Source organism: Haloferax profundi, from assembly GCF_001469865.1.
GTDB classification, from domain to species: Archaea; Halobacteriota; Halobacteria; order Halobacteriales; family Haloferacaceae; genus Haloferax; species Haloferax profundi.
Genome location: NZ_LOPV01000095.1, coordinates 1 through 40,458, shown reverse-complemented (window position 1 = coordinate 40,458; position 40,458 = coordinate 1). Strand labels below are relative to the sequence as shown.

Annotated in this window: 43 protein-coding genes; 31 read left to right on the top strand and 12 right to left on the bottom strand. The window is 63.3% G+C overall.

Translation table 11 applies throughout. The features are described 5' to 3' along the window. Positions 1-89 precede the first annotated feature (89 nt). The 3 genes from AUR66_RS04840 to AUR66_RS04830 all read right to left on the bottom strand — a co-directional run bounded on the left by AUR66_RS04840 (position 90) and on the right by AUR66_RS04830 (position 3,046). A complete protein-coding gene (locus tag AUR66_RS04840; protein ID WP_058571363.1) occupies positions 90-1,043 on the bottom strand; it encodes an electron transfer flavoprotein subunit alpha/FixB family protein in 954 nt (317 codons plus the stop codon). Next, on the bottom strand, positions 1,040-1,834 hold the full coding sequence (locus tag AUR66_RS04835) for an electron transfer flavoprotein subunit beta/FixA family protein (RefSeq protein ID WP_058571362.1): 795 nt from the start codon (positions 1,832-1,834) through the stop codon (positions 1,040-1,042). Before AUR66_RS04835 ends, AUR66_RS04840 begins: the two co-directional genes overlap by 4 nt. A gap of 69 nt (positions 1,835-1,903) precedes the next feature. Then, positions 1,904-3,046: a helix-turn-helix transcriptional regulator gene (locus AUR66_RS04830; RefSeq protein ID WP_058571361.1), complete on the bottom strand. Its 1,143-nt coding sequence runs from the start codon at positions 3,044-3,046 to the stop codon at positions 1,904-1,906. A 129-nt stretch (positions 3,047-3,175) separates the two neighbouring features. On the opposite strand from AUR66_RS04830, the gene AUR66_RS04825 reads away from it, so the two are divergent. Beyond that, positions 3,176-4,501: a DUF7094 domain-containing protein gene (locus AUR66_RS04825; RefSeq protein ID WP_058571364.1), complete on the top strand. Its 1,326-nt coding sequence runs from the start codon at positions 3,176-3,178 to the stop codon at positions 4,499-4,501. 60 nt (positions 4,502-4,561) lie between these two features. Next, complete coding sequence (locus AUR66_RS04820) at positions 4,562-5,044, top strand: type IV pilin (protein WP_058571360.1); 483 nt, start codon at positions 4,562-4,564, stop codon at positions 5,042-5,044. A gap of 47 nt (positions 5,045-5,091) precedes the next feature. On the opposite strand, the gene AUR66_RS04815 is transcribed toward AUR66_RS04820, so the two are convergent. Next, positions 5,092-5,718 carry a methyltransferase domain-containing protein gene (locus tag AUR66_RS04815; RefSeq protein WP_058571359.1) on the bottom strand — a complete coding sequence of 209 codons (627 nt, stop codon included), beginning with the start codon at positions 5,716-5,718 and terminating at the stop codon, positions 5,092-5,094. Between the two features lie 157 nt (positions 5,719-5,875). On the opposite strand from AUR66_RS04815, the gene ahaH reads away from it, so the two are divergent. The 11 genes from ahaH to AUR66_RS04760 all read left to right on the top strand — a co-directional run bounded on the left by ahaH (position 5,876) and on the right by AUR66_RS04760 (position 17,321). Next, positions 5,876-6,208, top strand: a complete 333-nt coding sequence (gene ahaH, locus AUR66_RS04810; protein WP_058571358.1) for an ATP synthase archaeal subunit H — start codon at positions 5,876-5,878, stop codon at positions 6,206-6,208. Then, positions 6,195-8,405: a V-type ATP synthase subunit I gene (locus AUR66_RS04805; protein ID WP_058571357.1), complete on the top strand. Its 2,211-nt coding sequence runs from the start codon at positions 6,195-6,197 to the stop codon at positions 8,403-8,405. The genes ahaH and AUR66_RS04805 overlap by 14 nt, the downstream gene beginning before the upstream one ends. A 175-nt stretch (positions 8,406-8,580) precedes the next feature. Next, positions 8,581-8,838, top strand: coding sequence for an ATP synthase subunit K (locus AUR66_RS04800; RefSeq protein ID WP_058571356.1), 258 nt, complete (start codon positions 8,581-8,583; stop codon positions 8,836-8,838). Positions 8,839-8,858: 20 nt separating this feature from the next. Then, positions 8,859-9,443, top strand: a complete 585-nt coding sequence (locus AUR66_RS04795) for a V-type ATP synthase subunit E (RefSeq protein ID WP_058571355.1) — start codon at positions 8,859-8,861, stop codon at positions 9,441-9,443. Continuing rightward, entirely contained in the window at positions 9,440-10,486 is a 1,047-nt protein-coding gene (locus AUR66_RS04790) for a V-type ATP synthase subunit C (protein WP_058571354.1), read from the top strand. Before AUR66_RS04795 ends, AUR66_RS04790 begins: the two co-directional genes overlap by 4 nt. Then, positions 10,483-10,803, top strand: a complete 321-nt coding sequence (locus tag AUR66_RS04785; protein ID WP_058571353.1) for a V-type ATP synthase subunit F — start codon at positions 10,483-10,485, stop codon at positions 10,801-10,803. Before AUR66_RS04790 ends, AUR66_RS04785 begins: the two co-directional genes overlap by 4 nt. 6 nt (positions 10,804-10,809) lie before the next feature. Further along, on the top strand, positions 10,810-12,570 hold the full coding sequence (locus AUR66_RS04780) for an ATP synthase subunit A (protein ID WP_058571352.1): 1,761 nt from the start codon (positions 10,810-10,812) through the stop codon (positions 12,568-12,570). Between the two features lie 4 nt (positions 12,571-12,574). After that, positions 12,575-13,981: an ATP synthase subunit B gene (locus AUR66_RS04775; RefSeq protein ID WP_058571351.1), complete on the top strand. Its 1,407-nt coding sequence runs from the start codon at positions 12,575-12,577 to the stop codon at positions 13,979-13,981. A gap of 140 nt (positions 13,982-14,121) precedes the next feature. Continuing rightward, positions 14,122-16,092 carry a bacterio-opsin activator domain-containing protein gene (locus AUR66_RS04770; protein WP_058571350.1) on the top strand — a complete coding sequence of 657 codons (1,971 nt, stop codon included), beginning with the start codon at positions 14,122-14,124 and terminating at the stop codon, positions 16,090-16,092. Between the two features lie 95 nt (positions 16,093-16,187). Then, the gene (locus AUR66_RS04765) at positions 16,188-16,865 is read left to right on the top strand and encodes a V-type ATP synthase subunit D (RefSeq protein ID WP_058571349.1); all 678 of its coding nucleotides are present in this window, start codon (positions 16,188-16,190) and stop codon (positions 16,863-16,865) included. Between the two features lie 72 nt (positions 16,866-16,937). Then, on the top strand, positions 16,938-17,321 hold the full coding sequence (locus tag AUR66_RS04760; protein ID WP_058571348.1) for a DUF6276 family protein: 384 nt from the start codon (positions 16,938-16,940) through the stop codon (positions 17,319-17,321). A 51-nt stretch (positions 17,322-17,372) separates the two neighbouring features. Here the strand turns inward: AUR66_RS04760 and prf1 are convergent, their stop codons facing one another. Beyond that, the gene (gene prf1 / locus AUR66_RS04755) at positions 17,373-18,617 is read right to left on the bottom strand and encodes a peptide chain release factor aRF-1 (protein WP_058571347.1); all 1,245 of its coding nucleotides are present in this window, start codon (positions 18,615-18,617) and stop codon (positions 17,373-17,375) included. A 153-nt stretch (positions 18,618-18,770) separates the two neighbouring features. Here prf1 and minD point away from each other — a divergent pair, with 153 nt between their 5' ends. Together minD and AUR66_RS21765 are read left to right on the top strand one after the other, a co-directional pair. After that, complete coding sequence (gene minD / locus AUR66_RS04750) at positions 18,771-20,579, top strand: cell division ATPase MinD (RefSeq protein ID WP_058571346.1); 1,809 nt, start codon at positions 18,771-18,773, stop codon at positions 20,577-20,579. A 39-nt stretch (positions 20,580-20,618) separates the two neighbouring features. Next, positions 20,619-20,756, top strand: a complete 138-nt coding sequence (locus AUR66_RS21765) for a hypothetical protein (protein WP_197409675.1) — start codon at positions 20,619-20,621, stop codon at positions 20,754-20,756. Positions 20,757-20,783: 27 nt separating this feature from the next. Here AUR66_RS21765 and argS read toward each other — a convergent pair whose 3' ends face one another. Further along, complete coding sequence (gene argS / locus AUR66_RS04745; RefSeq protein ID WP_058571345.1) at positions 20,784-22,547, bottom strand: arginine--tRNA ligase; 1,764 nt, start codon at positions 22,545-22,547, stop codon at positions 20,784-20,786. 217 nt (positions 22,548-22,764) lie between these two features. On the opposite strand from argS, the gene AUR66_RS23345 reads away from it, so the two are divergent. The 3 genes from AUR66_RS23345 (at position 22,765) to ribB (ending at position 24,629) form a co-directional block, all read left to right on the top strand. Then, positions 22,765-22,917, top strand: a complete 153-nt coding sequence (locus AUR66_RS23345; RefSeq protein ID WP_449271631.1) for a DUF7563 family protein — start codon at positions 22,765-22,767, stop codon at positions 22,915-22,917. 318 nt (positions 22,918-23,235) lie between these two features. After that, positions 23,236-23,949, top strand: a complete 714-nt coding sequence (locus tag AUR66_RS04740; RefSeq protein ID WP_058571344.1) for a DUF120 domain-containing protein — start codon at positions 23,236-23,238, stop codon at positions 23,947-23,949. Continuing rightward, the gene (ribB, locus tag AUR66_RS04735; protein WP_058571343.1) at positions 23,946-24,629 is read left to right on the top strand and encodes a 3,4-dihydroxy-2-butanone-4-phosphate synthase; all 684 of its coding nucleotides are present in this window, start codon (positions 23,946-23,948) and stop codon (positions 24,627-24,629) included. The genes AUR66_RS04740 and ribB overlap by 4 nt, the downstream gene beginning before the upstream one ends. A 29-nt stretch (positions 24,630-24,658) precedes the next feature. Here ribB and AUR66_RS04730 read toward each other — a convergent pair whose 3' ends face one another. Then, a complete protein-coding gene (locus tag AUR66_RS04730; protein ID WP_058571342.1) occupies positions 24,659-25,549 on the bottom strand; it encodes an NAD-dependent epimerase/dehydratase family protein in 891 nt (296 codons plus the stop codon). Positions 25,550-25,642: 93 nt separating this feature from the next. Here AUR66_RS04730 and AUR66_RS04725 point away from each other — a divergent pair, with 93 nt between their 5' ends. Further along, positions 25,643-26,581: a branched-chain amino acid transaminase gene (locus AUR66_RS04725; RefSeq protein WP_058571341.1), complete on the top strand. Its 939-nt coding sequence runs from the start codon at positions 25,643-25,645 to the stop codon at positions 26,579-26,581. Positions 26,582-26,626: 45 nt separating this feature from the next. Here AUR66_RS04725 and AUR66_RS04720 read toward each other — a convergent pair whose 3' ends face one another. Both AUR66_RS04720 and AUR66_RS04715 read right to left on the bottom strand, forming a co-directional pair. Further along, on the bottom strand, positions 26,627-27,280 hold the full coding sequence (locus AUR66_RS04720) for a DUF502 domain-containing protein (protein ID WP_058571340.1): 654 nt from the start codon (positions 27,278-27,280) through the stop codon (positions 26,627-26,629). A gap of 113 nt (positions 27,281-27,393) precedes the next feature. Then, entirely contained in the window at positions 27,394-28,233 is an 840-nt protein-coding gene (locus AUR66_RS04715) for a proline dehydrogenase family protein (protein ID WP_058571339.1), read from the bottom strand. 126 nt (positions 28,234-28,359) lie between these two features. Here AUR66_RS04715 and AUR66_RS04710 point away from each other — a divergent pair, with 126 nt between their 5' ends. The 7 genes from AUR66_RS04710 to AUR66_RS04680 all read left to right on the top strand — a co-directional run bounded on the left by AUR66_RS04710 (position 28,360) and on the right by AUR66_RS04680 (position 34,276). Further along, positions 28,360-28,911 (top strand): CDP-2,3-bis-(O-geranylgeranyl)-sn-glycerol synthase, encoded by a 552-nt coding sequence (locus AUR66_RS04710; RefSeq protein ID WP_058571338.1) that lies wholly within the window; start codon positions 28,360-28,362, stop codon positions 28,909-28,911. A 196-nt stretch (positions 28,912-29,107) separates the two neighbouring features. Beyond that, on the top strand, positions 29,108-29,356 hold the full coding sequence (locus AUR66_RS04705; RefSeq protein ID WP_157532995.1) for a hypothetical protein: 249 nt from the start codon (positions 29,108-29,110) through the stop codon (positions 29,354-29,356). 69 nt (positions 29,357-29,425) lie between these two features. Beyond that, on the top strand, positions 29,426-29,956 hold the full coding sequence (gene pyrE / locus AUR66_RS04700; RefSeq protein ID WP_058571336.1) for an orotate phosphoribosyltransferase: 531 nt from the start codon (positions 29,426-29,428) through the stop codon (positions 29,954-29,956). An 89-nt stretch (positions 29,957-30,045) separates the two neighbouring features. Continuing rightward, entirely contained in the window at positions 30,046-30,759 is a 714-nt protein-coding gene (locus AUR66_RS04695) for a phosphoribosyltransferase family protein (protein WP_058571335.1), read from the top strand. 85 nt (positions 30,760-30,844) lie between these two features. Then, a complete protein-coding gene (locus AUR66_RS04690) occupies positions 30,845-32,332 on the top strand; it encodes an NCS2 family permease (RefSeq protein WP_058571334.1) in 1,488 nt (495 codons plus the stop codon). A gap of 170 nt (positions 32,333-32,502) precedes the next feature. Continuing rightward, a complete protein-coding gene (locus AUR66_RS04685; RefSeq protein ID WP_058571333.1) occupies positions 32,503-33,909 on the top strand; it encodes an NCS2 family permease in 1,407 nt (468 codons plus the stop codon). A gap of 112 nt (positions 33,910-34,021) precedes the next feature. Beyond that, entirely contained in the window at positions 34,022-34,276 is a 255-nt protein-coding gene (locus AUR66_RS04680) for a glutathione S-transferase N-terminal domain-containing protein (protein WP_058571332.1), read from the top strand. An 80-nt stretch (positions 34,277-34,356) separates the two neighbouring features. Here AUR66_RS04680 and AUR66_RS04675 read toward each other — a convergent pair whose 3' ends face one another. Next, positions 34,357-34,707 (bottom strand): MmcQ/YjbR family DNA-binding protein, encoded by a 351-nt coding sequence (locus AUR66_RS04675; protein WP_058571331.1) that lies wholly within the window; start codon positions 34,705-34,707, stop codon positions 34,357-34,359. A gap of 87 nt (positions 34,708-34,794) precedes the next feature. After that, the gene (locus tag AUR66_RS04670; RefSeq protein WP_058571330.1) at positions 34,795-35,769 is read right to left on the bottom strand and encodes a transcriptional regulator; all 975 of its coding nucleotides are present in this window, start codon (positions 35,767-35,769) and stop codon (positions 34,795-34,797) included. A gap of 143 nt (positions 35,770-35,912) precedes the next feature. Here AUR66_RS04670 and AUR66_RS04665 point away from each other — a divergent pair, with 143 nt between their 5' ends. Beyond that, complete coding sequence (locus AUR66_RS04665; protein ID WP_058571329.1) at positions 35,913-37,181, top strand: tRNA(Ile)(2)-agmatinylcytidine synthase; 1,269 nt, start codon at positions 35,913-35,915, stop codon at positions 37,179-37,181. Between the two features lie 42 nt (positions 37,182-37,223). Here AUR66_RS04665 and AUR66_RS04660 read toward each other — a convergent pair whose 3' ends face one another. Then, positions 37,224-37,673, bottom strand: coding sequence for a DUF7382 domain-containing protein (locus AUR66_RS04660; protein WP_058571328.1), 450 nt, complete (start codon positions 37,671-37,673; stop codon positions 37,224-37,226). Positions 37,674-37,748: 75 nt separating this feature from the next. Here AUR66_RS04660 and AUR66_RS04655 point away from each other — a divergent pair, with 75 nt between their 5' ends. From AUR66_RS04655 to AUR66_RS04640, 4 genes are all read left to right on the top strand, one after another. Next, positions 37,749-38,807, top strand: a complete 1,059-nt coding sequence (locus tag AUR66_RS04655) for an ATP-binding protein (protein WP_058571327.1) — start codon at positions 37,749-37,751, stop codon at positions 38,805-38,807. A 21-nt stretch (positions 38,808-38,828) separates the two neighbouring features. Continuing rightward, on the top strand, positions 38,829-39,167 hold the full coding sequence (locus tag AUR66_RS04650) for a fluoride efflux transporter FluC (protein ID WP_058571326.1): 339 nt from the start codon (positions 38,829-38,831) through the stop codon (positions 39,165-39,167). After that, positions 39,164-39,520 carry a fluoride efflux transporter FluC gene (locus AUR66_RS04645; RefSeq protein WP_058571325.1) on the top strand — a complete coding sequence of 119 codons (357 nt, stop codon included), beginning with the start codon at positions 39,164-39,166 and terminating at the stop codon, positions 39,518-39,520. Before AUR66_RS04650 ends, AUR66_RS04645 begins: the two co-directional genes overlap by 4 nt. A 123-nt stretch (positions 39,521-39,643) precedes the next feature. Next, entirely contained in the window at positions 39,644-40,252 is a 609-nt protein-coding gene (locus tag AUR66_RS04640) for a class I SAM-dependent methyltransferase (RefSeq protein ID WP_058571324.1), read from the top strand. Positions 40,253-40,458 lie beyond the last annotated feature (206 nt).

Below are 40,458 nucleotides of genomic sequence, written 5' to 3'. Positions count from 1 at the left end.
CACGTGCGACCACCTTTTTCCGAGGTTCGCTGTCGCTCACCTCGCAAAAACCTGGACCAAAAAATGGGTGGAGTAGCCGCTTCGACGGATTAGCTGAACTGCTCGATGAGTTCCGGAACCACGTCGAAGAGGTCGCCGACGATACCGTAGTCAGCGATGTCGAAGATAGGCGCGTCGGGGTCGGTGTTGACCGCGACGATGGTCTCTGCACCTTTCATCCCAGCGACGTGCTGGACTGCGCCGGAGATACCGATGGCGAGGTAGACCTTCGGCGTGACGACTTTCCCGGACTGGCCGACCTGCCGGTCCTTCGGAAGCCACCCGTTGTCGACGATGGGGCGCGACGACGAGAGCGTCGCACCGAGAGTGTCGGCGAGGTCCTGCACGAGTTCGAGGTTCTCTTCTTCTTCGATACCGCGGCCGACGGAGACGAGCACGTCCGCGTCGGCGATGTCGACGTCGCCGCCGCCGACTTCTTCGAATCCGGTCACGCGCGAGCGTACGCGAGACTCGTCCAGTTCGAAGTCGAACGCTTCGACAGCGGGTTCGCCCGCCGCTTCGGTGGGTTCCCACTCGGCGGAGCGGATGGTGACTGCGGCGCGGTCGGCGTCGACTTCGACGGTCGACTCGACCTTCGAGGCGTACATCTCGCGGGTGACGACGAGGCTCCCGTCGTTCGAGAGGCCGATTGCGTCGGTCACGAGTGGGATGTCGAGTTGCTCGGCGACGGCCGGCGCGTAGTCGAGGCCGTTGACCGTGTTGCCCATGAGGACGTACGTGGGGTCGAGTTCCTCGTAGAGGGCCGCGATGGCCTGCACGTACACGTCGTGGTTGAACTCGTCGCCTTCCGGCACGGTGTGGATAGTGTCCACGCCGTCGAGGGCGAGTTCGTCGGCGAAGGCGTCGACGTCGCCGCCGATGACTGCGAGGTGCAGGTCGCCGCCAGTCTCACCGACGAGGTCGCTGCCGGCGGTGACGAGTTCGAACGACACGTCGCGGAGTTCGCCGCGGCGGTGTTCGGTGATTGCGAGAACGTCGCTCATTGGGCACCCACCCCCTTCTCGCGGAGGACAGTCGCAAGTTCGGCGGCTTGCTCCCCGGCGTCACCCTCGAAGTAGACGGCGTCGGATTCCGTCTCTGGTTCGTACACGTCGGTCAGGACGAGGTCCGACTCGACGACAGCGTCGTCGAGACCGAGGTCCGAGAGGGCCATCGGCTTGATTTCTTTCGACTGGGCCTGCCGAATCCCGCGCAGACTCGCGTAGCGGGGTTCGTTGATACCCGTCTGGATGGTGAGGACGGCCGGGAGGTCGACTTCGGTGAGTTCTTCGACGCCGCCTTCGAGTTCGCGGCGGACGTTCGCGACGCCGCCATCGACGTCGAGGTCGAGGGCGTTGACGACTGCTGCCCACTCGAAGTCGATTGCAGACGCGAGCGAGACACCGGTCGCACCGAAACTGTCGTCGTTCGCCTGCACACCCGTGAGGACGAGGTCAGGGTCTTCTTCTTCGACGACGGCCGAGAGGAGACGCGTCTTCGCGCCGACGTCGAGCAGGTCGACGTCGTCGAGAGCGTCGTCCCACACGCGGACGGCGCGGTCGACACCCTTGGCGAGTGCCATGCGGATGGTCTCTTCGGAGCGCTCGGGGCCGATAGTCACGCTGACGACTTCGACGTCGTCGTTCTCCTCGGCGATTTGGACCGCCTCTTCGACCGCGTACTCGTCCCACTCGTTGAGGTCGTACTCGAGATATTGTTCTGCGACGTGGAGGCCGTCGAGTTGGAAGTCCTCCTCCACCTCGGCTACCTCTTTGACAGTTACGAGAACTTTCATCAACGTTCACTACCGACGGGGGCGAATAAACGTTTTCGCACCGCGGCCAACCGCGGCGTCGTCGTTCGATTACGCGTCGTCTTCGACTTCGTCCGGGAGCGAGATGAGGTTCTCGCGCCCGAGACGGAGCTTTTCGACGCGGTTCTCGTCGGCCATCGACGAGAGCAGTTGCGAGACTTTGGCGTCGGACCAGCCAGTCTCCTTGACGATGTTGGCCTGCTTCATCCGACCACCGTTCTGTTCTAAGAGCAGTTCGACCCGCTCTTCGTCGGACAGGAGGTCCAAGTCGACGCCCGATTCCGACGATTCGACGGGGCCGATTGGTTCTTCGGTAGGCTCTGGTTCGGACGCTGCTTCTGGTTCTGGTTCGGATGAGATTTCGTCGCTCGAGGCGGTGTCGGTGGTGGCTGGCGTCGAACCGAGTTCGTCTTTCGACTGCCGACGGACGTACACGACTGCTGCGCCCGAGAGGGTGACGACGACAGCGAGGCCGGCGAGGACACCCCAGGGAATGTCGACCGACTGCCCACCTGTGGAGACGTAACTCACAGTCAACTCGTCGGTCGACTCGAACGTTCGCGGGCCCTCGATGACGATTGCGTTGTCTTCGAGTGGGAGGTTCGTACTGCTGACCGCGTACCCTGGCGGCGTCTGGATGGTGAGGTTCTGATTCGCGCCGAGTGAGGTGAGCCACGTCTGGCCGCCTCCGGCAGCGAACGCGTCACCGAGTCGGACCCCGTTGTCAGTCTGTTCGAGGAAGTTCGTCCACGTGAACGTGAGTGCGACGACGCCCGTCTCGTTCTCGATGTACGCCCTCGTCGTCGCGTTCTCGATGGCCATCGTGCGTCCGGTTTGCGACTCCGCCGTGTCGCTGACTCGCTCGAAGAGGGCCGCGTCGAGGCCAACGTCCGCGTTCCCAGCCTCGTACTCCGCTGCGAACTCTTCGAACGCCGCCGTCTCGTTTTCGCTTTCGAGTTCGTAGCGCATCTCGATGCGCCACGATGCCGATTGGTCGCGGTTGAGTTCGATGAAGATATCTGTCTGCGGCGACCGTTCGAGCGTCGACTGTTGGGCGACGACCGACGTGTCGTCGAGGGCCGTCGCCGTCTCGGGGGCGGAGGTTTCGGCGACGGACGGGCCTCCCGCCGCAACCGGTGCCGCGATACCAGCGACGACGGTGAGGAGAGCAACGATGAGGGCGACGCTCCGCATACGTGAATCCGTTTCGTCGGGCGATGAAAACGCTTTCCATCGACTCACCCCCCTCGGCGAGTCGTCTCGGTCGACAGACCCGGTCACAAGAGGGTCATTTTAGTACCGGCATCGTGTACCGCTATGGCGATGAAGGCCCTCCCGCTCTTCGTCGTGATACTCTTGGTGGCCTCACCGGTTCTCGCCGCGGCGAATCCCGGTGGCATCGCAGGCCAAGCGACGGCCATCGATGGCACGACCACCGCGCAGGTCCAACCGCCGACGAACGAGACTATCCGCGTCCTCGATATCGAGGAGTCGTCGCTGGTTCGTTCGACCGTCGAAACAGAGTACGTCGACCTCGGTCCGTCGCTCGACTTCGCCGCCCTCAGGGCCGGTGGCCAGATTCAGACACGCGCGTCCATCAACCGAATCGAATCTGTGGGCGACGACGTGAGTCTCCGCAGTCAACTGATTCTCGGCGAGTTGAACCGCGTCGAACAACGCGCAATCGCACTCCAGAGCGACCAGCAGTCCGCTATCACCCAGTACAACGCCGACGAACTGACGGCGCGCGAACTGCTCGTCGAGTTCGCCCGTATCGACGCCGAGGCGCGTGACCTCGACGAGCGACGCATCGCGTTGCGAGAACTCGCCGCCGAGACCCCCGACTTCTCTATCGACTCTGGGCGGTTAGCGGCCCTCGAGCGCGAACTCGACACCTTCACCGGTCCGGTCCGCGCTCACACCGCAGAGGTACTCACCGGAAAGGCAGACCCGACGCGGTTCTCCGTCCGTACGAGTCAGTCAGGCGTCGTTCTGAGCACCGTCGCGGACGATACCTACGTCCGGGAAGCCTATCGCGGTGACCTCCGCGACAGAGACGAAAGTGGCGTCTCACCTACCGAAGCACTCGAAACCGTCTCCGAGAACTATCCCGAAGTCTGGGAGAGTCGTGCGACACAGAACGGTGCAGACGTGGTCGGCGCGGGGAACAGTTACCTCGTCCGCATCAACCACGACAGAGGCCAGTTATACGCGTACGTCGACAGCGGGAGTAAGAACGTCTTCAAAGAGTCACAGACGCGCCCCCTCGATACCCTGTCGCGCGGCGTCCCGGAGAGCGAAATCAAAGACGGCATCAACCTCACGGTGTACCGGACGTATCCCGGTGGCCCGCTTCGCATCCAACTGAACGAGTCCGCGACTGGTGACCCGATAAACGCGAACGTGACAATCGGTGTCGAGGCGAGTCGAGAGAGTACGCTCCTCGGTCGGACCGGACTCGACGGGGCGATTTGGACCGTCTCGCCGTCGAGTCCGTACACCATCACGGTCATCAGAGGGAACGCCGCTGTCGTCCTCACCGTCTCGCCGACGCCGATTCCCGAGTTAGCGACGAACTCGACCGGGTCCACCAACACCACGACTGATGTGCAACCGACAGCGTCGCCGACGACGGCGTCGACGGCGTAGATTACTCACGACCAGAGGTTGCCGAACCTTCTTATCTGATGACGGGGCCACCTCGTCTCGATGCCTCGCCAGTTCCAGCACGCCACGCGCGGGTCGACGGGCCTCGTCGGAAGCGTCCTCTTCGTCGGGTTGCTCGTCGTCCTCGCGGGTGTCGTCGGTGCCGCCGCCCTCGACACCGCCGACGCCACTCACGACCCGATTCGGCCGACGGTCCTGTCTGTCTCTGTCGCGGACGAGACTGTCACACTAACACACGAAGGGGGCGCGCCGCTCGACGTTCGGTCGCTTCGACTTCGAATCACGGTCGACGGCGACCCACTGGCGTATCAACCGCCGATTCCGTTCTTCTCGGCGCGCGGGTTTCGACCGGGGCCGACCGGGCCGTTCAACGTCGCGTCGGACCCCCGGTGGACAGTCGGCGAGGAGGCGAGTTTCGAACTCGCGGGTACGAACGACCCTGCTCTCTCGCCGGGTGTACGAGTCGTCGTCCGTGTCTACGACGACGACACGCCAGTCGCCGTGGGTCGAACGATAGCGTCGTGAGAACGGTGTGAGTGGTCCGAGGGTTGTAGAACAGTGAGTCGTCTGGACTATTCGTCCGCAGGTGCGCGCGCGATTGTCACGATAGCCCGTGGGCTTCCCGGTTGGCGCTGGAGGATGTGGTGTTCGATATCGACGAATCCGGCGGCCTTGAACATCCGGTCGGCCTCCTCCTCGTCGTAGAACAGCATGATTGCGTCGGCGAGTTTCTGGAAGACACCAGTCTTCGGGTAGTCGGGGCCGACGACGAGCACTTTGTTGCCGGGTTTGACCACGCGGCGGAAGTCTTCTAACGCCGTGACGGGGTTCGGCCAGTACTCGATGGACCCGGACGACCAGATGACGTCGAACGAGTCGTCGGCAAAGGGCAGACGTTCGGCGTCACCGCGGTAGAACCGGACTTCGTCGTTCTTGCCGAACTTCTCCCAGGCCTTCTGCATCTGGTGGATACTCTGGTCGAGGCCGTGCACGTCGTCCGTGTACTGGAGCAGACCTTCGGTCCCGAAGCCAGTTCCACACCCAACGTCGAGGACGCGGTCGCCCTGTTGGATGTCGAGTAGTTCGAGCGCCTCGTCGCGCATCTCCTCGTTCCAGATGAACGGGTTGACCTGGTCGTACACCTTCGAGAGGTACTTGTAGAACAGGCGGGCCCGCGCTTTATTTTCGAGGACTCCCATTTGCGGCGGAATTAGGACTCACTGATGATAACGGTGCGGATTCGCCGTCGGATTTGGGTGTTTTCTCCGCGTTCGTCGCGTCCGAAACCGAGACCCTCTCGCCAACTTTCCGCAAACACCTTATACAGCGCTTGTGCAACGTTCCTGTGATACGAGTATGCCGAGACAAGAGGTTCTCGAACGAATCAAAACGGCCGAGCAGGAGGCCGACGACATTGTCGAAGAGGCCGAGGCCAAACGTGAGGAACTCGTCGCGGAGGCGCGCCGCGAGGCCGACGAGATTCGCTCCGAGGCCGAAGAAGAGGCTGACGAACTCGAATCGGAGCGTCTGCAGGAAGGGCGCAAAGAGATAGAGGCCGAACGGGAACGCATCCTCGAAGAGGGCGAGGAAGCCCGTGACGAACTGGTCGCCGAGGCGGAAGACCGCATCGACGAGGCGGTCGAATTCGCCATCGGCAAGTTCGAGGAGGCGGTTGATGCTCAGACCTGAGCAGATGAGCAAGGTCTCGGTGACCGGTTCTAAGGGCGTCATGCCCGAGGTCATCGAGGCTGTCCACGACCTCCGACTGCTCCACGTCACCGAATACGACGGGTCGTGGCAGGAGGACTTCGGATTCGAGACGGGGTCGCCAATCGAAGGCGCAGAGAGTGCGTCCGACAAACTCGTCACCGTTCGCTCGCTCAAGAGCATCCTCGGTGTCGACGAGAACGACGCCGGCCGTCAGCGCATCGTCCCGGACGACGCGCTGGGTGAACCCCTCGAAGAGATCCGAGAGAAGGTCAACGAACTGGACGACCGTCGCTCCGAGCTGAAGAACGGGATTCGCAGCGTCGGCGAAGAAATCGACGCGATAAAACCGTTCGTCGACCTCGGAATCGACCTCGACCTCCTGTCGGGGTACGACTCGCTACAGGTCGTCGTCGGACGAGGCAAAGTAGAGCCCGTCGAACGTGCAATCGTCGACTCCGACCAAATCTCGGACTTCGAGATATTCTCCGGAGAGCGCACGCACGCGATATTCGGCCGTCCCGTCGACGGTGCAGACGAGATGGCGCTCGCAGACGCGCTCGTCGGCGTCGAGTTCACGATGCTCGAGATTCCGGACGCTTCGGACAGTCCAGAAGCATACGTTCGGGACCTCGAACAGCAGCGACGTGAACTCGAGTCGAAACTCGAGACGGTTGAGTCGGAACTCAACGACCTTCGGGTCGAAGAGGGCGAGTTCCTTCTCGCCGCCGAAGAACGCCTCGCCATCGACGTCCAGAAGACCGAGGCACCACTCTCGTTTGCGACGACGGAGAACGCCTTCGTCGCCGAAGGGTGGATTCCGACGGAACGCTACAACGCGTTCGCGAAGGGACTGAAGTCCGCGGTCGGTGAACACGTCGACGTCGAAGAACTCGAACGCGCCGAGTTCTCGCACGACGGTGAGGACCACGCTCGCGAATCGGTGTCTGAGAGCGGTGGGACCCCCGCAGCGACCGACGGCGGGACGGTCACGATGAGCAACGACGAACCGCCGGTCGTCCAGCAGAACAGCGGTGCGGTCAAGCCGTTCGAACTGCTCGTCCAGGCAGTCAACCGGCCGAACTACTACGAACTCGACCCCACGGTCATCCTGTTCCTCACGTTCCCGGCGTTCTTCGGGTTCATGATCGGTGACCTCGGATACGGGATCATCTACACTGCAATCGGGTACTTCCTCTATGCGAAGTACGACGATGGTGCGCTCAAGAGCATGGGTGGTATCACCATCGCTGCAGGTCTGTTCACGATGCTCTTCGGAATCCTCTATGGGGAGCTCTTCGGGTTGCACGTCATCGCCGACTACTTCTGGCACGACGTCGTCGGCCTCGCGCATGCCCCGATCGAGAAAGGCCTCTCGCCGGCCACGGCCGAGTGGGCACTCGGCTGGCTCACCGTGAGCGTCATGCTCGGAATCTTCCACCTCAACATCGGCTACATCTTCAAGTTCGTCGATGTGTCCAATCTCCACGGTGTCAAGGAAGCCGTGCTCGAAGCCGGCTCGTGGATTCTGATGCTCAACGGCCTGTGGATTTGGATCTTCAGCCCGGCGCTCGGCGACATCCCGCCGGAGTTCCTGTTCACGACGTTCGCGAGCGGCGGTGTCCTCCCCATCGGCTTCTCCGGGTTCCCCGCGATAGTCGGTTGGGCCGGACTCGGCCTCTTCTTCGTCGGTCTCGCGTTCCTCGCGATGGCCGAACCTGCTGAACTCGTCGAGTTCATCAGCGTGCTCTCGAACGTCCTGTCGTACACCCGTATCGCGGCAGTGCTGCTCGCGAAGGCCGGGATGGCCTTCACGGTCAACCTGCTGTTCTTCGGTGTGTACGTCGACGACCACGGTGGATGGCACTTCGGACTCGGCGGAATGCCCGACGCCGCCGCCGTGGCGGCACTGGCACCGGGTGAGACGCTGAGTTACCACGGTTACGAAGTGACCGAGATTCTCTTCGGTGGACTCGTCCACGGCGGTGCGGCGACGCTCATCCTCGGACTCGTCGTCCTCGTCGTCGGTCACTTGCTCGTCCTCGCGCTCGGTGTCACGAGCGCCGGCCTGCAGGCGGTCCGTCTCGAGTACGTCGAGTTCTTCGGCAAGTTCTTCGAAGGCGGCGGCCGCGAGTACGAACCGTTCGGCTACGACCGACAGTTCACGACCGAAGACTAACTGCGGCCACCGACACTTTCTTTATTGGTTGTTTCACGAGTGGCTACACGACCGGGAACGACGGCGAGATTCGTGCTTATACTCCGCCCTCTCCGGTTGTTTTGGGAACCTTTATGAGACGGCTTGCAACACATACGAACGTTCGGAGACGACAATCCGGTATTAGGAACACACAATGATTGAAGCAATCGAACCCCTCATGGCCGTACTGCAGAGTGAAGCAGCTTCTTCCCCCGCAATCGAAGCACCAGCCGCCGCGGCGCTTTCCGTCGGTATCGCCGCTTTCGCAGCTGGCTATGCCGAGCGTGGTATCGGATCCGCAGCGATGGGCGCTATCGCAGAAGACGAGGACCTCTTCGTTAACGGGCTGATCCTCACGGTTCTCCCCGAAACCCTCGTCATTCTCGCGCTGGTCGTTGTCTTCCTGGTCTAAGCACCTCCTCCTTTCCCATCATGAGTTTGGACAACGTCGTTGAGGACATCCGAGACGAAGCCCGCGCACGTGCGGAGGAAATCAAAGAGGCCGGCGAGGAACGAGCGGACGAGATTCGTTCCGAGGCCGAAGCGGAAGCCGACGCGCTCGTCGAAGAGCGCAAGGAATCCGTCGAAGCTCAGATCAAACGGGAGCGCGAACAGGCGCTCTCCAGCGCGAAACTCGAAGCCAAGCAGGCACGTCTCGGCGCACGCCGTGACGTTCTCCAGCGCGTTCGTTCTCAGGTCGAGGACGAACTCGCAGGGCTCGAAGGCGAGCGTCGTGAAGAACTCACGCGCACGCTTCTCGACGCTGCCTCGGTCGAGTTCGAAGACGAAGACGAAGTCTACGTCTACGGTCGCGCTGATGACGCCGACCTGCTCGAAGATATCCTCGCCGACTACGACGGCTACGAAGTTGCTGGAGAGCGCGACTGCCTCGGTGGCGTCGTGGTCGAAGGCACGAATTCGCGCGTCCGGGTGAACAACACCTTCGACTCGGTCCTCGACACAGTCTGGGAGGACAACCTGAAGGAAGTGAGTGCGCGACTATTCGACGACCAATGAGCGCTGCTGGCGGCTCGAATCCGGAATACGTCATCGCTCGCGTACGAGCGCGACGCAGCGCCCTGTTCGGAGACGAAGAGTACCGCAAACTGGTCCGTATGGGACCGGCCGAAATCGCCCGATTCATGGAGGAGTCGGAGTACGAGACGGAGATCAACGCCCTGGGAAGCCGATTCTCTGGCGTCGACCTCATCGAGTACGGACTGAATCGCAACATGGCGAAGCAGTTCAACGACATCCTCGACTGGGCCGACGGCCGCCTCTACGACCTCATCGCGCGGTACCTTCGGAAGTTCGACGCGTGGAACGTCAAGACCGTCATCCGCGGTATCTACTCCGACGCCTCACGTGACGAGGTCGAAACCGACCTCATCCGTGCTGGCGAGTTCGACGACCGACTTCTCTCGCGTCTGCTCGACGCAGCCGAAATCGAGGAGGCAATCGAACTGCTTTCGGGGACGATGTTCGCGGATGGTCTCGAGGCCGCCTACGAAGATTACGAAGACACAGGCGTCCTCGTCCCGTTAGAGAACGCCGTCGACCGAGCCTTCTACGAGCAACTGCTCGAAGGGCTGGTCGTCGGCGAAGAGACGAAGCAGTACCGCGAATTCCTCGAAGCAGAGATCGACTTCCGGAACGCCCGCAACGCACTCCGCATCGCTCGCAGTGGTGCCGACCTCGACCCGACCGATTACTTCATCGAGGGTGGCACGCTGTTCCGCGCGGCGGAACTCGCGTCGCTGGCGACGAACACGGACGAACTCGTCTCGAAGGTTCGCGATAGTCGGTACGGTGACCGCCTCTCGAATGCGCTGTCGGACCTCGAAAAGGCAGACAGCCTCATCGGCTTCGAGCGCGCCCTCGACGCGGCGCTCTTGGAGTACGCGGACACGCTCGGTTACGTGTTCCCGCTTTCGGTCACGCCAATCATCTCGTACATCCTCGCCAAGGAGCGCGAGGTTGACAACATTCGGGCCATCGCCCGCGGCCGCGAGGCCGGGTTGGACCCCGACGCAATCGAAGAGGAGCTGGTCATCCAATGAGCCAGGAAATCGCAGTTATCGGCAGTCCGGACTTCACCACGGGATTCCGACTTGCGGGTGTCCGCAAGTTCGAGAACGTCCCGGACGAAGATAAGGACGAAGAACTCGACGAGGCCGTTATGCGCACGCTCGAGGACGAGGACGTCGGCATCATCGTGATGCACGAAGACGACCTCGACCACCTCTCGCGCAACCCTCGTCAGTCGGTCGAGCGCAGCATCGAGCCAACGCTCGTGACGCTCGGCGGGTCTGGTGGGGCAAGCGGCCTCCGAGACCAGATCAAGAGAGCAATCGGTATCGATCTGATGGACGAATAACCAAACATGAGTCAGGCAACACAAGATTCCGTTCGCGAGGACGGTCTCATCGCAAGCGTGAGTGGTCCGGTCGTGACCGCCCGTGACCTCGACGCCCGCATGAACGACGTCGTCTACGTCGGCGACGAAGGTCTGATGGGCGAGGTCATCGAAATCGAGGGCGACCTCACGACCATTCAGGTGTACGAGGAAACTTCGGGTGTCGGTCCCGGCGAACCCGTCGAGAACACGGGCGAACCGCTGACCGTCGACCTTGGTCCCGGGATGCTGGACGCCATCTACGACGGTGTCCAGCGCCCGCTGGACGTGCTCGAGTCGAAGATGAACTCGGCGTTCCTCGACCGTGGTGTTGACGCACCCGGCATCGACCTGGAGAAGAAGTGGGAGTTCGAACCGACCGTCTCCGAAGGCGACGAAGTCGCCCCCGGTGACGTCGTCGGTACCGTTCCCGAAACCGTGACCATCGAACACAAGGTCATGGTTCCGCCGGACTTCGAAGGTGGCGAAGTCGTCACCGCCGAAGCAGGCGAGTTCTCCGTCACCGAGGCGGTCGTCGAACTCGACAACGGCGAAGAAGTCACGATGCACCAGGAGTGGCCGGTTCGACAGGCGCGTCCTTCGACGGAGAAGAAGACGCCCCGCGAACCGCTCGTCTCCGGGCAGCGTATTCTCGACGGTCTGTTCCCCATCGCGAAGGGTGGGACGGCCGCGATTCCGGGTCCGTTCGGGTCCGGAAAGACGGTTACGCAGCACCAGCTCGCCAAGTGGGCCGACGCTGACATCGTCGTCTACGTCGGCTGTGGTGAGCGCGGTAACGAGATGACCGAGGTTATCGAGGACTTCCCGGAACTCGACGACCCGAAGACGGGCAACCCCCTCATGGCTCGGACGTGCCTCATCGCGAACACGTCCAACATGCCTGTGGCGGCCCGTGAATCCTGCATCTACACCGGCATCACCATCGCGGAGTACTACCGCGACATGGGCTACGACGTCGCACTGATGGCCGACTCCACCTCCCGGTGGGCAGAGGCCATGCGCGAGATTTCCTCGCGTCTCGAAGAGATGCCCGGTGAAGAGGGGTACCCCGCGTACCTCGCCGCGCGTCTCTCCGAGTTCTACGAGCGCGCCGGATACTTCACCACCATCAACGGTGACGAGGGTTCGGTCTCTGTCATCGGCGCAGTGTCGCCGCCGGGCGGCGACTTCTCTGAGCCGGTCACGCAGAACACCCTGCGTATCGTGAAGACGTTCTGGGCACTCGACGCAGACCTCGCAGAGCGTCGTCACTTCCCGGCTATCAACTGGAACGAGTCCTACTCGCTCTACCAAGACCAGCTCGACCCGTGGTTCGTCGAGAACGTCCAGGACGACTGGCCGGAAGAGCGCCAGTGGGCCGTCGACGTGCTCGACGAAGAGGCTGAGCTTCAGGAAATCGTTCAGCTCGTCGGTAAGGACGCCCTGCCAGAGGACCAGCAGCTGACGCTCGAAGTCGCTCGCTACCTCCGTGAGGCGTACCTCCAGCAGAACGCGTTCCACCCGACGGACACGTACTGTGAACCCCAGAAGACGTACGGTATCCTCACCGCTATCCACACGTTCAACGACGAGGCGTTCAAGGCGCTCGAAGCCGGCGTCCCCGTCGAAGAGATCCAGGCCATCGAGGCGGCTCCGCAGCTGAACCGCATCGGTGTCCAGGAAGACTGGGATGCGTACATCGAGGACCTGAAAGCAGAGATCACCGAGCAACTCCGCGAGCTGTACTGAGACCATGAAGGAATACCAGACTATCACCGAAATCAGCGGCCCGCTGGTGTTCGCCGAGGTCGACGAGCCGATCGGGTACGACGAAATCGTCGAAATCGAGACGCCCCAAGGCGAAACCAAGCGCGGACAGGTCCTCGAATCGAGTGAGGGCCTCGTCGCCATCCAGGTGTTCGAAGGCACCACCGGTATCGACAGGAACGCGTCCGTCAAGTTCCTCGGCGAGACGCTCAAGATGCCCGTGACCGAGGACCTCCTCGGGCGCGTGCTCGACGGTTCCGGCCAGCCAATCGACGGCGGCCCGGAAATCGTCCCCGACGAGCGTCGCGACATCGTCGGCGCAGCAATCAACCCCTACTCCCGCGAGTACCCCGAGGAGTTCATCCAGACGGGTGTGTCCGCCATCGACGGCATGAACACGCTCGTTCGCGGTCAGAAGCTCCCAATCTTCTCCGCATCGGGGCTTCCCCACAACAACCTCGCACTGCAGGTCGCCCGTCAGGCGACGGTGCCAGAGGAAGAAGGTGACGACGAAGAGTCCGAATTCGCTGTCGTCTTCGGCGCGATGGGTATCACGCAGGAAGAGGCGAACGAGTTCATGGAAGACTTCGAGCGCACGGGTGCACTCGAGCGCTCCGTCGTCTTCACGAACCTCGCGGACGACCCCGCAGTCGAGCGGACGGTCACGCCGCGTCTCGCGCTCACCACCGCCGAGTACCTCGCGTTCGACAAGGACTACCACGTCCTCGTCATCCTGACCGACATGACCAACTACTGTGAGGCGCTCCGCGAAATCGGTGCGGCTCGCGAAGAGGTCCCCGGTCGCCGTGGCTACCCGGGTTACATGTACACCGACCTTGCGCAACTCTACGAGCGCGCAGGTCGTATCGAGGGACGCGAAGGGTCTGTCACCCAGATTCCCATCCTCACGATGCCGGGTGACGACGACACGCACCCGATTCCGGACCTGACCGGATACATTACGGAAGGTCAGATCTACATCGACCGCGACCTGAACTCGCAGGGCATCCGCCCGCCGATCAACCCGCTCCCATCGCTCTCGCGACTGATGGACGACGGTATCGGTGAGGGCCTCACCCGCGAGGACCACGCAGACGTCTCCGACCAGATGTACGCGGCGTACGCAGAGGGTGAAGACCTGCGCGACCTCGTGAACATCGTCGGTCGCGAGGCACTGTCCGAGCGTGACAACAAGTACCTCGACTTCGCAGAGCGCTTCGAGGCTGAGTTCGTCAACCAGGGCTTCGACTCCAACCGCTCTATCGACGAGACGCTCGACATCGGCTGGGAACTGCTGTCGACCCTGCCCAAGTCGGAACTCAACCGTATCGACGAAGAGCTCATCGAAGAGTACTACCAGGAAGACGCCGAGACGGTCGAAGCGGAAGCCTAATCCGGGTTTTCGTTCCCAGTTTCGGTCCCGATTTCTCTCTCTATTTTCCACCGAGAGTGGACGCGTTGCCGACGCAGTTCGTCACCACTCCTCGGAGCCGGGTCACGAACTTCCTTACGTCGGGAACGCTACCACGCCACATGGATGAATCCTCGTCTCGGACTCGCGTCCTTCTCGTCGCCGATTCGACCGAGTCTGGTCGAATCGAGGACGCACTCGAACCACTGTCGGTCACAGTCGCGCCGTCGGTCGATGCGGCACGCGACCGACTCCACACGGCGTCTGTCGACTGTCTCGTGATTGCGACCGACCGAGTCGGTCTGCTGTCGTCGTTGCGACCCGAGACGACGCTCCCACTCGTCGCAGTCGTCCCACCAGACGGTGACCTCTCGTCCGCGCAGGCGCTGGCCGCCGGTGCAGCAGATGTCGTCCCCGTCGTCGACTCGAACCTCTTCGACCGACTCCCAGAACGGGTCGAGAGTGCCGTCGCGTGGCACCGACACGGAACAGTCTCGGCCGGACGAATCACCGAAGACCTGAAAGAACAGGCGATGGACGAGGCGCCCGTCGGAATCACCATCGCCGACTGTACGCTTCCGGACCGACCCCTCGTCTACGTCAACGAGTCGTTCGAATCGATGACTGGCTACACAGCCGAGTCGGCGTTGGGTCGAAACTGTCGCTACCTACAGGGACCGAAGACGGACCCGGAACGTGTCGCCGAACTCCGCACGGCAATCGAGAACGAAGCGGCGGCGTCGGTCGAACTCCTGAACTACAGAGAGAGCGGCGAGACGTTCTGGAACCGGGTGGACCTCGCGCCTCTCAGCGGACCGAACGGCGAGGTGACACACTACGTCGGGTTCCAGACGGACATCACCGAGCGGGTGCGCGCCGAAGAAGCCGCAGAACGGAACGCCGAGCGGGTAGAACAAGAGCGTGCACGACTCAGCACGCTCGTCGACCTCATCGAAGGGCTACTCGAAGACGTGACGGAGGCCCTCGTCAGGGCAGAGACGCGTCAAGAACTCGAAGCCGCGGTGTGTTCTCGCGTCGCGGAGACGGACTCCTTCGCGTGCGCGTGGTTCGGTGACTGTGACCTCTCGCCTGCGGTCATCGTCCCGAACGAGTGGGCCGGCACAGAGACGGCGTTCGTCGAAGCACTCGAAATCGATGGCGACGCCGACGACGTCACCGCACGGGCCGCAGAGACACTGCGCGTCCAGTCTGCCGTCGCCGCGGACGGGCCGATACACGAAGGTGAGACCGTGCCGTTTCTGGGTGCCATCGCAGTCCCGATAATCCACCGAGAGACGCTCTACGGCGTGTTGACCGTGTACGCGGACACAGACGAACTCGACGACGAGGTGAACGTGGTCTTCGGAACGCTCGGCCGAGCGGTCGGCGCGGCCATCGACGCCTTCGAGAGCAGACGCTCGCTCATCTCTGAGGGCGTCCTCGAACTCGAACTCGACGTGAGTGACCAGACCCAGCCGCTCGTCCAAATCGCGGCGGCGACCGAGTGCGAACTCGTGTACGAGGGGTCGGTACTCCACGACGACGGCACGCTCAGTCTGTTCGTCTCGTCGACGCCGCCGACGAAACTCGAAGTGGCCGACGTCGACGTCGATGGTGTCGTCACCGTCGCGCGTGTCCCGCGCGGAGACGACGCTGGCCTGTCCGAACTCGTCTTGGCGGGCGGGTCGCTCGCACACCTCGTCGCAGACGCCGGTGGACGACTCGTCGACCTCGAAGCCGACGAGACCGGCAGTCGGTTCACCGTCGTCGTCCCAGACCGCTCGGTCGGTCGTGCACTCCTCGACGACCTGCGACAGGCCGCGACGGGTGTCGAACTCCGTGCGGTCAGAGACCAGTCGGCTCCACCGCAGACGCCCCGTGAGTTCGTCGGGAGCGTCGGTGCAGAGCTCACCGACAGACAGCACACGGCGCTCCAACTCGCGTACCTTGGGGGGTTCTTCGAGTGGCCGCACGGGGTCACGGGCGACGAACTCGCTGAGGCGATGGACGTGTCGCGGGCGACGTTCCACCAGCACCTTCGTGCGGCAGAGCGAAAACTCGTCACACAGTTCTTCGAAGTGGGGCCGAACTAGTCGTGGTGACTATGCCTCTTCGCGACGAATTTCGGCCGGTCTGACGGGCCAGACAGTAAAAGATTAACACCCCTGACGAACAATCCTCGCCAAAGATGGCCGAAGACGTCAAGCCGACCCGCAAGAACTTGATGGCGATCGAGGATCGCATCGAACTCTCGGAGCGGGGCCACGACACGCTCGAACAGAAGCGTGACGGTCTCATCATGGAGTTCATGGACATCCTCGACCAGGCACAGGACGTCCGTGCGAACCTCAACGCGGACTACGAACGCGCACAGCGCACCATCAACATGGCGCGCGCCATGGAAGGCGACGTCGCGGTTCGGGGCGCAGCAGCGGCGCTGAAAGAGTACCCCGAGATCACGACGCAGTCGAAGAACATCATGGGTGTCGTCGTCCCGCAGATCGAGTCCTCGCGCGTGAAGAAGAGTCTCGACCAGCGTGGCTACGGGCTTCTCGGGTCGTCCGCCCGCATCGACGAGGCCGCCGACGCCTACGAGGAACTTCTCGAATCTATCATCCTCGCGGCGGAAGTCGAGACGGCGATGAAGAAGATGCTCGAAGAGATCGAGACCACGAAGCGCCGTGTCAACGCACTCGAATTCAAACTGCTCCCCGAACTCTACGAGAACAAAGAGTACATCGAGCAGAAACTCGAAGAGCAAGAGCGCGAAGAGATCTTCCGTCTGAAGAAGATCAAGGCGAAGAAGGAAGAAGAAGAGAAAGAAGAGCGGAAAGCCGCCGACGAGGCCGAAGCGGCCGCCGCGTAATCACGTCGATTCGCCACCACCGACGGTCGTCTCACCGACCAATTTTCACTCTTCGACCGCGTAGCCGTGGGTATGCCGTGTCCCGACTGCGGGGGTGACGAGGCCGTCTTCGCTGTCCCCGAACCACTCGAAGAGTACGCACCACAAGGTGCGGTGACGATTGGCCTCTGTGCCGACTGCCTGCGCGTCCATCCGAGTGACGACCGAGTGACCGACGGCGATGCACGACCACTCGGTGATGTCGTCCCCGACGGAGAGGGTGGGGCCGCGTTCGCGTTGCTCGTCGGTTTTCTCGATTCGTTGGCGCTGAACCGCGAGGCTATCGTCGAGTCCGCCGAGTACGCCGAACGCGAGGGGGTGGACGTACACCTCGCACTCGACAGACTCGACCAGTCGGTCTCCGACCCACACTTCGACGTGGGGCGTCGGCACACGCAGTTAGAGACGTTTCTGTAGACGACGGTCTGTGCGCGCTCGCGCACACGAAAGACGCCGAGGAGGAGTCGCTTAGATGCCGGTGGAGTAGCGGAGGATGCCGGCGATGCCACCGAACGCGTCGTAGAGTTGTTCGCCTTTCTCGAAGTCGGTGCTGATGAACTTCGTCTCGGTCCCGCGTTGGTCTGCGAGGTCCATCAGGTACTCGATGACGTCCTCGCGTTCCTTGAGTTCGGCCTCACTGCCGTCCTCGCAGTCGTGCGAGGGGGTGTTGTGGCGGTGGTCGACGAGTTCGAACTCTTCTTGGCCGCCGCAGTCGTAGACGGCGACGTCCTTCCGCAGGTCCTCGGAGATGAGGAGGCGGTCGACAGAGCCCATGACGAGGTTCTTCCGGGTCGCTTCGAACCCGTAGGTGGACTCGTTGCCGCGGTGGAGTTTCTCGAAGAACTCTTCCATCTCCTTTTTGTCCTTCATGACCTCCTGGTCGGCCAGCACGTCCTGTGCGGCGTCGACGAGGTCGTAGAGGCCCGACTCGTCGGTGTACGCGACGTCGAACTTGCCGACGACGAGGTCCTGCAGTTCGTGGTGGAGATAGTCACCGTCGAGGAACTCGTCTTTCGTCGGGGAGGGACCGCCCACGAGGATGCCGTCCATGTCGTGGCGCTTGGGGACGAACAGGTCGTTCGCCATCCCGGCGACTTCCTGATAGAAGTTGTCGATTGCTTCGAGACGGAGGCGGGCGAAACGCTGGGCGGACTGACCACCTTTGCGCTGCTTGCCCGGGACGAGCGACGAGGCGCTCTTGACGGGTTCGACACGCTTGCCTTTCAGCCACCCGACGTTCGCCTCGCGGCGGTCGAGGACCACGAGGCCGAACAGGCCCTTGTCCATGAGCATGTCCTCGAGCGGGCCGGTGAGGAAGTTCGAGTCACAGTGGTAGCGGAACGACTGAATCGGTTCCGGTGGGCTGTCTAAGACCTTCGTAACCATGTCCGTCTGGCCGCCGCCGGAGTTGACTGCACCGGAGAACATGACGATGCCGCGCTCTGGCGGGAACGTGTCGTAGTACCGAAGGCGGTCTTTGATGCTCGTCAGGGCGTCTTGGACGTTCGTTCGCGTCTGCTTCGACTTGATGTTAGACGCTTCACTATGCTCTGTAATGACGTGCTCGACGACGTCAGAAATCTGCTTATCTTCGGGGATATAGATGGTGACGAGCTGGGTACCGGAGCCTTCGTACTCTTTGAGGTCCTCGATGACCTTCTTGAATTCGTACTTTCGGCGGTCTTCGCTCGCCTCCTCGGCGTCGCTACTCATCACTCTTCCTAGTCCATCCAGCGGCTAAGTAACCTTTGACTGGCTACGCCTCGCGGTACCGACCCGCACGCAAGCGAGCAGAACGGAGCAATCACGCCACCGGTCGGAGAACATTTATGTTGCTGTCACGGATGGACTTCGACAGTTGGAATTATGGCACGGGTGTACGCAATCGCCAGCGCAAAAGGTGGGGTTGGAAAGACCACGACGACAGCCAACCTCGGAACCGTCCTCTCGATGGCCGGGCAGGACGTCGTCGTCGTCGACGGTGACCTCGGGATGCCGAATCTCGCCGGCGCTCTCGGTGTCGACCCCGACCGAGAGACCCTCCACGACGTGCTGACTGGTGAGACGACGGTCGAATCGGCCACCTACGAGGGGCCAGAGGGTCTCTCTGTCCTCCCTGGGTCGACGGCGTTGGAGGCCTTCGCCAGCGCGAACGCGAAGGAACTCCACCCGGTCATCGAAGAACTCAAAGAGCGATACGACATCGTCCTCATCGACACTGGTGCGGGCCTCAGCGACGACACGTTCGTCCCGCTCAAACTCGCCGACGAGGTACTCTTGGTCTCGACGACGGAGCGAGAAGCACTCGGTGACACCGAGAAGACGCGCCAACTCGGCGAACGAATCGGTGCGGACGTGGTCGGCGTCGTCCTCACTCGCGTCAACCAGTCGAATCCGAACGCCGACGAGGTCGCCTCGCTCCTCGACACCGGCGTCATCGCCGTCGTCCCCGAAGACTCGGCGATTCGCGAGGCACTCAGCACCCAGGTCCCGGTCGTCGCGCGCGCCCCGAATAGTATCGCGGCCGCCGGGTACCGTGCCCTCGCAGAGGCACTCACTGGCAACCCAGTTCCGATACCCGATGCGCTCGCGGACGACGTGGACCAGTCGAGTGACTCGACAGGGTCGACGTCGGCTGACGCTGAGGATGTCGTCGACACCCCGGACCCAGCAGACGACGATGCCGACGCCGCCGCAGACGACGTGACCGTCGTCGAAACCGACGGCGACTCTGGCTCGGACTCCGTCGCAGGAGACACGCCTCCCACCGAGACTGCCATCGACGAGGCCGCTCCCGAATCGACGCCCGACACCGATTTGGACCCCGAATCGACGCCAGAATCAGACTCGGAACCCCAATCGACGCCGAAGTCGTTCCGGGACCAGGCATCTGAACCCGAACCCGAACCGGACCCGACCGTAGAAGCAGCGACTGCCACGGAGGCGACGCAAGAACCCGAGTCCGACTCGGCACCCGAGTCGTCCCCCGACCCCGAACCTGTTCAAGAACCGCTTGCCGACCCCGAATCGTCACCCGACGAGACGACCACAGACGAACCGGCGGCGACTGCGGCGACGCTCGAAGACGAGGCCGAAGCAGCGCTGGACGCCGCAATCCCGTTCGGGTCCGGTGACGACGAATCTTCTGAGGCGGTAGACGACGACCCGCTTGCTGGCGACGCGAGCGACACCACTGCCGACGAGGAACCTTCCGAGGACGTCGCCCCCGCCGAAGACCCGGTCACCGCCAATCTCGACGCGGCCGATTCGATGGGTGCGGACCCACTCGCTGGAGACGAAGTCGTCGAACCGACGAGTGGTCCTGGCGTCGCGGACGGCCCAGACACACGGGGGGTCGACGCGGACCACCTCCCATCTACGGAAGACTCTGACGGCGACGCAGCATCGACCGACTCTGACGACGCCACCGACCCGTCCAACTCTGACGATGCATCTGTGGTCGTCGAGGACGCATCGTCGGAACCGACGGACGAACCACTCGTCGCCGAGGCGGAACCGGATGCAACCCAGCAGTCGGCAGAAGTCGTCGACTCCGCCGACGGTGACGACGACGAAGAGGGCGTCTACACCACGTCACTCGTCGAAGAGGTCGAATCGCTCGACGACGAGGACGAAGAGAAGAAGAAAGGCTTCTTCAGTCGCTTCCTCGGCTAAACGGGAAGTTCTTTTACTCGGGTCCGCGGAAAACCCCCTATGGCAGACTCTGAGTCAGTTCCCTTCTGGTGGATAGTGCTGTTCCTACTGCTGGCACTCGGCGCCGGTGCCGTGACAGTTTTCGCGCTCGGCGGGTCGCTCGTCTCTGCGGTAGTCGCACTCCCGTTCTTGTTCTAAGCTAGAAAGAGTCGTTTCAGCCCGTGTTCACATCGATTCGGGCGCTTCCACACCGACGATAGCGAGTGCGTTAGCGACGGCGTTGCGCGCCGCTTTGACGAGTGCGAGGCGGGCGGCACCGACGTCTTCGTCGGCGTCGAGTACCGGGCACTCACGGTAGAAGGTGTTGAACACTTCCGCGAGTTCGCGGGCGTAGGTGGCGACTGCGTGGGGTTCGAGGTCGTCGGCCGCCGCTTCGACGACGGCAGGGAAGCGCGCAATCGTACGAATGAGGTCGCGTTCGGCCTCAGTGGTGAGGACCGACGGGTCGACGTCGGTGGCGTCGAGGCCGGCGTTGGCCGCCTCGTCGACGATGCCACAGCAGCGTGCGTGGACGTACTGGATGTACGGTGCGGACTGGGCCTCGAAGTTGAGCGCCTGGTCCCACTCGAACGTGATGGTCTTCGTCGGTTGCTTCGAGACGATGTCGTACCGGACCGCGCCGATACCGACCTGCCGGGCGATGCGGTCGATGTCGTCTTCGTCTAAGTCGTCGTCGCGGACGCGGCCTTCGAGGCGCTTTTCGACTTCGTCGCGGGCGCGCGAGACTGACTCGTCGAGCAGGTCGTCGAGCATGACGCCAGTCCCCTTCCGGGTGGACATCGTCTCGCCGCCGGGGAGGTTGACCCACGAGTAGATGACGTTCTCGAGTTTGTCTACGTCGTTGCCGAGGATGTCGAGTGCGGCGCGGAGTTGGCCGGCCTGCAGTTTGTGGTCTTCGCCGAGGACGGTCACGGCGCGGTCGTAGTTGTCGAACTTCCACTCGTGGTGGGCGAGGTCACGCGTCGTGTACAGTGAGGTGTCGTCCGAACGGAGGAACACGAGGTTCTTCTCGAACCCGTAGTCGTCGAGTTCGAGTTGCCACGCGTCTTCCTCGTAGACCGCGTACTCGGTCTCTTTGAGGCGGTCGGCGAGGTCACGGGTGCTCCCGTCGAACATGAAGCGCGTCTCTTTGACGAACTCGTCGAACTCCGCGGGCAGGCGGGCGAGACACTCACGCATGCCGCCGAGCACCTGGTCGACGACTTCTTCGACGCGGGCGTAGGTCTCTTCGTCGCCTGCTTCGATACCCTGGAGAATCGCCGTAATCTCTTCTTCGGCGGCCTCGGCGTCCGCGGCGTCCGCCTCTTCGAGGTAGGTGTTGCCCTTCTGGTAGTATCGGACGAGGTCGTATTCGATGCGGTCGCGGGCGGGTTCGCTGTCGAGGTCCTCCTCGTCGAACGTCTCGTACGCCCACGTGAAGACGGCCATCTGGCGGCCGGCGTCGTTCACGTAGTAGTGACGGTCGACGTCGTTGCCGGCGAAGTCGAGCAGGTTGGCGACGGCGTCACCGATGACGGGGTTGCGGGTTCGGCCGACGTGGACCGGTCCCGTCGGGTTCGCGCTCGTGTGTTCGACGACGACGCTGTCGCCGGTCGATGGAAGCCGACCGAACTCGGTGTCGGCGGCGGCCGAATCGAGCGTGTCGTCGTAGTAGGCGTCGGTCACGTGGAAGTTCACGTACGGGCCTTGCGTATCGACCGCGGCGAGGTAGTCGTACCCTTCGACGGATATCTCTTCGGCGATGTCGGCAGCGACCTTCGGTGGTGCAGCACCGACGACGCCGGCCAGTCGGAACGCGACGCTGGAGGCGAGGGTTGCAGGTACGTCCTCCGGCGGTTCCTCGACCCCGAGGTCGTCGGTGGGGAGGTCGAGCGACGAGAGCGCCGCAGAGAGCGCCGTCTCGACCTCCTCACGGAACTGTCTGAACATGTACGCGGATTCTCGGCAAGCGGCTAAAGGCCTTTCCGAACCGTCCGAGCAGGGTCGTCCCATCGCGTCGCTCTCGACGAGGGACTGTCGACTCAGCGCGCTCTCCCGGCAGTGAGACGGCGGCACACAGAGATACCTTACCAGTTAGGTAGTAGCGGTATACTGTCGGCCATCCTCGTATCTGTCGAGGCAGAACCCCCACTGCCACCACCCCATCATGAACCAATGCAACCACTGTGAAGCGTTCGTATCGAGGAACTTCGTTCGCGTGTTCGGTGACCACGACGGCCAGGTCTACGCGTGCCCGAGTTGTTCGGCGAACGCCGGCATCTCTCAGGTGAGCGCCGAGCGCAGAGCAGCAGAGTCCTAATTCGCCAGTACGACCGGACGACCCCTCCGCGTCGTGCTGCGTCGAACCGGACTGACCGTCACGAAAACAGCACCTGCTCCGCTGTGCTTGGCTCTCCCTGCCCGTCCCTCTCCCCGTTCTTCGGTTCACAGCCCCTGCGCCGAGGAGAGGTCTCGCTCGGCCCCTTCTCGATTCGGTAGACTGACCGACGGACTTACCACCGGTGCCCCGATAGTCACCACGTACGAAGTGTTCGGTGCCTCCGGCTGGATTCATCTCATTTCTGGAATGCATCTCATTTACGATACGCTTATGGGACGCGCGTTCGAACGCTGACGTATGTCAGAATCGGTAGTTGCCGCCACGGTCGGGTACGACGAGTTGGCCACGCTGAAGCTCGTCGCCCTCGACGGTGGCCGCTCCGGCCCAGTCAAAGTCTCCTGTTCGGGTCTCGCAGACAGACTGGGTGTCTCCAATCAGACGGCGTCACGTCGTCTCCAACGTCTCGAAGAGGCCGACTTCGTCGACCGCGAAGTCGTCTCCGACGGGCAGTGGGTCACCATCACCGACGACGGTGAGTCCGCCCTCCGACGCGAGTACGCCGACTACCAGCGAATCTTCGAGACGCCGTCTGTCGTCGTCCTCGACGGCGAAGTGACCGGCGGGATGGGCGAGGGTCGCCACTACATCTCGCTTCCGGGATACATGGAACAGTTCACCGAGCGACTGGGCTACGAACCGTTCCCGGGGACGCTGAACGTCCGTCTCGACGACGACGCGGTCCGTTCTCGTGCGGGCATGTCTGCTCTCGACGCAGTCCCCATCGACGGGTGGGAAGACGACGAGCGAACCTTCGGCCCGGCGACGTGCTACGCCGCCGTCATCGACGTGGACGGCGACACCTACGACCCGGTCCACATCATCGTGCCCGAGCGAACCCACCACGACGAGTCCCAACTGGAGATTATCGCGCCGGACAAACTCCGTGACGTACTGGCCCTCGAAGATGGCGACAGCATCACCGTCCGCGTCGAGGAGGCTGAGTACGAATGAGTCGCTCCGCCGAGAGCGACTACGACAGCGTCGAACGCGTCCTCGACGCGTTCCGTGCGGGCGAACCAGTCCTCATCCACGACTTCGACGACCGAGAAGGCGAGGTCGACCTCGTCTACCCCGCCGGTGCCGTCGCTCCCGCCGACGTCGCCCGCATGCGCAACGACGCCGGTGGCCTCGTCTGCGTCGCACTCCCGGACGACGTGGCCGAGACGCTCTCGTTACCCTTCATGGACGACGTGCTGAGCCACCCCGCCGCGAGTTCGCACGACCTTGGCTACGACTCCCGGTCGTCGTTCTCGTTCACCGTGAACCACCGTGATTCCTTCACTGGTATCACCGACCGGGACCGCGCGATGACTATCTCTCGTCTCGCGCCCGTCGCCGAGTCGACGCGCCTCGGGGAGTACGACGCCGACGACTTCGGGTCCGAGTTCCGCGCACCCGGCCACGTCCACCTGCTCCGCGGCGCGCCGAACCTCCTCGACGACCGGCAGGGCCACACCGAACTCGGATTAGCTCTCGCCGACGAGGCGGACGTCCCGCCCGCCGTCGTCGTCTGTGAGATGCTCGACGACGAGAGCGGTGCGGCACTCCCGAAGGCCACTGCCCGCGACTACGCCACCCGACACGACCTGGCGTTCGTCGACGGCGAGCGACTGGTCGACGCGCTTCGCTGACTCGCCCCGTCTCGGACTCCCGATTTTCTTCAGGCGCCTTCGTCGCGCCACGACCACTCGGGTTCCCACCCGAGCATCTGCTGTGCTTTCTCTGTCGAGACGAGTGACTGGTGTCCCGAGAGGGGTGCCCGAACCTCGGCGTCTGGATACACGTCCTGAGCAATCGCCGCCGACTCGACTGTCGTCGACGTGTCGTCTGCTGCCGCCCAGAACACCTCGTGTCCCTCGAACTCGGCTTCGAGCGCCCGTCGAACGAGTCTCGCGGCGTCCTCCCGCCCGAGGTAGGCGAACAATGTGTTTCGCACGGTGTGGAAGACGCCGTCTTCGCGGAGTCCAGAGAGCGTCCGGTCGCGTTCGGCGAACGTCGCCTGCGCTTCCGCTTCGCTCGGCATCCACGGGAAGCGAAGACTGGCAATCGTCGTCGGTGCGTCGGCACGGCGGGCGAACCCAGTCGCCGTCTCTTCGGCGACGTACTTCCCTAGCCCGTACGGATTAGACGGGGTCGCACGGTGTGTCTCGTCGATAGGGAGCGAGTCGATTCGCGCGGGGTCCGGTTCGAACGACCCGCCGATGGCGCTCATACTCGACGCGATGACGACGCTGTCGATGTCGAGTGCCGCCGCCGCTTCGAGGACGACGTAGGTCGATTGGACGTTGCTCTCGAAGACGCGGTGGCCGGGGTCGTGGTCGGGCGTCGAGATGGTTCCGAGGTGGACGATGGCGTCGGCCTCGACGGACGCGAGCGCTGCGACGAGGTCACCGGCGTCGGTCGTACTCACGCGGACGTCGTTGTCTGCGCGGTCCGACCCACCGCTTCGACTGAGGTTGGTCACCGTGTACCCGTGGGCTTGGAGGTGGTCGACGACAGTTGGGCCGAGCCTTCCCGTTCCGCCCGTGACGGCGACAGATTCGAGTGACATACTACGGAAATACTGACAGGATACCATAGGTGCTCGGGAGACACGGTGGCCGGTTCGTCATGATTTTAGAGGGGGGCCGCCGAAGGGCCTTACATGGGATTTGACGACATGGACGTGTCCACGATTTGGATGAACGGCGAATACGTGGACTGGGACGACGCGCAGATTCACGTCCTCTCGCACGGACTTCACTACGGCACGGGCATCTTCGAGGGCGTTCGCGCCTACGACACCGACCGCGGCCCGGCTATCTTCCGCTGGGAAGAGCACCTCGAACGCCTCTACAACTCCGCGAAGCCGTACAACATGGACATCGGCTACACGCCCGAGGAACTCACCGAGGCGACCATCGAGGTCATCAAGCGCAACGACCTCGACGGGTGTTACATCCGCCCCATCGCCTACTACGGCTACGATTCGCTCGGCGTGAGTCCGCAGGACAACCCGACGGACATCGCCATCGCGGCGTGGCCGTGGGGGACGTACCTCGGCGAAGACGCCCTCGAAAACGGCGTCGACGTGATGGTCTCGTCGTGGCGCAAGCACGCCTCCAGCCAGATTCCGACGAACGCGAAGACGACCGGTCTCTACGTGAACTCTCTCCTCGCTGGCGAGGAGGCCCGCCGCAACGGCTACGTCGAAGCCATCGTCCTGAACAAGGAAGGAAACGTCGCCGAAGGCCCCGGTGAGAACCTCTTCATGGTCCGCGACGGGAAGATTCTCACCCCCGGCCTCTCCCAGAGCATCCTCGACGGTATCACCCGCGACACCGTCATCACGCTCGCCCGCGAGCGTGGCTACGAAGTCGACGACAGCGCCGTCATCAGTCGCGGCGAACTCCACACGGCCGACGAACTGTTCTTCACCGGCAGCGCCGCAGAAGTCACGCCCATCCGGAAGGTGGACAACGTCGTCATCGGCGAGGGGACGCGCGGCCCAGTCACCGAAGAACTCCAGACCGCCTTCTTCGACCTCGTGGAGCGTCGCACCGACGACCACGAAGAGTGGTTCACCTACGTCGACGAACAGTAGACCGAGAAAACACCCATCTTTTGCGGACGCGACGACGCCGAGTGACTACTCGTTGGCGACCGTACTGTCTGTCGATTCTCCGGAGACGGTGACTTCTTTGGACGTCTCTCCCGTCGACTCTTCGGTCACTTCGATGCTGTACTCGTTGATGTGGTCCTGCTCTGCGAACCCGGCCGAGAGGACGCGCGTGAGCGCTTCTTCGACACGCTCGCCCGTCTCTTCGATGTCGTCGGGGTCGACTTCCATCACGAACCCAGTGGTGATGTTCGGCGCAGTCGGCATGAAGACGATTTCCTTGCCGTCTGCTGTTTTCTTCCCCGTCTTGAACGCGGTCATCCGGATGCCCGGCCACGTCTCTAGACGGACCGGTTTCTGGAGGTCTTCGGTACCAGTGAGTGCGGTTTCGACGGCGAGTTTAGAAGCGTTGTAGACGATTCGGACGAGTGGGACTTTGTTCATCATCGTGTCGAGTCCGGATTCGAGCAACCGGCCGACAGTCGTCCGCATCAGGTAGCCCACCGAGAGGACGAGCATCAAGAACACGATGATGGCGATGAAGAAGCCGTAGGGTGGTTGGATGTTCTCGATTATCGGGAGCTTGACGATACTATTGTACAAGATAGACAGGACGTACAGGATGACGAGAAGCGGAACGAGGACCACGAGTCCGCTTGCGAAGTCACGTCTCCACGAGGACATTGATACGCGAAGTGTGAACCTGCGGGCTTAAGGGGATTTCTAGTACGGTTCGTACTGCCGATACTCGGTGTAACACTCCAGAAACTGCCCACCGAGACGAAAAACCGACGCTCTCAGATACCGACGACTGCTCGCAGGGCGAAGAGCGCGTTCTCCTTACGCTCGCGCACGCGACGGTAGAAGTACTGGAACCACTTGCCGCCATACGGCGCGTACTGCCAGACGCGCACACCTTCGGCGGCGAGTTCGCGCTGTGCGTCCTCGCGCACGCCCATGAGCATCTGCACCTCGTAGTCTCGGTCGTACTCGGCGGCGAGTTCGCGCGCGGCGGCTATCATCTTCGGGTCGTGACTGCCGACGGCGATGCCACCGACGTACTCGTCGAAGAGGAACTCGAGCAGGTCTGTGTACACCTCGTCCACCTTCGACTTCTTCTTGTGTGCGATAGCCGCTGGTTCGTCGTACGCGCCCTTCACGAGTCGAATCTTCCCGGGAACGTCCGCCAGGCGCTCCAAGTCGTCGGGCGTGCGTTTCAGGTTCGCCTGCACGCACAGGCCCATGCCGCCGTCGAACTCGCGGGCGAGTTCCTCGAAGGCGTCGAGCGTCACGTCCGTCGTCTCGTGGTCTTCCATGTCGCACCAGAGGAACACGTCGTGTTCGTCTGCCGCCTCGGCGATGCGACGGTAGTTCTCTTCGAACACCTCGTCGCCCACGTCGAGGCCGATTTGGGAGGGCTTGACCGAGACGCAGGCGTCGAGTCCCGTCGAGGCGATGTCTTCGACTAACTCGACGTACACGTCTGCGTCCTCGTCGGCGGGTCCGCGTTCGTCGTAGTGTTCGCCGAGCAAATTCAGGATGACCGCCACGTCGTCGTCGTTCATCTGTCGCGCGTGGTCGAGCGCTTCCGCCGCGGACTCACCCGCGACGAACTTGCTCGCGATGGGCGGAATCATATCGAAAGATAACGACCGTCTGGTAATCAGACTTCTCATCCGCTGTCTCCGCTAATCGCGTGACATCGACGCCACTGGTTCGAACAAACCGTCGGAACTTACATTCCTCCCGTTTGACGTACCGGTATGGCCGTCTCTCTCGCTGCACTCGTCGTCACCGCCTTCTGGGTGATGTTGCCTGCGTACGTTCCGAACAACGCCGCCGTCCTCGCCGGGGGAGGACGCCCCATCGACGGTGGCCGGACGTGGGATGGACGGCGCATCCTCGGCGATGGAAAGACGTGGCGTGGGACTGCCGCTGGGACGCTCGCGGGGATGGTGCTCGCCGTCGTCCTCAACGTCCTCGAACCGAGTGTGTCTGGACTCGTCGGAATCGACCTGCCGACGTTCCCGCTCGCCGCCGGATTCGGCCTCGCACTCGGCGCGATGCTCGGTGACATCGGCGCGTCGTTCCTGAAGCGACGCTCGGGTCGCGAACGCGGTGCCGCCTTCCCCGGCCTCGACCAACTCGACTTCGTCGTCGGCGCACTCGTTTTCGCGTTCGTCGCCGCGCCCGCGTGGTTTACGGCGACGTTCACGCTCCCTGTCCTCGTCGTCGTCCTCGTGATGACGCCGATTCTCCACGTCGTCACCAACGTCGGGGCGTATCTGCTCGGGCTGAAGAACGAGCCCTGGTGACCGGCACCCCACCTTTCTTTTCGGGGGTCATCGGCGACGGCTCCGCCGCCGCCTCAAACCCCCGGAAGAAAGCTGGACCAAAGAAGAGCCGCAAGAACTCGCTTCGCTCGTCTTGCGGTACAGTGTCGGTGTCTTCTCTCCCAACGTCTCGAACCGACACACCGACAATGCTCGGTTGTGTCACGTCGACTATACGATGAGTCTACTCTTGGAACTCTTGGGGTCCATCTTCAGCGGTGCCATCGAAATCTTCGTCCTCGACGAGGCGCTGGACCCGAAGACAGCAAAACGCAAACTGTGGGTGGCTCGACTCGCCGTGGCGAGTATCGTCGTCGTCTCCGCGGCCGTGGTCTGGACGGTTACCTCGCCCCTGCGGTGGGTCGGTGCGGTCGTTGGCCTCCTCGCAGTCGTCTACGGGGTGTCCACAGAACTCCGGTACCGATGACCCGCGCGTGCGTCTCCGCCCACCCGAACCGTCCCGCTTAAGCGCCTCTGTGATACCTCTCGAAACAAGATGGCGAACTCAGAACTCATCGCGGCGCTTCGCGACGCCGACGCAGTGCAGTTCGGCGAATTCGAACTCTCCCACGGCGGCACATCCAACTACTACGTCGACAAGTACCTCTTCGAGACGGACCCCCGGTGTCTGAAACTCATCGCCGAGGCGTTCGCCGAAGTCGTCGCAGACGACGACAAACTCGCTGGCGTCGCCCTCGGTGCAGTCCCCCTCGTGGCCGCGACGGCGGTCGAGACGGGCAAGCCCTACGTCATCGCCCGCAAGAAGGCCAAAGAGTACGGCACGGCCAAGCGCATCGAAGGCGCACTGGAAGAAGGCGAACACGTCGTCGTCCTCGAAGACATCGCGACGACTGGTCAGAGCGCCGTCGACGCCGTCGAAGCACTCCGTGAGGCTGGCGCTGTCGTCGACCGCGTCGTCGTCGTCGTCGACCGCCAAGAGGGTGCAAAAGAACTGCTCGCCGACCACGATATCGAACTGCAGTCGCTCCTCACCGCCGAGGACTTACTCGCCGACGCCGACAGCTAAGCACGTTCGTGTTCATACACGCCTGTGACTAATTCACGGACAGACCACAATCGAAGTATTCATTTTTGTGCAAGCGCGAACGCGAAGGCATGAACAGAGCAGAGAAGGCCGCACTCCAGTTACAGGCGGTCTCCGTCCTCCGGATGCTCAAAGAGACCCGGACGTACGACGAACTCGCCGAGTTGACTGGGCTGCCGGCCGGCGACCTCAATCGCTACGTCAACGGGCACGTCTTGCCCGGTGTCGAACGCGCCCGTGAGGTCGTCGAAGGTGTCGGACGCGACGCACTCGCAGACGAACTCGAGGCCCGCGTCCGCTTCGACGACGAAGGATACGTCGACAACTCGGACGTCGTCTTCGACCAATCGTTCCTCGACCTGGTCGCTCCCGTCGCGGCGAACACGCTCGGATTCGAGCGCCCTGACGTGGTCTTGACCGCCGCGACTGACGGCATCACGCTCGGTGCCGCGATGGCGAGTTACTTCGGTGCGCGTCTCGCGTACGCGAAGAAGTCGAAAGAGACCGCCGTCGAGGACTTCATCGAGTCCCGCCAGCGCCTCGCCTCCGGTATCGAACTGACGTACTACCTCCCCGCCAGCGCCATCGACGCCGGTGAACGCGTCCTCGTCGTGGACGACCTCATCCGCTCCGGCGAGACGCAGGAACTCCTCTTAGATATCGCCCTGCAAGCCGATGCGAACATCGCTGGTGTCTTCGCTCTCATCGCCGTCGGCGACGAAGGAACCAACCGCGCCCGCGAACTCACGGACGCGCCGGTCGGCGCACTCAGTCTCTTCGAGTAACGGCGCCACACCCCACACAGCCGGGGATTTCAGTATCCTTTTCACCCAGTTTCGCATCGACCCGACGGGTTACGATATGGATTGGATGCAGCACGTAGACGAGAGCGTCGGCCTCGCCGACGTGGCCGACTCCCTCGGGTCGTACTTCGACTTCGAGGCGCACGACACGACGCTTCGGACCGAAGTGCTGGCGGGTCTCACGACGTTCTTGACGATGTCCTACATCGTCGTCGCCAACCCCGCCATCCTCGCGGGTGTCGCAGGCGCGAAACCGGGTATCGTGCTTCCGGGCTACGAGGTAGGAACGGTCCAGCAGATGCTGGCCGTCGTCACCATCCTCTCGGCCGCAATCGGGACGCTCGTCATGGCACTCTACGCGAAGCGACCCTTCGCACAGGCACCGGGAATGGGTATCAACGCGGTGTTCGCCTTCACCGCAGTGGGTGCGCTCGGCATCCCGTGGCAGACGGCCCTCGCCGCCGTCTTCGTCGAGGGCGTGCTCTTCGTCGCGCTCACCGCACTCGGCGCACGGAAGTATATCCTCCGACTCTTTCCCGAACCGGTCAAACTCTCCGTCGGGACCGGTCTGGGCCTCTTCTTGGCTATCATCGGACTCCAAGAGATGCGTGTCGTCGTCGACGACCCGGCGACGCTCGTCGGTCTCGGTAACGTCGCCTCTGACCCGATTGCCATCCTCTCGGTCGTCGGCCTGTTCCTCACGTTCGGTCTCTACGCCCGTGGAACCCGCGGTGCAATCGTCCTCGGCATCCTCGGAACGACGGCGCTCGGATGGGCCGTGACGCAACTCGGTCTCGTCGGAGTCGACGCAGGACTCGTCGTCGCCGCCGCGACAACCTCTGTCTCGCTCCCTGTCGTAGGGGCGTTCGACCTCGTCGTCCCCGGTGCTGCCGCGGGCGCGACGTACGATATCTCCCCGATTGCCGGGTCGTTCGTCGGGGGATTCTCGCGTATCGACCCCGTCTCGTTCGCCCTCGTCGTCTTCGTCCTGTTCTTCGTGGACTTCTTCAACACGGCGGGTGCGCTGACCGGCGTCGGACAGGCCGCCGGGTTCCTCGACGAGGACGGTGACCTGCCCGAGGTGGAGAGACCACTCATGGCGGACGCCGTGGCGACGACTGCCGGCGGTGCACTCGGAACCTCACCCGTGACGACCTACATCGAGTCGGCGACTGGTGTGCAAGAAGGCGGTCGAACCGGGATGACCGCGCTCGTCGTCGCACTCTTGTTCCTCGTGGCGATTCCACTCGTCCCACTCGTGGCGGCGATTCCACTCTTCGCCTCGCACATCGCCGTCGTCGTCATCGGCGTCGTGATGCTCCAGAACGTGGTCGACATCGACTTCGACGACACCGCGTCGCTCGTCCCGGCGGGCCTCACCATGCTCGTGATGCCGTTTACGTACTCTATCGCCTACGGCATCGCGGCGGGCATCGTCTCGTACCCGCTCGTGAAGGTCGCCGTCGGCGACGCCGAAGACCTCCGACCCGGCCACTGGGCCCTCGCGGCGGCGTTCGTCGCCTACTTCGTCGTCCGGTCCGGTGGGCTCTCGTGATACTGCACTAACAAGACAGTGATTTTTCCGGGACTTTCTTTCCCGTAAGTAGTCACGGGCGTGTTGGTAGGGCCTCTGAATGCCTCGGTTTAATCCACGAACGTGTATACTTTTCCTCTGGAGATGGTAATGCTTATGTGTGCAATCGTGGGTATGCTTAGTCGTGCATCATGGGGCTCTCTGAAACCCTCGCAAATTACTTCGACGTGCATAAACACGGGTCCTCGGTCGGGACCGAAATCATCGCCGGCATCACGACGTTCCTGACGATGTCCTACATCGTCGTCGTCAACCCTGCCATCATGACGGGCATCCCGGACGCGAAACCGGGCGTCATCATCTCCGGATTCGGTCCGGGGCAGGTCCAGTCGATGCTCGCGGTCGTAACCATCCTCGCCGCCGTCGTCGCCACACTGGTGATGGCGTTCTACGCCAATCGACCGTTCGCGCAAGCGCCCGGTCTCGGGCTGAACGCCTTCTTCGCGTTCACCGTCGTCGGTGCGCTCGGCGTCTCGTGGCAGACGGCACTCGCCGCCGTCTTCGTCGAGGGTCTCGTCTTCATCGCCCTCACCGCCGTCGGCGCGCGTGAAGCCATCATCAAGATATTCCCGCAACCGGTCAAGATGGCTGTCGGAACCGGTATCGGCCTGTTCTTGACCATCATCGGCCTGCAGGCGATGGGCATCGTCGTCAACGACCCGGCGACCCTGCTCACGCTCGGTAACCTCGCGTCCAACCCGGTCGCAATCGTCTCTATCGTCGGCCTGTTCCTCACCTTCGGCCTCTACGCCGCGGGCATCCCCGGGTCGATTATCATCGGCATCGCCGGCACCTCGATTCTCGGGTGGGCGCTCACCACGTTCGGTATCGTCTCTCCCGAGGCCGGTCTCGTCGCTGGCTCTTCGGCCGCAACCTACGATATCACGCCCCTCGCCGGTGCGTTCATCTCCGGCTTTGGCGGCATCGAGGCGTTCAGTTTCGCCCTCATCGTCTTCACGTTCTTCTTCGTGGACTTCTTCGACACTGCTGGCACCCTCGTCGGTGTCGGGCAGGCCGCTGACTTCCTCGACGAAGACGGCAACCTCCCCGACATCGACAAGCCGCTCATGGCCGACGCAATCGGGACCACCGCGGGTGCCGTGCTCGGTACCTCGACGGTCACGACGTACATCGAGTCCGCGACGGGCGTCGAAGAGGGCGGCCGCACCGGCCTGACGGCACTCGTCGTCGCAGCACTCTTCCTCGCGTCGCTCGCGCTCATCCCCCTCGCAACCGCGGTTCCCCTCTACGCGTCGCACATCGCGCTCGTCGTCATCGGCGTCGTGATGCTCCGCAACGTCGTCGACATCGAGTGGGACAACCTCTCGCACACGATTCCGGCCGGCATGACCATCCTCATCATGCCGTTCACGTACTCCATCGCCTACGGCATCGCGGCGGGCATCGTCTCGTACCCGCTCGTGAAGGTCGCCTCCGGTGAGTACGACGACATCAGTGCGGGCCAGTGGGCCCTCGCCGTCGCGTTCTTCGTCTACTTCGTCGTCCGGACCTCCGGAATGCTGCAAGCGCAGGTCTGAGGCGGCGACCGCTCGCGGTCGTTCGGTTCGACCGCTTCGACGTCTCTCCTCGTTGCATCGCCGACACACATCTCCGTCGCCCTTTTCATTTCGGCTTCCATACCAACGGGTGATGTCGAATCTCATCCTCTACGAGGTATCGGGCTGTCCGTTCTGTATCAAAGTCAGAAACAAACTCGCCGAACTCGACTTGGAGTACGAGTCGCGGATGGTCCCCCGCGCACACCCCGAGCGAACCGAAGTCCAAGAGATTAGCGGCCAGACTGGCGTTCCCGTCCTCGTCGACGAGGAAAACGGTGTCGAGGGGATGCCCGAGAGCAGCGATATCGTCCAGTACCTCGAAGAGACCTACGGGTCGGCAGCGTAACCTCGCCCGAACGACGTGCGGCCCAGTGGTGCCGCACGTCCCGCCACGAACGACGCTCCCCGCTCCGCTGTTCGACGCACCTACGCTTTTCTGCGGTGCGCCGTCTCGTAACCCGCCCGAAGCGCGTCAGTGAGTTCACGAACCCGATTCGGCTCGATGTCGACTGTCACCCACGACCCGACGAGTCGGCCGTTCGCCTCGAACGGGAGGATTCGATGGTGTTCTGCGACGGCGACACGGGCCTCGTCTGGGAGCGACGTGAACGATAGCCCCTGTTCTGACACCACGGCGAACAGCGTTCCGTTCGCCCGAAACGACGGTTTTCCGAACATCGTCGTCCGCTCCACGTCCGGCCACGACCCGACGACTCGCAGGACTGCTGCTGCGAGCGACTCCACTTCTGCCCGCGACGCCTCTCTCGACTTCGCCATACCAGTGGCTACGTCGGGACTCACGATAATTCTGCGCGCCGAGGGTCGTCGTGTCCGACGGGAAGCGTCGCGTGCGACACCCGGTAGTCAGATTTCGGCCGGGTCGCGGGCGCGTTCGCGAATCAGGTCGCGAATCTCGTCGGGGTCGTTGATGTCGGCGAGTTCCTCGCAGCTGACGATGCCGGTTCCATCGACCGACTCGCGCTTTTGATTCTCTTCGACGAAGTACACAGAGCGCGTGCGCGTAATTTCACCCAGTGACGACATAATCTGTGCGCGCTTTTCGGCACTCCGGGTGAACGGCGAGTGGCCGGTGAGGACGTTCGTCTTCTTGCGCCGTCCGGCGTCTTCGCTCACGGCTTTGAACGGTGCGCGGGACGTCGGGTGGACGGTAAAGCCCGCCTGCGTGAGGACCGAGACGACGTGTTCGTCGTCGGGGTCTGCTGCTGGGTCGTCCGGCGTCGGTTGGGCGTCGCGCACGTCTTCGGCACCTTCGAGTACGTCGACCGGGTTCGAGAAGGGTCGGTCGAACAACTCTTCGAGTTGAATCGCGACTTCGATACTCGCGTTCATCCCGCTTTCGTACTTCGAGACGGTCCGGCGAGAGACCCCGAGTTCGGTCGCGAGGCGGCCGAGACTCCAGCCACGTTCTTTGCGTTCCTCGGCGAGGATGTCGCCGTCGATGCTCACGTAGAGGCCACCGGGCGCGGCGTAGATGAGCGGTGGGACGCCCTCGACGAACATATCCATCGCGGAGTCGGGGTTCAACACCGGCACGCCGTGACGGAAGTAGACGACGCCGGGTTTGAGGTCCTCGTCGCGGGTGCGAAGGCCGACGACGAGGGGCGTCGCGTCGAGGTACGACCCGAGTCGGCGCATCTCTGCGCCGGTCACGCCGTCGAACGCGTCGACGTTCCCCAGTATCTTGAGGAGCAACAGGTCCTCACCCCTCCGGGCGGCGAGGTCGAAGCTCTTCGGCCGGATGGCGATACGGTCGCTCACGACGAAGCCCGCGTCTTGGAGCATCGCGGCGACGTTACCAACCAGCGCTGACCGGGACATAGGGGGCAATAAGTGATTCGGCCCATAAAGCGTTTTCCCCGGATATCGCCGCCCTCGCGGACTCGTCTCCCTTCCTTCGGGCGTGTTTATATAGTCGCCATCGACCCGAAAGGCGTTACTTCACCCTTCGGCTATCTCCGGCGATGACGGTCATCGGCCTCGACGACACCGACTCCCGTACCCTCGGGATGTGTACGACCTACCTCGCGACGCTCGTCGCCGAGAGTATCGAGGCATACGGTGGGACCGTCGAACGACGACTCCTCGTCCGGTTGAACCCCGCTGTGGAGCACAAGACGCGCGGAAACGCCGCATTGGCTATCCACACCGACCTCCCGGCGGGGACGGCGTTCGACCTGGCCAGCGCCGAACTCGACCGATGGGCGATTACCGAAGACGACCGAACCAGTCCGGGCCTCGTCGTCGCACCGGGGTCGCCCGACACCGTCTCGACTGCCGTGGCCGACTTCGCCCGCGACGCAGTCCGCGACTTCCACGACGTAGACGACGCAGAAACGCTGGCCGAACGGTCGGGGTTCCTGAGCGAAGGGTGGCACGGTGGTCGTGGCCGAATCGGCGCACTCGCCGCCGTCGGCGCGTGGGCGGCCTTCGACGAGTGGACGTACGAACACATCTCCTACCGGGAGTTCCACCGCTGTGGAACCCCCCGCGACGTGGATATCGACTCTGTCTTCGAGGCGGCCGATTCCGCGTATCCGGATGCGTGGGACACCGTCGACCACGGCGAGGGAGAAGCAGTCTGCGTTCCCAACGCCCCCGGTCCGATTCTCCACGGTATCCGTGGCGACGACCCGGACGTGGTTCGCGAGGTTGCCGAGGGAATCGAGTCCGAACCCGTCGACCGGTCGGCGACGTTCCTCACGAATCAAGGGAGCGACGCGCACTTGCGCGAGGGGGCGCTCTCGACGCTCCAAGACGGGCGGGCGTATCGGACGACAGGAACTGTCGCCTCGGCCCCTGAAACCCGGACGGGTGGCCACGTCTTCTTCGACCTCGAAGCAGACGACTCGGAAGTCACGATGGCCGCGTTCGAACCGACGAAACGCTTCCGGAATCGAGTTCGGTCCCTCCGCGTCGGTGACCGCCTCACCGTCTGCGGCGAGGTAACGGAGGGAACGCTCAAACTGGAGAAGTTCGCGGTCCGTGACCTCGTCCGGACGGAACCAGCGACTCCCGTCTGCCCCGACTGTGGTCGCACGATGAAGAGCGCCGGTCGCAACCAGGGCTATCGCTGTCGCGAGTGCGGCACCGACGCACCCGGAAAGGTCGAGCGTCCGGTCGACCGTGACCTCGAACCCGGGTGGTACGAAGTGCCGCCGTGTGCGCGACGGCACATCGCGAAACCGCTCGTTCGCGGTGGGTTCGACGCACCGACGCACCCCGAGCGCTGAGGGCGCACACGCGGTCGGTTCACGAGTCAGGAGACCCGCACCTCACGCTTGCACGACCAGAATATTGGTGTTCTCACGACGGTCCACGAACGAACTTCCAGCGGGTGGTTTCACGTCGACGACGAGTGTGCCGTCTTCGCGATTGGCAGCGAGGTCAGGTTCGAGCGAAATCGTCGCCGTCCCACCGTCGTCTGTCTTCGCTCTCGGGATACCCTCTCCGTCGAGTTCGGCGGTGCCGGATTTCACGATGACTGTCGCTCCTTCGACTGGGTTGCCCTCGTGGTCGACGACGGTGAACGTCAGGTCCCGTTCGCCCGGTTCGATAACGTCGGGTGACGGTTTCACGTCGAGTTCTGAGGTGGCGAGGCCCTGCACGCCAGAGAGCATGTTGAGCATGACGCTCATGCTGGCGACGCCGACGACGAGTGCGACGACGAGACGAACTGGCAGACCTTCGATGGCGCGGGTATCCGAGCGGAACATTTCGAGCATAGCCCGTCTGGCCGCGTGTTCGTATATAAACGCTTGCCCGGAGGTTCAAGTCCGATTCCGCGCCCATCTGTCGCTATGCACGTCATCGGTCGCACCACTGATTCGGACGAACCAACGGGTCCAGTCTGTCGGTTTGGGTCCTACCGCGCACGCGACGGAAGTGATGGCGCTCCCGTCGAACTCGACGTCGACCACCCGCACGCGGCTATCGTCGTCGGCAAACGCGGGAGTGGAAAGTCACACACACTCGGCGTCGTCGCCGAAGGAGTGGCCCGCGCCGACGGCGCCGCACCAGTCGTCGTAGACCCGATGGGCGTCTTTGCAGGACTCGAAGATGCACCTATCGGGGCGACGGTCCACCGCTCACCGTCGGTTCGTGCCGACGCACTCCCACCGAGTGCGTGGCCCGACCTTCTCGGCCTCGACCCGACGGGGCCAGTGGGGTCGCTCGTCTGGCAACTCGCCGCAAGCAACGACTCCCTCGCGGGGATGCGCGACGCAGTGGTGGACGCCGACGCGTCGGAAGCAACGAGACGTGCGGCGACGAACCATCTCTCGCTCGCCGATTCGTGGGACGTGTTCGGCCCCGACGGACTGGACCCGACGGACCTCTGTGGCCCCGAACCAGATGTCCTCGACCTCTCGGAGATGGATTCAGTCCCTGCGAGTGCCGTGGTCCGAGTCGTCGCTCGTGGACTGTACGACGCCCGTATCACGACGTCTGTCGGTCGGATTCCGTGGTTGCTGGTGGACGAAGCCCACGCGTTCGTCGGGAACACCGCCGAACCTGCACTTCGGACACTTCTCACGCGCGGGCGCGCACCGGGCGTGGGCATCGTGCTGGCGACCCAGCGCCCTTCCGCGCTCCCCGACGTGGCACTCTCGCAGGCCGACCTTCGGATCGTCCACCGACTCACTGCCGGTCCGGACGTGTCGGCGATGGCCGCCGCCGACCCGACGTACTTCGACGAGTCGTTGGCGTCTCGACTCCCCACCGAGCGCGGGTGTGCACTCGTCGTCGACGACACCACGGAGTCGATTCACGACGTTCGCGTGCGCCCGCGAGAGACGACAGACGGTGGTGCAAGCCCGACGGCAGCCTCGTCGCGCGTCGCTTCCGAAACCATAGAGTAACCCCTCCGGGTGAGAGACGGTATGGACCGTTCCGAACTGGCGTTGGTCGCCGCCGGTGGCTTTCTCGGGGCGACGCTCCGCTACCTCGTCGCCGTCGCCATCCCCGGAACCGGCGGAACACTCGTCGTGAACGTCCTCGGGAGTTTCGCCCTCGGGACGTTCGTCACCACCGTCTCCTCCCGCCGTGTGCAGTTGCTCTTCGGGACGGGCCTCCTCTCGTCGTTTACCACCTACAGCACCTTCGCCGTCCAGACCGCCGGTCTCACGATGACGGGCGGACTGCTCAACGTCGGTGCGAACTACGTCCTCGGATTTAGCGCCGCAGCGCTGGGTCTCTTCGTCGGGGGGAAGAAACTGTGACTCTCTCGGGTACGTCCGTGGTACTCGTCGGGGTCGGCGGCATGCTCGGTGCACTCTCCCGGCACATCGTCGACCAGCGAATCGTCGGCAAATGGAGCACCTTCACCGTCAACGTCCTCGGGAGTATCGCACTCGGGTTCGTCGTGACCGCCTCGGTCGGTGACGCGACAGCGACGCTCGCCGGGACTGGATTCTGCGGCGCATTTACCACGTTTTCGTCGTTCGCCGTCGGTGTCGCCGAACTCCTCGACGTCGGCGACTACCGGACGGCGGCGCGATATGCGTTCGGCACGTTGCTGGCAGCGTTGGTTGGAGTGGCTATCGGTGGGGCGATTGGTGGGATTGTTGGGTGAGTCCGTCGCTGTTCGAATCCGTCTCTCTGACGCTGTCGAACCCCCCGGAACTGATGGCTGTGGCGTGTGAACAGAGCTGGAGATACAGCATATTCATGACGACTGGCTGAGGAGTAGCGGGGCATGGCTGAGCAGTCTGAAACGGACGACGAAGCGGAGTGGTGGAATGGGGTGTACGAGAGTGAAGCCGTTCCCCCGTGGGACATCGGACGACCACAACCAGCACTCGTCGATGCTATCGAGAGCTATGGGTTGTCCGAACCGTTCCTCGACGTTGGGTGTGGTACCGGGACACACGCACTCTGGGCTACAGAACGAGGATACATGGCCCTCGGCATCGATTTCTCCGAAAGGGGTGTCGAGGTGGCACGAGAGAAGGCCAGAGAGCGCGGGTTGGACACCGAGTTCCGAGTTTCAGATGCGTTGAACCTCCCTGACGACGTCGGACCGTTCGAGACGGTGGTGGATAGCGGACTCTTCCACGCGTTCGAGACAGACCAACGGGAAACGTACGCTCGCCAACTCGCTGCTGTCGTCTCTCCGGGTGGACTCCTTTTTCTCGTCGGCTTTGCCGAGGGTGCGACCGAGGACGCAGGGCCGAATCCGCTCGCCCCCGACGACATCCACGCGGCGTTCGGGAACGAGTGGACGGTCCACGAGATACAAGAGACCGTGTTCGAGACACGAGTGCGACCCGAACCGGGACTCTGCGCCGTCGTCGAGCGGGTGTGAGTGAACGAACGGGTGCGACGGGAGTGCCGCGAGCGGAGCGAGTGGCACGTCGGCGAGACGGGGTCTCGCCGGGATTTGAACCCCAGTCGCTCTGCTCGCTGACGCTCGCGTCGCTCCTCGATTCAAATCCCGCCTGTCACCGCTTACAGATTCCAACCGGTCCGCGCCGAGACGAGACTCGGCGCTCGGAGGTTGGAAATTAGAGA

Coding starts and splice junctions, on each gene's coding strand:
- AUR66_RS04840 (WP_058571363.1), bottom strand. CDS start 1,043: ATGAGCGACGTTCTCGCAATCACCGAACACCGCCGCGGCGAACTCCGC.
- AUR66_RS04835 (WP_058571362.1), bottom strand. CDS start 1,834: ATGAAAGTTCTCGTAACTGTCAAAGAGGTAGCCGAGGTGGAGGAGGAC.
- AUR66_RS04830 (WP_058571361.1), bottom strand. CDS start 3,046: ATGCGGAGCGTCGCCCTCATCGTTGCTCTCCTCACCGTCGTCGCTGGT.
- AUR66_RS04825 (WP_058571364.1), top strand. CDS start 3,176: ATGAAGGCCCTCCCGCTCTTCGTCGTGATACTCTTGGTGGCCTCACCG.
- AUR66_RS04820 (WP_058571360.1), top strand. CDS start 4,562: ATGCCTCGCCAGTTCCAGCACGCCACGCGCGGGTCGACGGGCCTCGTC.
- AUR66_RS04815 (WP_058571359.1), bottom strand. CDS start 5,718: ATGGGAGTCCTCGAAAATAAAGCGCGGGCCCGCCTGTTCTACAAGTAC.
- ahaH (WP_058571358.1), top strand. CDS start 5,876: ATGCCGAGACAAGAGGTTCTCGAACGAATCAAAACGGCCGAGCAGGAG.
- AUR66_RS04805 (WP_058571357.1), top strand. CDS start 6,195: ATGCTCAGACCTGAGCAGATGAGCAAGGTCTCGGTGACCGGTTCTAAG.
- AUR66_RS04800 (WP_058571356.1), top strand. CDS start 8,581: ATGATTGAAGCAATCGAACCCCTCATGGCCGTACTGCAGAGTGAAGCA.
- AUR66_RS04795 (WP_058571355.1), top strand. CDS start 8,859: ATGAGTTTGGACAACGTCGTTGAGGACATCCGAGACGAAGCCCGCGCA.
- AUR66_RS04790 (WP_058571354.1), top strand. CDS start 9,440: ATGAGCGCTGCTGGCGGCTCGAATCCGGAATACGTCATCGCTCGCGTA.
- AUR66_RS04785 (WP_058571353.1), top strand. CDS start 10,483: ATGAGCCAGGAAATCGCAGTTATCGGCAGTCCGGACTTCACCACGGGA.
- AUR66_RS04780 (WP_058571352.1), top strand. CDS start 10,810: ATGAGTCAGGCAACACAAGATTCCGTTCGCGAGGACGGTCTCATCGCA.
- AUR66_RS04775 (WP_058571351.1), top strand. CDS start 12,575: ATGAAGGAATACCAGACTATCACCGAAATCAGCGGCCCGCTGGTGTTC.
- AUR66_RS04770 (WP_058571350.1), top strand. CDS start 14,122: ATGGATGAATCCTCGTCTCGGACTCGCGTCCTTCTCGTCGCCGATTCG.
- AUR66_RS04765 (WP_058571349.1), top strand. CDS start 16,188: ATGGCCGAAGACGTCAAGCCGACCCGCAAGAACTTGATGGCGATCGAG.
- AUR66_RS04760 (WP_058571348.1), top strand. CDS start 16,938: ATGCCGTGTCCCGACTGCGGGGGTGACGAGGCCGTCTTCGCTGTCCCC.
- prf1 (WP_058571347.1), bottom strand. CDS start 18,617: ATGAGTAGCGACGCCGAGGAGGCGAGCGAAGACCGCCGAAAGTACGAA.
- minD (WP_058571346.1), top strand. CDS start 18,771: ATGGCACGGGTGTACGCAATCGCCAGCGCAAAAGGTGGGGTTGGAAAG.
- AUR66_RS21765 (WP_197409675.1), top strand. CDS start 20,619: ATGGCAGACTCTGAGTCAGTTCCCTTCTGGTGGATAGTGCTGTTCCTA.
- argS (WP_058571345.1), bottom strand. CDS start 22,547: ATGTTCAGACAGTTCCGTGAGGAGGTCGAGACGGCGCTCTCTGCGGCG.
- AUR66_RS23345 (WP_449271631.1), top strand. CDS start 22,765: ATGAACCAATGCAACCACTGTGAAGCGTTCGTATCGAGGAACTTCGTT.
- AUR66_RS04740 (WP_058571344.1), top strand. CDS start 23,236: ATGTCAGAATCGGTAGTTGCCGCCACGGTCGGGTACGACGAGTTGGCC.
- ribB (WP_058571343.1), top strand. CDS start 23,946: ATGAGTCGCTCCGCCGAGAGCGACTACGACAGCGTCGAACGCGTCCTC.
- AUR66_RS04730 (WP_058571342.1), bottom strand. CDS start 25,549: ATGTCACTCGAATCTGTCGCCGTCACGGGCGGAACGGGAAGGCTCGGC.
- AUR66_RS04725 (WP_058571341.1), top strand. CDS start 25,643: ATGGGATTTGACGACATGGACGTGTCCACGATTTGGATGAACGGCGAA.
- AUR66_RS04720 (WP_058571340.1), bottom strand. CDS start 27,280: ATGTCCTCGTGGAGACGTGACTTCGCAAGCGGACTCGTGGTCCTCGTT.
- AUR66_RS04715 (WP_058571339.1), bottom strand. CDS start 28,233: ATGATTCCGCCCATCGCGAGCAAGTTCGTCGCGGGTGAGTCCGCGGCG.
- AUR66_RS04710 (WP_058571338.1), top strand. CDS start 28,360: ATGGCCGTCTCTCTCGCTGCACTCGTCGTCACCGCCTTCTGGGTGATG.
- AUR66_RS04705 (WP_157532995.1), top strand. CDS start 29,108: ATGAGTCTACTCTTGGAACTCTTGGGGTCCATCTTCAGCGGTGCCATC.
- pyrE (WP_058571336.1), top strand. CDS start 29,426: ATGGCGAACTCAGAACTCATCGCGGCGCTTCGCGACGCCGACGCAGTG.
- AUR66_RS04695 (WP_058571335.1), top strand. CDS start 30,046: ATGAACAGAGCAGAGAAGGCCGCACTCCAGTTACAGGCGGTCTCCGTC.
- AUR66_RS04690 (WP_058571334.1), top strand. CDS start 30,845: ATGCAGCACGTAGACGAGAGCGTCGGCCTCGCCGACGTGGCCGACTCC.
- AUR66_RS04685 (WP_058571333.1), top strand. CDS start 32,503: ATGGGGCTCTCTGAAACCCTCGCAAATTACTTCGACGTGCATAAACAC.
- AUR66_RS04680 (WP_058571332.1), top strand. CDS start 34,022: ATGTCGAATCTCATCCTCTACGAGGTATCGGGCTGTCCGTTCTGTATC.
- AUR66_RS04675 (WP_058571331.1), bottom strand. CDS start 34,707: ATGGCGAAGTCGAGAGAGGCGTCGCGGGCAGAAGTGGAGTCGCTCGCA.
- AUR66_RS04670 (WP_058571330.1), bottom strand. CDS start 35,769: ATGTCCCGGTCAGCGCTGGTTGGTAACGTCGCCGCGATGCTCCAAGAC.
- AUR66_RS04665 (WP_058571329.1), top strand. CDS start 35,913: ATGACGGTCATCGGCCTCGACGACACCGACTCCCGTACCCTCGGGATG.
- AUR66_RS04660 (WP_058571328.1), bottom strand. CDS start 37,673: ATGCTCGAAATGTTCCGCTCGGATACCCGCGCCATCGAAGGTCTGCCA.
- AUR66_RS04655 (WP_058571327.1), top strand. CDS start 37,749: ATGCACGTCATCGGTCGCACCACTGATTCGGACGAACCAACGGGTCCA.
- AUR66_RS04650 (WP_058571326.1), top strand. CDS start 38,829: ATGGACCGTTCCGAACTGGCGTTGGTCGCCGCCGGTGGCTTTCTCGGG.
- AUR66_RS04640 (WP_058571324.1), top strand. CDS start 39,644: ATGGCTGAGCAGTCTGAAACGGACGACGAAGCGGAGTGGTGGAATGGG.